Annotated in this window: 57 protein-coding genes and 4 tRNA genes (1 of these 61 only partly in view); 15 read left to right on the top strand and 46 right to left on the bottom strand. The window is 38.2% G+C overall.

Annotation, left to right across the window (positions count from 1 at the left end; genetic code table 11):
• The 3 genes from KO495_RS14100 to rpoE all read right to left on the bottom strand — a co-directional run.
• A protein-coding gene (locus KO495_RS14100) for a MucB/RseB C-terminal domain-containing protein (RefSeq protein WP_215981031.1) crosses the window boundary here: on the bottom strand, positions 1 to 552 show its 5' portion. Its footprint begins 408 nt before the window's first position; the window shows 552 of its 960 coding nt (coding positions 1-552); its start codon is at positions 550 to 552; its stop codon lies beyond the left edge, outside the window.
• Between the two features lie 94 nt (positions 553 to 646).
• Positions 647 to 1,345, bottom strand: a complete 699-nt coding sequence (locus KO495_RS14095; RefSeq protein WP_215981030.1) for an RseA family anti-sigma factor — start codon at positions 1,343 to 1,345, stop codon at positions 647 to 649.
• Positions 1,346 to 1,425: 80 nt separating this feature from the next.
• Entirely contained in the window at positions 1,426 to 2,007 is a 582-nt protein-coding gene (gene rpoE / locus KO495_RS14090; RefSeq protein ID WP_215981077.1) for an RNA polymerase sigma factor RpoE, read from the bottom strand.
• 310 nt (positions 2,008 to 2,317) lie between these two features.
• Here rpoE and nadB point away from each other — a divergent pair, with 310 nt between their 5' ends.
• Positions 2,318 to 3,970: an L-aspartate oxidase gene (gene nadB, locus KO495_RS14085; RefSeq protein ID WP_215981029.1), complete on the top strand. Its 1,653-nt coding sequence runs from the start codon at positions 2,318 to 2,320 to the stop codon at positions 3,968 to 3,970.
• Positions 3,971 to 4,031: 61 nt separating this feature from the next.
• Here nadB and KO495_RS14080 read toward each other — a convergent pair whose 3' ends face one another.
• Positions 4,032 to 4,448: a hypothetical protein gene (locus KO495_RS14080; protein WP_215981028.1), complete on the bottom strand. Its 417-nt coding sequence runs from the start codon at positions 4,446 to 4,448 to the stop codon at positions 4,032 to 4,034.
• A gap of 73 nt (positions 4,449 to 4,521) precedes the next feature.
• Positions 4,522 to 4,812, bottom strand: a complete 291-nt coding sequence (locus KO495_RS14075; protein WP_215981027.1) for a succinate dehydrogenase assembly factor 2 — start codon at positions 4,810 to 4,812, stop codon at positions 4,522 to 4,524.
• Positions 4,813 to 4,995: 183 nt separating this feature from the next.
• Between KO495_RS14075 and ygfZ the strand changes: the two genes are divergently transcribed.
• Entirely contained in the window at positions 4,996 to 5,970 is a 975-nt protein-coding gene (ygfZ, locus tag KO495_RS14070) for a tRNA-modifying protein YgfZ (protein ID WP_215981026.1), read from the top strand.
• A 44-nt stretch (positions 5,971 to 6,014) separates the two neighbouring features.
• Positions 6,015 to 6,503: a peptidylprolyl isomerase gene (locus KO495_RS14065; protein WP_215981025.1), complete on the top strand. Its 489-nt coding sequence runs from the start codon at positions 6,015 to 6,017 to the stop codon at positions 6,501 to 6,503.
• Positions 6,504 to 6,656: 153 nt separating this feature from the next.
• Here KO495_RS14065 and KO495_RS14060 read toward each other — a convergent pair whose 3' ends face one another.
• Entirely contained in the window at positions 6,657 to 7,139 is a 483-nt protein-coding gene (locus KO495_RS14060; protein WP_215981024.1) for a YajQ family cyclic di-GMP-binding protein, read from the bottom strand.
• 127 nt (positions 7,140 to 7,266) lie between these two features.
• On the opposite strand from KO495_RS14060, the gene KO495_RS14055 reads away from it, so the two are divergent.
• Both KO495_RS14055 and KO495_RS14050 read left to right on the top strand, forming a co-directional pair.
• On the top strand, positions 7,267 to 7,656 hold the full coding sequence (locus KO495_RS14055) for a VanZ family protein (RefSeq protein WP_215981023.1): 390 nt from the start codon (positions 7,267 to 7,269) through the stop codon (positions 7,654 to 7,656).
• A 35-nt stretch (positions 7,657 to 7,691) separates the two neighbouring features.
• Complete coding sequence (locus tag KO495_RS14050; RefSeq protein WP_215981022.1) at positions 7,692 to 8,639, top strand: 2-dehydropantoate 2-reductase; 948 nt, start codon at positions 7,692 to 7,694, stop codon at positions 8,637 to 8,639.
• A gap of 68 nt (positions 8,640 to 8,707) precedes the next feature.
• Here KO495_RS14050 and thiI read toward each other — a convergent pair whose 3' ends face one another.
• The 3 genes from thiI to pomA all read right to left on the bottom strand — a co-directional run bounded on the left by thiI (position 8,708) and on the right by pomA (position 11,983).
• Entirely contained in the window at positions 8,708 to 10,162 is a 1,455-nt protein-coding gene (gene thiI, locus KO495_RS14045; protein ID WP_215981021.1) for a tRNA uracil 4-sulfurtransferase ThiI, read from the bottom strand.
• Between the two features lie 99 nt (positions 10,163 to 10,261).
• A complete protein-coding gene (locus KO495_RS14040; RefSeq protein WP_215981020.1) occupies positions 10,262 to 11,212 on the bottom strand; it encodes a flagellar motor protein MotB in 951 nt (316 codons plus the stop codon).
• Positions 11,213 to 11,218: 6 nt separating this feature from the next.
• The gene (pomA, locus tag KO495_RS14035; RefSeq protein ID WP_215981019.1) at positions 11,219 to 11,983 is read right to left on the bottom strand and encodes a flagellar motor protein PomA; all 765 of its coding nucleotides are present in this window, start codon (positions 11,981 to 11,983) and stop codon (positions 11,219 to 11,221) included.
• Between the two features lie 246 nt (positions 11,984 to 12,229).
• Between pomA and KO495_RS14030 the strand changes: the two genes are divergently transcribed.
• From KO495_RS14030 to KO495_RS14015, 4 genes are all read left to right on the top strand, one after another.
• Entirely contained in the window at positions 12,230 to 12,478 is a 249-nt protein-coding gene (locus KO495_RS14030; RefSeq protein WP_215981018.1) for an exodeoxyribonuclease VII small subunit, read from the top strand.
• The gene (gene ispA / locus KO495_RS14025) at positions 12,478 to 13,368 is read left to right on the top strand and encodes a (2E,6E)-farnesyl diphosphate synthase (RefSeq protein ID WP_215981017.1); all 891 of its coding nucleotides are present in this window, start codon (positions 12,478 to 12,480) and stop codon (positions 13,366 to 13,368) included. The genes KO495_RS14030 and ispA overlap by 1 nt, the downstream gene beginning before the upstream one ends.
• Positions 13,369 to 13,385: 17 nt before the next feature.
• Positions 13,386 to 15,248: a 1-deoxy-D-xylulose-5-phosphate synthase gene (gene dxs / locus KO495_RS14020; RefSeq protein WP_215981016.1), complete on the top strand. Its 1,863-nt coding sequence runs from the start codon at positions 13,386 to 13,388 to the stop codon at positions 15,246 to 15,248.
• Between the two features lie 93 nt (positions 15,249 to 15,341).
• Positions 15,342 to 16,205, top strand: coding sequence for a transporter substrate-binding domain-containing protein (locus KO495_RS14015; RefSeq protein WP_215981015.1), 864 nt, complete (start codon positions 15,342 to 15,344; stop codon positions 16,203 to 16,205).
• A 150-nt stretch (positions 16,206 to 16,355) separates the two neighbouring features.
• Here the strand turns inward: KO495_RS14015 and nqrM are convergent, their stop codons facing one another.
• The 14 genes from nqrM to KO495_RS13945 all read right to left on the bottom strand — a co-directional run bounded on the left by nqrM (position 16,356) and on the right by KO495_RS13945 (position 29,107).
• A complete protein-coding gene (gene nqrM, locus KO495_RS14010) occupies positions 16,356 to 16,586 on the bottom strand; it encodes a (Na+)-NQR maturation NqrM (protein ID WP_215981014.1) in 231 nt (76 codons plus the stop codon).
• Positions 16,587 to 16,685: 99 nt separating this feature from the next.
• The gene (locus KO495_RS14005) at positions 16,686 to 17,705 is read right to left on the bottom strand and encodes an FAD:protein FMN transferase (protein WP_215981013.1); all 1,020 of its coding nucleotides are present in this window, start codon (positions 17,703 to 17,705) and stop codon (positions 16,686 to 16,688) included.
• Between the two features lie 235 nt (positions 17,706 to 17,940).
• Positions 17,941 to 19,164 carry an NADH:ubiquinone reductase (Na(+)-transporting) subunit F gene (gene nqrF / locus KO495_RS14000; RefSeq protein ID WP_215981012.1) on the bottom strand — a complete coding sequence of 408 codons (1,224 nt, stop codon included), beginning with the start codon at positions 19,162 to 19,164 and terminating at the stop codon, positions 17,941 to 17,943.
• 63 nt (positions 19,165 to 19,227) lie between these two features.
• The gene (gene nqrE, locus KO495_RS13995) at positions 19,228 to 19,851 is read right to left on the bottom strand and encodes an NADH:ubiquinone reductase (Na(+)-transporting) subunit E (RefSeq protein WP_215981011.1); all 624 of its coding nucleotides are present in this window, start codon (positions 19,849 to 19,851) and stop codon (positions 19,228 to 19,230) included.
• A gap of 4 nt (positions 19,852 to 19,855) precedes the next feature.
• Positions 19,856 to 20,479, bottom strand: coding sequence for an NADH:ubiquinone reductase (Na(+)-transporting) subunit D (locus KO495_RS13990; protein WP_215981010.1), 624 nt, complete (start codon positions 20,477 to 20,479; stop codon positions 19,856 to 19,858).
• A complete protein-coding gene (locus tag KO495_RS13985) occupies positions 20,479 to 21,249 on the bottom strand; it encodes a Na(+)-translocating NADH-quinone reductase subunit C (protein WP_215981009.1) in 771 nt (256 codons plus the stop codon). The genes KO495_RS13990 and KO495_RS13985 overlap by 1 nt, the downstream gene beginning before the upstream one ends.
• Entirely contained in the window at positions 21,242 to 22,444 is a 1,203-nt protein-coding gene (locus KO495_RS13980) for an NADH:ubiquinone reductase (Na(+)-transporting) subunit B (protein WP_215981008.1), read from the bottom strand. Before KO495_RS13980 ends, KO495_RS13985 begins: the two co-directional genes overlap by 8 nt.
• Positions 22,445 to 22,446: 2 nt before the next feature.
• Entirely contained in the window at positions 22,447 to 23,784 is a 1,338-nt protein-coding gene (locus KO495_RS13975) for a Na(+)-translocating NADH-quinone reductase subunit A (protein ID WP_215981007.1), read from the bottom strand.
• Positions 23,785 to 24,370: 586 nt separating this feature from the next.
• Positions 24,371 to 24,446, bottom strand: a tRNA-Phe gene (locus KO495_RS13970).
• A 202-nt stretch (positions 24,447 to 24,648) separates the two neighbouring features.
• Positions 24,649 to 24,828, bottom strand: a complete 180-nt coding sequence (locus KO495_RS13965) for a hypothetical protein (protein WP_215981006.1) — start codon at positions 24,826 to 24,828, stop codon at positions 24,649 to 24,651.
• A gap of 147 nt (positions 24,829 to 24,975) precedes the next feature.
• Positions 24,976 to 25,299: a DUF1289 domain-containing protein gene (locus KO495_RS13960; RefSeq protein ID WP_215981005.1), complete on the bottom strand. Its 324-nt coding sequence runs from the start codon at positions 25,297 to 25,299 to the stop codon at positions 24,976 to 24,978.
• Between the two features lie 172 nt (positions 25,300 to 25,471).
• Positions 25,472 to 27,001 (bottom strand): SulP family inorganic anion transporter, encoded by a 1,530-nt coding sequence (locus KO495_RS13955; protein WP_215981004.1) that lies wholly within the window; start codon positions 26,999 to 27,001, stop codon positions 25,472 to 25,474.
• Between the two features lie 213 nt (positions 27,002 to 27,214).
• Entirely contained in the window at positions 27,215 to 27,889 is a 675-nt protein-coding gene (locus tag KO495_RS13950; protein ID WP_215981003.1) for a GntR family transcriptional regulator, read from the bottom strand.
• A gap of 168 nt (positions 27,890 to 28,057) precedes the next feature.
• Positions 28,058 to 29,107 carry a trypsin-like peptidase domain-containing protein gene (locus KO495_RS13945; protein ID WP_215981002.1) on the bottom strand — a complete coding sequence of 350 codons (1,050 nt, stop codon included), beginning with the start codon at positions 29,105 to 29,107 and terminating at the stop codon, positions 28,058 to 28,060.
• A gap of 267 nt (positions 29,108 to 29,374) precedes the next feature.
• Here KO495_RS13945 and KO495_RS13940 point away from each other — a divergent pair, with 267 nt between their 5' ends.
• Positions 29,375 to 29,716 (top strand): hypothetical protein, encoded by a 342-nt coding sequence (locus KO495_RS13940; RefSeq protein ID WP_215981001.1) that lies wholly within the window; start codon positions 29,375 to 29,377, stop codon positions 29,714 to 29,716.
• A gap of 142 nt (positions 29,717 to 29,858) precedes the next feature.
• On the opposite strand, the gene trmB is transcribed toward KO495_RS13940, so the two are convergent.
• On the bottom strand, positions 29,859 to 30,581 hold the full coding sequence (gene trmB, locus KO495_RS13935) for a tRNA (guanosine(46)-N7)-methyltransferase TrmB (protein WP_215981000.1): 723 nt from the start codon (positions 30,579 to 30,581) through the stop codon (positions 29,859 to 29,861).
• 129 nt (positions 30,582 to 30,710) lie between these two features.
• Positions 30,711 to 31,046: a 50S ribosome-binding protein YggL gene (locus tag KO495_RS13930; RefSeq protein ID WP_215980999.1), complete on the bottom strand. Its 336-nt coding sequence runs from the start codon at positions 31,044 to 31,046 to the stop codon at positions 30,711 to 30,713.
• A 250-nt stretch (positions 31,047 to 31,296) separates the two neighbouring features.
• Between KO495_RS13930 and mutY the strand changes: the two genes are divergently transcribed.
• The 5 genes from mutY to KO495_RS13905 all read left to right on the top strand — a co-directional run bounded on the left by mutY (position 31,297) and on the right by KO495_RS13905 (position 33,389).
• Positions 31,297 to 32,457 carry an A/G-specific adenine glycosylase gene (gene mutY, locus KO495_RS13925; RefSeq protein WP_215981076.1) on the top strand — a complete coding sequence of 387 codons (1,161 nt, stop codon included), beginning with the start codon at positions 31,297 to 31,299 and terminating at the stop codon, positions 32,455 to 32,457.
• 86 nt (positions 32,458 to 32,543) lie between these two features.
• Positions 32,544 to 32,816 (top strand): oxidative damage protection protein, encoded by a 273-nt coding sequence (locus KO495_RS13920; RefSeq protein WP_215980998.1) that lies wholly within the window; start codon positions 32,544 to 32,546, stop codon positions 32,814 to 32,816.
• Between the two features lie 170 nt (positions 32,817 to 32,986).
• Positions 32,987 to 33,062, top strand: a tRNA-Phe gene (locus KO495_RS13915).
• A 58-nt stretch (positions 33,063 to 33,120) separates the two neighbouring features.
• Positions 33,121 to 33,196 (top strand) — tRNA-Thr (locus tag KO495_RS13910).
• Between the two features lie 117 nt (positions 33,197 to 33,313).
• Positions 33,314 to 33,389: transfer RNA gene (locus KO495_RS13905), tRNA-Thr, on the top strand.
• Between the two features lie 615 nt (positions 33,390 to 34,004).
• On the opposite strand, the gene KO495_RS13900 is transcribed toward KO495_RS13905, so the two are convergent.
• The 21 genes from KO495_RS13900 to tssH form a co-directional block, all read right to left on the bottom strand.
• On the bottom strand, positions 34,005 to 34,709 hold the full coding sequence (locus KO495_RS13900; RefSeq protein WP_215980997.1) for a nucleoside-binding protein: 705 nt from the start codon (positions 34,707 to 34,709) through the stop codon (positions 34,005 to 34,007).
• Positions 34,710 to 34,711: 2 nt separating this feature from the next.
• The gene (locus KO495_RS13895) at positions 34,712 to 34,951 is read right to left on the bottom strand and encodes a hypothetical protein (RefSeq protein ID WP_215980996.1); all 240 of its coding nucleotides are present in this window, start codon (positions 34,949 to 34,951) and stop codon (positions 34,712 to 34,714) included.
• Positions 34,952 to 35,277: 326 nt separating this feature from the next.
• Positions 35,278 to 35,868: a PEP-CTERM sorting domain-containing protein gene (locus KO495_RS13890; protein ID WP_215980995.1), complete on the bottom strand. Its 591-nt coding sequence runs from the start codon at positions 35,866 to 35,868 to the stop codon at positions 35,278 to 35,280.
• A 607-nt stretch (positions 35,869 to 36,475) separates the two neighbouring features.
• Positions 36,476 to 37,087 (bottom strand): hypothetical protein, encoded by a 612-nt coding sequence (locus KO495_RS13885; protein ID WP_215980994.1) that lies wholly within the window; start codon positions 37,085 to 37,087, stop codon positions 36,476 to 36,478.
• Positions 37,088 to 37,256: 169 nt separating this feature from the next.
• Entirely contained in the window at positions 37,257 to 38,069 is an 813-nt protein-coding gene (locus KO495_RS13880; protein ID WP_215980993.1) for a hypothetical protein, read from the bottom strand.
• A gap of 254 nt (positions 38,070 to 38,323) precedes the next feature.
• Complete coding sequence (locus KO495_RS13875) at positions 38,324 to 39,247, bottom strand: hypothetical protein (RefSeq protein WP_215980992.1); 924 nt, start codon at positions 39,245 to 39,247, stop codon at positions 38,324 to 38,326.
• Positions 39,248 to 39,537: 290 nt separating this feature from the next.
• Positions 39,538 to 40,083, bottom strand: coding sequence for a hypothetical protein (locus KO495_RS13870; RefSeq protein WP_215980991.1), 546 nt, complete (start codon positions 40,081 to 40,083; stop codon positions 39,538 to 39,540).
• Between the two features lie 36 nt (positions 40,084 to 40,119).
• Positions 40,120 to 41,010, bottom strand: coding sequence for a hypothetical protein (locus KO495_RS13865; protein ID WP_215980990.1), 891 nt, complete (start codon positions 41,008 to 41,010; stop codon positions 40,120 to 40,122).
• Between the two features lie 64 nt (positions 41,011 to 41,074).
• Positions 41,075 to 41,230, bottom strand: coding sequence for a hypothetical protein (locus KO495_RS17580; protein ID WP_252738959.1), 156 nt, complete (start codon positions 41,228 to 41,230; stop codon positions 41,075 to 41,077).
• A 41-nt stretch (positions 41,231 to 41,271) separates the two neighbouring features.
• On the bottom strand, positions 41,272 to 41,559 hold the full coding sequence (locus tag KO495_RS17575) for a transposase (RefSeq protein WP_252738958.1): 288 nt from the start codon (positions 41,557 to 41,559) through the stop codon (positions 41,272 to 41,274).
• Positions 41,560 to 41,784: 225 nt separating this feature from the next.
• A complete protein-coding gene (locus tag KO495_RS13855; protein ID WP_215980989.1) occupies positions 41,785 to 42,177 on the bottom strand; it encodes a hypothetical protein in 393 nt (130 codons plus the stop codon).
• A 14-nt stretch (positions 42,178 to 42,191) separates the two neighbouring features.
• The gene (locus KO495_RS13850; RefSeq protein WP_215980988.1) at positions 42,192 to 42,479 is read right to left on the bottom strand and encodes a hypothetical protein; all 288 of its coding nucleotides are present in this window, start codon (positions 42,477 to 42,479) and stop codon (positions 42,192 to 42,194) included.
• Positions 42,480 to 42,647: 168 nt separating this feature from the next.
• Positions 42,648 to 43,670, bottom strand: coding sequence for a hypothetical protein (locus tag KO495_RS13845; protein ID WP_215980987.1), 1,023 nt, complete (start codon positions 43,668 to 43,670; stop codon positions 42,648 to 42,650).
• Between the two features lie 146 nt (positions 43,671 to 43,816).
• A complete protein-coding gene (locus KO495_RS13840) occupies positions 43,817 to 47,683 on the bottom strand; it encodes a hypothetical protein (RefSeq protein ID WP_215980986.1) in 3,867 nt (1,288 codons plus the stop codon).
• A 12-nt stretch (positions 47,684 to 47,695) separates the two neighbouring features.
• The gene (locus KO495_RS13835; RefSeq protein WP_215980985.1) at positions 47,696 to 48,724 is read right to left on the bottom strand and encodes a DUF4150 domain-containing protein; all 1,029 of its coding nucleotides are present in this window, start codon (positions 48,722 to 48,724) and stop codon (positions 47,696 to 47,698) included.
• A 49-nt stretch (positions 48,725 to 48,773) separates the two neighbouring features.
• Positions 48,774 to 49,949, bottom strand: a complete 1,176-nt coding sequence (locus KO495_RS13830; RefSeq protein ID WP_215980984.1) for a hypothetical protein — start codon at positions 49,947 to 49,949, stop codon at positions 48,774 to 48,776.
• Positions 49,946 to 51,034, bottom strand: coding sequence for a DUF2169 domain-containing protein (locus KO495_RS13825; protein ID WP_215980983.1), 1,089 nt, complete (start codon positions 51,032 to 51,034; stop codon positions 49,946 to 49,948). Before KO495_RS13825 ends, KO495_RS13830 begins: the two co-directional genes overlap by 4 nt.
• The gene (locus tag KO495_RS13820; RefSeq protein WP_215980982.1) at positions 51,024 to 52,241 is read right to left on the bottom strand and encodes a hypothetical protein; all 1,218 of its coding nucleotides are present in this window, start codon (positions 52,239 to 52,241) and stop codon (positions 51,024 to 51,026) included. Before KO495_RS13820 ends, KO495_RS13825 begins: the two co-directional genes overlap by 11 nt.
• Before the next feature lie 73 nt (positions 52,242 to 52,314).
• Entirely contained in the window at positions 52,315 to 52,767 is a 453-nt protein-coding gene (locus tag KO495_RS13815; protein ID WP_215980981.1) for a hypothetical protein, read from the bottom strand.
• A gap of 67 nt (positions 52,768 to 52,834) precedes the next feature.
• The gene (gene tssI, locus KO495_RS13810) at positions 52,835 to 54,865 is read right to left on the bottom strand and encodes a type VI secretion system tip protein TssI/VgrG (RefSeq protein WP_215980980.1); all 2,031 of its coding nucleotides are present in this window, start codon (positions 54,863 to 54,865) and stop codon (positions 52,835 to 52,837) included.
• Positions 54,866 to 54,883: 18 nt separating this feature from the next.
• Positions 54,884 to 57,670 (bottom strand): type VI secretion system ATPase TssH, encoded by a 2,787-nt coding sequence (tssH, locus tag KO495_RS13805; protein WP_215980979.1) that lies wholly within the window; start codon positions 57,668 to 57,670, stop codon positions 54,884 to 54,886.
• Between the last annotated feature and the right edge of the window lies 1 nt (position 57,671).

Here is a 57,671-nt window from a genome sequence, read left to right as displayed (position 1 = left end):
AAACTGTACTTGCTCTAATAATTGACCTTGACGCGTAATAATAGCCATTTTGAGCAACAGGCCACTTTGTTGATCTAACCATAACCAGTGATCAAAACGATGACTGTCTTTAGGTACAATGCGAATAACTTGTGCAACTCGGCCAAGCACACGACTGCGGCCAACAGAAATAAAGCGATAACTACTCTCTAGCGCTTCAATATCATGAGAAAAAATAGCAGGAATTGGGCCACTTAAGTAAGCAGAGCTAACAGAGTATGCATCTTGTTCTGGCTCAATATAACTAACAGTATTACCACGCCTTAATACATCACGACGAGGTCCATTGAGTTGAGCAAGAATTTCTAACTCTTGCTGCTTGTCATCAACCCCATGTAACCAATGATAAGGCTCTGCTTGGTTATTTTTTACAACGACAAATGAAGTACTGTAATTTAAAGTTTTTAATGAGGTTGATAAGCGTTCTAGCCAAGGCTTTGCCTGCTCAATATCATTAGCAAAAGCAGGAAAGGAAATGCATAACATGCATAAAAAAGAAGAGATTAATTTCATAGACTCGTTAACAACAGCAATAGTTTGTAGTTAAGCTCAATGAACTTAACTACATTATTAATTTAATTAGCAGCTAGTTTACAGCCTGTTGCTATTATTTTATAGCGCTACTTAATTTAACTTGTTGCTCATGATCATTAATTAACGCTTGTAGACGACGTTGTTGAGCAATTCTTTGTTCAACTTTTTGCTGATGGGTTAATTCACCAGCAGATTGAGTAGCGCTCGCCATGGCTTTCTTTTCAGCTATTGACTTTTGCTCAGCTTGCGTTGGTGATAAATAATTAAAGCTTACTGGGTTAGCATAACCACCAAGTGGCATAGGTTGCACAATTTGATTTGGTGTAACTGCTGCATCATCAGCAACATTTTGCTGAACACCTACTACCATAAGTACTGCCGCAGACGCTGCAATGGCAATTTGACCTGCAGGTTTAATAAACTCTTTAACTTTAGCGGTAAAACGATTTTGCGCTTGAATAACTTGTGGTGCTTCTTGTGCTACGTTATCGCTTAACTCATCAGCAACAGCCGTAACAGAAGCAGAATTTGGCGAAAGAATAGTTGCTTCATTAGCAATAGCTTCAGCAATTTGACTACTTAAATCCAATTGTAATGATTGAGGCATTTCATCTCGTAAAACATCACCAATTAAATGATAATTTTGCCAGCTTTGTGCTAACTCCTCATCTTTAAGTATGCAATCAATTGGCTTAGCGTCCTTTGATAAATCTATTGAGGATAGGCTGTCATCTACTAACGAAGACAATGTCTCAAATTTACTTTCACTCATACTTTTACCTTAAAATAGTTTTATAACTAACTATGAAACCAATAACTTAACACTGGCTTAGTTAATATAGTCCAGTATTACTAACGCTTTTGTAATAATGGCTTTATTTTTTTCTCTATCGCATCACGAGCTCTAAAAATTCTAGAGCGAACAGTGCCTACAGGGCATTCCATAATGGTTGCAATCTCTTCATAACTTAACCCTTCAATTTCTCTAAAATTAATGGCTAAGCGTAAATCTTCAGGTAGTGCATTCATGGTATTGAAAATAACTTGCTTTATCTCGCTAGTTAACAAAATATTTTCAGGTGAGGCATTTTCTCTTAATGCCCCGCCATCATCATAAAGTTCGGCATCATCAACATCAACGTCATTACTTGGTGGTTTACGACCTAAAGCAACGCTGTGATTTTTAGCACAGTTAACCGCGATACGGTACAGCCAAGTATAAAATGCACTTTCACCTCTAAAATTAGGTAACGCACGATAAGCTTTAATAAAAGCTTCCTGAACAATATCAGGTACATCACTGTTATTTTTCACATAACGGCTAATCAAATTGGCAACTTTGTGTTGATATTTACTAACGAGTAAATTGAAAGCGCTTTTATCACCGCGCTGTACTCGTTCAACCAATTGTTGGTCAACACTTTGTTCGCTCATTCGAGCCGTATCTTTTAATACTGGCAATTGATTTGTACTCATATATTCCATTTGGGCTCTAACAAACGCATTAATTAGGACTAAGGCTTTGGGAAAAAGTTCGATTTAATTTAAACTTTTTTTATTTTTTGCATTATTTAACTAATTAAATGGCTATTTATCGGTATTTTATTGCTATGTAATAAAATCAAAAAATTAATCAACGCTAATCTTGAGGATTTATATTCTTACATAACGATATATTATAGAATACCAGAAATAGCTTCATTTATATATTAGCTTACCTTAAGCAACTTTCATCGGTAACCATATGACGAAACAACATAACTGTGATGTATTAATTATAGGCAGCGGCGCGGCTGGATTAACGCTCGCATTACATTTAGCCAAGAATGCCGATGTCGTTATTTTAAGTAAAGGTCCATTGAATGAAGGGTCAACCTTTTATGCTCAAGGTGGAGTTGCTGCTGTTTTTGATGAAAACGATAGTATTGATGCACATGTTAAAGACACCCTTATTGCTGGTGCGGGTTTATGTGATGAGTCATCAGTGCAGTATACCGCCGAAAACGCTAAAGCTTGTTTAGAGTGGTTAATAAATCAAGGGGTAGCTTTTGATCAAGAGTCTGACAACAAAGGCGGTGAACGTTACCATTTAACACGTGAAGGCGGTCATAGCCACCGTCGTATTCTTCATGCTGCTGACGCTACCGGTCAGGCAATACAAACCACGTTAGCCGAACAAGTAAAAAAACACTCTCGTATTCGCATATTTGAGCGCTTCAATGCTATAGACCTTATTTGTCGTAACGCCGAGCATACAAGCCAAGCCAAAGAGTGTATTGGAGCTTATGTTTGGAATAGAAATTCTGAGAAAGTCGAAAGTATTTACGCACAAAAAACGATTCTAGCCACAGGGGGCGCAAGTAAAGTATATCAATATACTTCAAACCCTGATGTTGCCAGTGGCGACGGTATTGCAATGGCATGGCGAGCGGGTTGTCGCGTGGCTAATATGGAATTTAATCAATTTCACCCTACCTGTTTATTTCACCCTTCTGCTGGCACGTTTCTACTGACCGAAGCTTTACGCGGAGAAGGTGCTAAATTAAGACGTCCTGACGGCAGTCGTTTTATGCCAGCATTTGATGAAAGAGCAGAGCTAGCCCCACGCGATATAGTCGCTCGCGCTATTGATTATGAAATGAAACGCTTAGGCGCTGACTGCATGTATTTAGATATCAGTCATAAACCTAGTGATTTTATTAAGCAACACTTCCCAAATATTTATGAAAAAACACTGTCATTAGGTATAGATATAACCAAACAACCTATTCCCATTGTACCAGCAGCTCATTACACTTGTGGTGGTGTTATGGTTAATCATCAAGGAAAAACCGATGTAAATCAGCTTTATGCTATTGGTGAAATGTCTTATACCGGCTTACATGGAGCAAATCGACTTGCCAGTAATTCTTTACTAGAATGTTTAGTTTTTGCCCGTGCTGCTGCGATAGAAATTAGCGAGACATTAAAGCAAAAACATCGTTTTCAAACCTTGCCTGATTGGGATGAAAGTCGTGTTACAGACTCAGATGAAGAGGTCGTTATTCAACACAACTGGCACGAGCTGCGTTTATTTATGTGGGATTATGTCGGTATTGTTAGAACAACTAAACGCTTAGCGCGCGCTTTACACCGCGTTGAATTATTACAACGAGAGATTGACGAGTACTATCGCAACTTTAAAGTGAGTAATAACTTACTTGAACTGAGAAACTTAGTACAAGTAGCAGAGTTAATTATTCGCTGCGCTATGGCACGAAAAGAAAGTCGAGGGTTACATTACACCTTGGATTACCCAAAAATGTTACCACAAGCATTACCGACAATCTTAACGCCTGACCCCTTATGTTCAGCAGAAGAAACCATGAGTAATGTTGCGGCAGAATCACTAAAGTAAGCTCTATTTGACCTATGTTCTCTACTCAAAAAGCTATTGCAAACTCAATGTGTGATGGCTTTTAGTCACTAGTATGAACATTCCTAATGATTTTAATTACACGAGAAAAGTCTTGTCGCTGCATACTGTCACGAAATAAAAAAAGAGATTGAAGTGTTTTTTGCGGGGCATTGTTAGCTAGGTTATAAGTATGTTCGCCCTGGAAGTAACCTTTAACACTATTTGAGTTGACCGTGGTTAGATGAGTTAACACCAACCATATACCTAAGGTGCTAGTTCGAGTCTTGTCACTTATTTGATAGCTTTGTTTGAGCTTAGAGAAATAAATTTCCCCCTCGTTACTGATGATAAAACTATCTACCTTAGTTTGATTGTCGTCACTGCACAATTGAGTATGGTGTAATTGCCAGCCTAACCAAAACAACCACGTAATGATAACAAGTAAACTCAGTACAACTTGCCATAAAAAAATGGTCAAACTAGCAGCGATAAAGAAAACGAACAATGTATACCAAGCATAATGCTGATAACGTGACCGGTAAACCGTTATATTATACTTTGACGCGCTTAAGAATAAATTGCACCATGGCGTTAAGCTCTGTGTCTTCACAAATTTCATGCCCCATAAACCAAGCAAACAACTCAGGATCTTGACAAGTTAATAAGCGTTCAAAGGTTATTTGATCTTTTGTAGAAAGTGCATCATACGCCTCATCAACAAAAGGAGAAAATAATACATCTAGCTCTAACATGCCGCGACGACAGGCCCACTTTAATCGCGCTTTATTTACTTTTGATATTTTATTTACGTCGGTGTTCTCTAAAACTTCATTGCTTGACATATAAATAACCTTGATTTGTTTAACACTAGCGCTATTCTACCAATAACTCTAGTTAGTGAGCTAACGAAATTGCCAAATAAATACTTAAAAACGTTGTTTTTAACATTTTAGCCCTTATCTTAATGCTATTGTTTCAATATATTCTCACTGTATAAACACTACAGTAGCAACTAAGAGCTTACTATGACTATCACTTCGAGTTCAGCCCTACCTTCACTATCAGAACTACCCGAAAACTACTGTATTAACTTATCTGATTTCAGTGCAATATCACTAGCAGGTGAAGAACAAAGTAAATACCTACAAGGTCAAGTAACCTGCGATGTTAATAACGCTAATGAACATAGCCTTATGATCGGTGCTCATTGTGACGCGAAAGGCAAAGTGTTCTCAGTTTTCCGTTTAATTAACCGCGATAATGCTCATTTACTTATTCAACCTAGCGCAAGTATTACTGACTCTCTTGCTGAATTGAAAAAATTTGGTGTTTTTGCCAAAGTTGAAATAACACAAATCCAAGATTTGAGCTTTGCGGCATTAGTCGGTGAAAAAAGCGCAGAATTATTACAAAATAAATTCTCCCAGATTCCTGACAGTTCTACTCCTGTAGTACAGAACAACTCAACCACACTTGTTTATGTTAGTGGTAAGCAAGCGCGATACTTATTAATTGATAGCCCTGATAATTTAGCCGCGCTAGTACAGTCTTTCGAATTGCCAACCTATACACAAGCAATATGGAACTTATTAGAAATTACCGAAGGCTTTCCTATTCTTTCAATAAACAGTTGCCGTCAATACGTACCTCAAATGCTTAACTTACAAGCAATCAATGGGATTAGCTTCACTAAGGGTTGCTACTTAGGTCAAGAGACCGTTGCTCGCATGCAATACCTTGGTAAAAACAAGCGAGCTTTGTTCAGCTTAACGGCTCAACTACCTGACACGCTTAATAATGACAATACCATTGAAAAACAGCTAGGTGAAAATTGGCGTAAAGCAGGCGATATACTTGCAAGCTACCAAAGTGATAACGGCACTTGTTATCTACAAGCAGTGTTAGCTAATGATGACGAAACACAAAAATTACGCTTAGGTCTTAACCCTGAAACCGTTGTTACCAAAGCTGCATTACCTTATGCTTTAGTTAGCGAATAAATTCAATATACCTTACATTTACCCTGAAAAACTTAGGACTCTTTATGAAAATTACCAAAAACAGTGTTGTTGTTATGCATTATGCCGTATCAGACAGCGAAGATACGCTAATTGATAGCTCTTATGATGACAAACCTATGGCAATCATCCAAGGAACGGGTTATTTAATTCCAGGCTTAGAAGATGCATTAGAAAGTCACGAAGCTGGTGATAAATTTGAAGTAGCGGTATCGTGTGAGCAAGCTTATGGTCCTCGCCATGATGAATATGTACAAACCGTCCCTAAAGAAGCGTTAGCAGGTGTTGAAGAGTTAGAAGTAGGTACACAGCTACGTGCAACAACTGATGACGGTGAACAAACCGTTATTGTGGTTGATGTTCAAGATGACGTTATTACCGTGGATGGCAATCACCCTCTTGCAGGTATTGATTTAAAATTCGACGTAGAGATTTTAGAAGTAAGAGAAGCAACAGCAGATGAGCTAGAGCACGGCCATGTGCATAGTGAAGATGGCTGTGGTCATTCTCATTAAGCATTATATCGACTAACTCACTTTTGTGAGCGAGTATAAAAAAGGCTGAAAGTTATTATACTTTCAGCCTTTTTCTTTGTGTTTTTACTCGCTAGCTTGAGCTACTTTTCATCGCCTGAGCTTAGGCTACTTAAGTTAGGGAGAATATTAAGCTTAATCTTTAAAGTTAGTAAATTGGAAGCTTTGCTCTAACTCAGCCTCTTTAACTAAACGCATAGTTGCCTGTAAATCATCACGTTTTTTACCCGTAACTCGCACTTGTTCACCTTGAATAGCTGCTTGTACTTTCAACTTTTCGGCTTTAATAAGCTTTACTACTTTTTTAGCGACATCTTGTTCAATTCCTTCTTTGAAGGTGATTTTTTGACTCCAGTTTTTGCCAGTAGCACTAGGCTCTTCTAAAGTCATTGATTTAGGGTCAACACTACGTTTAGTTAACTGACCACGTAAAACATCACACATTTGTTTCAACTGAAAATCGCTTTCGGTTTTAATTGTTACTGCAGGTTTTTTCCACTCAAAGCTCGCTGCAACACCTCTAAAATCAAAGCGTGTTGAAATTTCTTTATTCGAGTTTTCTACTGCGTTACGAACTTCTTCTAAATTTATCTCTGATACGATATCCATTGAAGGCATAATTTTTCTCTAAAATTTTTAATGAACTTAATGGTGAACTATTATACGCACCAAAAAAAACCAATCAAGAAACAACAAAAAAATCATGCTAACATGCCACTAACTTGATTAAAGTAGACCCTGCTACGTGAAAATCCGACAATATTTTATTTTTCTTCTAATATTATTAGCGTTGCTATTAACCTTAGCGATATTTCCTCAATTAGTCCCCAGTGAATTGAAAAACTTCACCTTTCGGTTACCTAAAATCGACACTATTGGTCACTTCATTAGCTTTTTCTTACTGACTTGGGTGGCACACTCATTAATAAAAGTGCCCTTAGTGATCAGCGTGATCACTTTAATATTTTATGCTGCGTGTACAGAAATAGGACAATATTACTTAGGCTTTCGCTCAGCCGATTGGTTTGATTTTTTAGCTGATGCTACAGGCGTCATCAGCTTTTTATTGATAAAACTAACGTACCTAAAATATGTCAGTTTAAAAAAACCAACTATTAAAGTAACTATGAAGTAATAACTTTTTAGAGAAATATTATTAAAAAGATCATTATGAAAAACTCATTAACAGCCTCTACTCATAACTTATCTAAACGTATCGTCGTTGTCGGTCAAGGCGCTATAGGTTTACTTTACTATCACCACTTTAGTCAACAAAACTACCAAGTAAGTTTACAAGCCTCAACGAGCATAAACTCAAGCACAACGAGCTATTCATTTACCGCTTATAACACAACAACCGAGCATAACTTTTTATTACAGCATACACAGACGGTAGATATCCAAAACGCCGACATAATTCTTATCTGTGTAAAGTCTTACCAAGCTGCCGTTGTAATTGAGCAGTTAGCACCATTAATTAAACCAAAGAGTATTATTGTACTCGCTCATAATGGCATGGGGGTTTATGAAGAGATAAAAAGCTACCTTCCTACAACTCAACCAATTTTAGCGTTACTGACAACGCATGGTTGCTTACGCAACAAACCATTGGCGATTACTCATACTGGTATTGGAAAAACAGACATTGGCTTATTAAACGGTAATTTGTCACTCGATACTATAGAAGCACTTACCTTGCTATTTAACCAGGCAATCCCCGTTGCTGAATATCACCATAATATTAATAACAAACAATGGTTAAAGTTAGCCATTAACTGTGTTATTAATCCAATAACTGCATTACATAACATTGAGAATGGCCAAGTAAATCAATATAAATTTACGCCATTAGTTACTAAAATACTTGAAGAGGTCATCGCTGTTGCAAAAAAAGAAGGGGTGACTTTCTCATTCGACAAATTATTTGAAGTGGTTCACGGCGTAGCAACAGCAACCGCTAAAAATAGCTCATCAATGCGCTGTGATGTCATAGCAAAGCGTGTCACCGAAATAGCCTACATTAACGGTTATATACACCGTTTAGGTGAAAAACATGGTATTGCCACCGTAGAAAATACGCGATTGTGGCAACAAATTACGACATTAACTGATACCTAAATTTTACCTTAGTAAACGAAAAACAGCGCATAGTAACTATCCGCTGTTTTTAGAAACTATTATAAAGATTAAGGACGGTAAACTTTTACATTACTAAAGCCATTATCAAGTAAATATAACGCTTGTAGTTTACTCATTACGCCATGATCGCAGTACAACAAGTACTCTTTTGACATATCTAAGTCGCCAAATTGTGTCGCTAGTTTATAAAACGGTATATGTTTTACTTCAACATCACCCAGCTCTAATGGTTTATCTTCTTCTTCCTCTGGGCTACGTATATCAACAATCACAGAATTAGTAGGAATATTTTCAACCAAATCGACTGCATGGATCTCTTTTTCAGTTTCAGTACCAATATCGCGAATATCAAATACACGCGTTTCAGCAATGACTTTATCTAAAATCGAAAAATCAAAATTACCTTCTTCTTCTTCAACTTTTGATAATACCGCTTTAACTGTTGGCTTTTTAGAAATAACACCACAGTATTCAGGAATCGTTTTAGCGAAATCTTCAGTACCAATTTCACGTGCAATATCAATAATATCTTGCTTATCGTAAGCTGATAAAGGGCGTAGAATAAGATTATCAGTCACGCGGTTAATTACATTCAAGTTAGTTAATGTTTGGCTCGATACTTGACCTAAACTTTCACCTGTCACTAGCGCTTGAATTTTCCCTTTCTCAGCAATTTTACTTGCTGCGCGAATCATCATACGCTTTAAGACAACACCCATTTGACTATTTTCAACGTTTTCTAAAATTTCAGCTACAACAGGTTCAAAGTCTACCGCAAAAAACTTCACTTTATGAGATGCACCAAACTTGTTCCACAAGTAGTAACTTACTTGCTTAACCCCAACTTCATGAGCCGAACCACCTAAATTAAAGAAGCAATAGTGGGTACGTGCGCCTTTTTTAATCATTTGGTAACTTGATACGCCCGAATCAAAACCACCTGACATCAATGATAAAACATCTTCTTGCGTTGCAATAGGAAAGCCACCCAAGCCTTTATGGCGCTCAGTAACAATAAATAAATCTTTATTTTTGATTTCTAAATGAATGGTCACATCTGGCTTACTTAACTTTACTTTAGCGCTATCAACATGTTGATTTAAACCACCACCTACATATTGCTCAACTTTCAGTGAATTAAAGTCATGATTACCAGTACGTTTTACACGTACACAGAAGGTTTTATTTACAATCGTTTTTGCATGTACCGCTAATGTTTTTTCATAAATATCATGTACATCTATAAAGTCTGTTTGCTGTACTTCTAAAAACATAGGCACGCCTGGAATGCATTTAAGCGCGTCAACAAGGCGATCACGGTTTTCAGGTGAATTGTCTTTCGTATTTACTTCAACGTTATCCCAGTTCATACGGGTCGTGACTTGTTCATCAACACGGCGTAACACATTCTTAATATTAGATTCTAATATTTTAGTAAAACGTTTACGAACGGGGCGAGATTTAATAGTGATCTCAGCTTGAAGCTTAACGATAAATTTCATCGACAAATAACCTAAAAGGACAAAAAAATAATGGCGCGGATTATAGCAGGTTTTTTGAATACTGGGCACATGCTTTTATGCCCAGCAGTCAAAGGAAAGTTAAGTTTGTGGTTTGAGTACTTGAATTGGCTCACTCTCTTTAGCTTTACCTTGGTTAATTGCGATTTCAACGCGTCTATTTCTTCGACGATTAAGCGCATTAGTATTAGGCACTAATGGCCTGGTATCTGCGTGACCCGCAACAATTAAGCGCGTTTGATCAAACCCTGGCACTTTAATTAACTCATGAGCAATAGAGACCGCTCGCTTACTTGATAAGTCCCAATTAGAGTTAAACAGCTCAGAATCAACACCACGATTATCAGTATTACCCGAAACCATAATCTCTCCAGGCATTGTATTTAGTAATTCACCTATTTCACGAATAATCGGCTTAAATTTAGGTTGTAAAAAAGCAGAGCCTGATGGAAACGAGCCATTTTCTCGAATACGAATAATAACTTGCTGACCTAAGGACTCAAGTTCTATAGCGCCATCTTGTATTTGTTGCTCAAGTTGTTCAGCTATTTTTTTAACTAAGTCATTTACTTGCTCTTGAGCTGCTTGCTCTATTTCTTCTTTCGCTTGTTCCATTGCTTGTGCCGATAAAGCATCTTCGGTATTTTGTGACTGGCCACCACGTTCAGTGCCTCGTTGCTCTTGACGGCCCCCTGCAGAAGTTTCATCACCTGCTTGAAACTCCAACATTTGTTGGGTCATTTCCATAGTTTGCTGCTGAATAACTTCAATTGGTGTTGGCTCTGGTTTCCCTGGTCTAAACTCTTGAGCGATAATACTGGTGCCTTTAGGAATGTCTTTTACTTCAATCTTGTTTTGCACACCAAAAGCAAACTTCATAGAGCCTGCAATTTGTTTGAACTTTAAAACGTCCATTTCAGAAAAAGATAACAGTAGGACGAAGAAGCACATTAATAGCGACATCAAGTCGGCAAAAGTCCCCATCCATGCGGGTAGCCCTGGGGGCGGACATTTACATTTTGGTTCACTCATAAAACATTACTCTTCATTGGTATCTATTTTACGTTTACCTTCAGCTAAGTAATTTTTCAGTAAGCCTTCGATTACACGTGGATTTTGACCATCTTGAATACCAAGTACTGCATCAAGCACCAGCTCTTGATTCATCTTTTCTTCTTCTAAACGCAGTTTTAATTTAGCAGCCAATGGAATTGCGATAACATTGGCTAAAAATGCCCCATAAAGTGTAGTTAATAATGCAACCGCCATCGCAGGGCCAATTGATTTAGGGTCATCCATATTCGATAACATTGCAACCAAACCAATTAATGTACCTATCATTCCCATCGCAGGGGCAACATCAGCTAACGCCATTAGCATATCAGCGCTTTTCTCATGACGTTCCGTAGTTAAATTAATATCTTTTTGTAAGGTTGCTCGTACCACATCAGCATCATGACCATCGACTAGCATATCAACGCCTTTTTGCATAAAGGCATTGGTAATTTCGGCTTCCTCTAGTGCTAAAAATCCACCTTTGCGCGCTGCATCGGCCATATCCACGGCTTTATCAATAAGTTCTTCTGGTTTTTCTAATTTAAACATAAAGGCTTTGGCGATAACTTTACCAATACCAAAAAACTGCCCCATATTATAATTTGATAAGACTACGAAAATTGAGCCACCAAAAACAATAATAACGGATTGAACATCGACGAACATCATAATGTCGCCAGAAAGCACCATCGCCATTATTAGTAAACCAATAGCACCTAATATGCCAACTAACGTAGCTAAATCCACACAATTCCCCTAAAACATCACATTTATCGATCTTCAATATAAGAATAGTACAATATGCTAAAACTATTCACTATAACTTTACTCAGTTAACCTTTTATTATCGTCCATAATGTCAATAACTTAACCTTCATGATAAAATAATTCACTTATTTAGGTATAACACCAGATTGACCAACGTCGCAAGCTAAGGTAAGTTTGCGCCAATAAATCACTTTCCACAGCTCTGAGTATATTAAGCGATAAATTATGGCAAAAAAGAAATTAGAAAACCTATCATTTGAGGAGTCTCTCAATGAACTTGACACCATAGTTCAAAGCTTAGAGCAAGGTGAATTAAGTTTAGAAGAGTCAATGGCTTTATTCGAACGCGGCTTAAACTTAAGTAAGGTCAGCCAAGATAAACTTCAAACGGCTGAGCAGAAAGTCAAAATATTGCTAACGCAGAATGAAACCGCACCATTAGCAAATTACGATAGCAGTACGGATCAAGATTAATGACAACGCTTAACAATTATGAGTATTACCAACAACGCATTAATAATTTTTTAACTGTACAACTTGATAAACTCAAGGTTAACGACGAAAGGTTGCTCGCAGCCATGCGCTATGGCTTGTTAATTGGTGGTAAGCGCATGCGCCCTTATTTAGCTTATACAACGGGCGAAGCTTTAGGGGCTGACCTGCATGACATAGACGCTATTGCAGCTTCAATAGAGTGTATACACGCCTACTCTTTAATTCATGACGATTTACCAGCAATGGACGATGACGATTTACGTCGCGGCCAACCTACATGCCATAAAGCTTTTGATGAGGCTACGGCAATATTAGCGGGTGATAGTTTGCAAACCTTAGCGTTTGATATTATTGCTAACCATAAATTCTCTCAAAATGCACAAAATAAACAGGTTGAACTGATTCGACAATTAATTAACGCCGCGGGTTATCAAGGCATGTGTGGTGGCCAAGCGCTTGATTTAGCAGCGACTAATAGTGAAGTTGACATTGCATCTTTAGAAAAAATTCATTCGTTAAAAACAGGGGCTTTGTTACAAGCTTCGGTATTAATGGCTGCAGAATGTGTTGTTGATATCAAAGCAGAACATAAAGCAGCGTTAGCAGAGTTTTCTCAACACATTGGCTTAGCCTATCAAGTACAAGACGATATTATTGATATTACTTCTACCGAAGAGCAATTAGGAAAACCTGCAGGCTCTGATGTTGCAGCAAACAAAAGTACTTACCCTGCACTCCTGGGTTTACAAGCTGCAAAAGATAAAGCTGAAAACTTATTTCAACAAGCGCTTCAAGCTTTGGCGACTTTACCTTACAATACGCAATCATTAGCAGACTTTGCTACGTTTATCGTAAAACGAAATCATTAGAACTCAATATAATAACTATGACTATAAACCTTGCTGACTACCCTCTTTTATCAAATATTAATACGCCATCAGATCTGCGTAATGCTGGGCAAGATCAACTCACGCGTATCAGCAATGAATTACGGAGTTATTTACTTAACTCAGTAAGCAAAAGTAGCGGTCATTTTGCCTCTGGGCTCGGTACAATAGAGCTAACTGTGGCACTACATTATGTTTATAACACCCCTTTTGATCATCTTATTTGGGATGTAGGCCATCAGGCTTACCCACATAAAATATTAACCGGTCGTCGCGATAGACTACATACCATCAGACAAAAAGATGGTTTACACCCTTTCCCATGGCGTGAAGAAAGTGAATATGATGTACTGAGTGTAGGTCACTCAAGCACCTCTATTTCAGCAGCATTAGGTTTAGCTGTTGCCGCTGAAAAAGAAGGTAAAGGGCGTAAAACTGTTGCTGTAATAGGTGATGGCGCAATGACCGCAGGAATGGCTTTTGAAGCATTAAATCATGCAGGCGACATTAATAAAGATATGCTTATTATTTTGAATGACAATGAAATGTCAATTTCTCAAAATGTGGGCGCACTTAATAACCATTTCGCAAAAATGCTTTCTGGTAGCTTTTATACGGGATTACGTGAAGGTGGTAAAAAAATCCTTGGTAATATCCCACCAATTAAAGAGCTTGCTAGTCGCGCAGAAGAGCACCTTAAAGGCATGGTTGTCCCTAGCACTTTCTTTGAAGAACTAGGCTTTAACTATATTGGACCCATTGACGGCCATGACGTGAATGGCTTAGTAAATACTATAAAAAATATGCGCAGCCTTAAGGGACCACAAATTCTTCATATAGCCACCAAAAAAGGTAAAGGCTACGAAGCGGCCGAGCAAGATCCAATTAAGTACCATGCAGTACCTAAATTTAACCCTGAAGAAACGACGCTACCTAAAGCAAAACCAAGCTTACCAAGTTACTCAAAAATATTTGGTGATTGGTTATGCAAACGTGCAGAAATTGATAATAAGCTAGTGGCGATTACTCCTGCCATGGCTGAAGGCTCAGGTATGGTTGAGTTTAGTCAACGCTTCCCTGAACAATATTTTGATGTTGCTATTGCCGAGCAACACGCTGTAACTTACGCTGCTGGCCTTGCTATTGGCGGACAAAAGCCCGTTGTAGCAATTTATTCTAGCTTTTTGCAGCGCGGTTATGATCAGCTTATTCATGATGTAGCAATTCAAAACCTCCCGGTATTATTTGCTGTTGATCGTGCTGGTATTGTTGGTGCTGACGGTGCCACTCACCAAGGTGTCTTTGATTTAAGCTTTTTACGCTGTATTCCAAATATGATTATTATGGCGCCATCTGATGAGCGCGAATGCCAACTAATGTTAAATACTGGCTATCAGCTAAACACTCCAGCAGTGGTACGCTACCCTCGTGGTAATGGTATTGGTAAAGAGTTACCCGCTACTGATGAATTAATAGAAATAGGCAAAGGCGTGGTCATTGAGCAAGGCAAAGAAATCGCCTTATTAAGCTTTGGCACTATGTTACAAGAAGCCAAAATCGCAGCAGAAACACTTAATGCAACACTTGTTGATATGCGTTTTGTTAAGCCAATTGATCAACAGCTTATTGATGGGTTGTTAGTAAACCACAGTACTTTGGTTACCATTGAAGATAATGCTATTGCCGGTGGCGCAGGCTCAGCGGTTAATGAATATATACTAGCACAAGGTAAAGCGGTTAAAGTGCTTAATATTGGCATTAAAGACCACTTTGTAAAACATGGTACCCAAGAAGAAATACATCACGAATTAGAGTTAGACGCACAAGGTATTATTACTCAAATAAACAGCTACCTTGCTTAATAAGGTAGCTGTTCTTAATGTTAAGTTTTGCTGATATGTCAGTGATGCTCTATATTATGTTATTAAAAAAGAAGGTAACAGACATAACCTAAATTGACAAATAAACTTATTCTTTTCATAGCATTATTTACTATTAGTCAAATAGCTCAAGCCTGTGTATTAACCATGGGTTACCGCACTAGTGCGCGACTACCTAACATTCAAGCTGAAAACAATTCGGGTTTGTATTATGATTTATATCATAAGGCTGCTACCGATATAGGCTGCCAGCTCAAAGTAATACGTCTCCCTAAAAAGCGTGTATTACGAGCCATAGAAAATGGCAGTATTGACTTCTACCCTGGCCTAACATTTACCCCAGAACGTGCTAAATTCGTGTTATTTGTTCCTAATGGCCTCCCCTCTTTAGATATTGGCCTAACACGTACAGGTGTTAATGAAATTAAAACTCCCGAAGACTTTACAGGAAAAATTCTATTATCAACTTTAGGCTCAACTAAACTCCCTCGTACAGAGCATGCACTAGCGGTGAAATTTCCTCCAGAACTAAGTCATGCATCAGCGGTTGAATATGTGTTGAACGGTAAAGTTGATATCTATGTTGATGAACTATCTACTATCGCCTACCAGCTTAAAGAGCACCCGAAAAAAGACAGATTAATGTATCACTTAGACTGCTGTGGTGGGCTTACCGAGTTAACCTTGGGGTTTTCTAGAAAATCAGTACATTATAAAGAGGTTAATAATGAAGACTATAGTGCAGATAAAAAGCTAAGCTTTGATAACTTTCCTAAAAAGCTTGAGCAAAGTAGTGTTGCCCATCAGTTTTATCAATCGTTGATGAAACTAAAAAATAACGGTTACACTGAAAAGATTTATGCTGAATACTTTGGTTTTGATATGAGTATCATTAAAGCGACAATGTCAAAAGACAACGATAGCCTCACCTTACGCTAATCTTCCCATTTATCTGATGTAGCTAAAGTTATTTACTCTAGAGTTTTCGTTTAGCTAACGGGAGTGATAACAGAGCAGTAGCTGAGCTTAGTAGATATTCATAAGACCTAATAAGCTCATAAAGCTATTCAGTAAAACTGATAGAACAATTTACAAATTACGTACATCAATTTTGTTTTTCAAGTTATCTTCAAGTGCAGCTTTTCGCTCTCGCTCTTGGCGCTTTTCACACGGATTATCGCAATTACATGCTTTGTCGATACCAACGCTAGCTAAACCACCACAGCTACCCGCTAATGTTTTGTGCTGGAATATATAGCCGACAGCCATTGCCGCACCAACAACCAGAAAAAAACCTAGCGTAATTATAAAAATCATCATAACAATATTGCTCTCTAAATACTTTGAACTGTGTTAATTGCTTTAGATTAGATAAAACAATTAAGTGCAGCAACGGACTATTGCTACTTCAGGTATCAACTACTTCAGGTATGGCTGGAATTCTACCGTAAATTGTTCACTAAAGCCATGTTCTGTTTTGTTAACGAACAGAGCTGCAATATTATTATCTACCGCAAATTTCATTCCTTGTTCAGCGCCCATCACCATCAACGCAGTAGACAAACCGTCAGCCGTCATTGATGACGGATGAATCACAGTAACCGATACTAACTTATGATTAATGGGTTTGCCTGTAGCGGGATCAATAATATGAGAAAAACGCTGACCATCACTTTCAAAGTAATTACGGTAATCACCAGAAGTTGCCACAGCGTTATCTTTAGGAATAATAATTTGCTGTACGCTGCGTTCACTTGTTATTGGTTTCTCAATAGCAATAGCCCAAAGCTCACCAGTGTGCTTAAAGCCTTTTAAACGCAATTCTCCGCCTATTTCAACAAGGTAGTTGTTAAGACCATTAGCTTCAATAAGTTCAGCAACTAAATCGACGCCATAGCCTTTAGCGATAGTAGAAAGATCAACATAAAGCTCAGGAATAGCTTTCGCTAAATGATTGTTAGCAAAAGAAAGGTGCTGTAAGCCCACTTTCGCTTTAGTTTGCGAAAGTAACGTATCACTAGGAACCTTCTCAGGCTGCTTTTCAGGACCAAAGCCCCATAAGTTAACTAGTGGCCCCACGGTTACATCGAGCTTACCTTCACTCAATTTACCTAAGCGTATTGACTCTTTAATAACACGCGCTAAACCTACTGAAACAGGTACGGGCTCTAAGGAGGTGCTTTTATTAAATAATGATAATTCAGAGTCAGGAATATAGGTCGACATCTCTTGGTTTACTTGCTTTAAAACAGCGTCTATTTTCTGCTGTAAACCTAAAGCTTCGACTTGCTCAATGGTAGCAACTACTTTGATATTATATGTAGTTCCCATAGTTCTGCCCTGCAACAACACCTCTGTTTTTCCGGTGTTATTACTTGGAAAACAAGCGCTAAGCGCAAGTACCAAAGCGCATAACGCCAATAGTCTTAATTTGATCATAGTTTACCTTCCTAAATTATTATTTATATCAAGGTACTGAGTAAGCACTTAAAAATACTCTGATATAAATAATAAAGACGACCTAGGTCGTCTTTATTATTAATAACTCTTTAACTATATTCTTTATTTAAGCGAGTATTTTGATTTGTTAGCAAGAAGTAAGCGCGGAGTTGACGTTAGTCAAAGAGCACTTTCGACGAAGCTAACAGAGCAAAAACCCGTTTAAATATGAATATTAGCCACCGAAGTCATCCAACATGATATTCTCGTCTTCTACGCCTAAATCTTTAAGCATACCGATAACAGCTGCGTTCATCATTGGAGGACCACACATGTAGTACTCACAATCTTCTGGTGCTTCATGGTCTTTCAAGTATTCTTCGAAAAGAACATTGTGAATGAAACCTGTTAAACCATCCCAGTTATCTTCTGGTTGAGGATCAGATAAAGCAACATGCCATTCGAAGTTATCATTTTCAGCGGCTAAGCCGTTATAATCATCTTCATAGAACATTTCACGAAGTGAACGTGCACCATACCAGAAGCTCATCTTACGCTTAGATTTTAAACGTTTAAGTTGATCAAAGATATGTGAACGCATTGGCGCCATACCAGCACCACCACCAATAAATACCATTTCATTATCAGTTTCTTTAGCGAAGAACTCACCAAATGGACCTGAAATAGTCACTTTATCACCAGGCTTCAAGCTGAAGATAAATGATGACATTTTACCTGCTGGTAAATGTAGCTTCCCTGGAGGCGGCGTAGCAATACGCACGTTAAGCATAATAATGCCTTCCTCTTCTGGGTAGTTAGCCATTGAGTATGCACGTAATGTATCTGTGTCTACTTTTGACTCTACATCGAAGAAACCAAAATGGTTCCAATCACCACGGTACTGTTCATCAATATCAAAATCACTGTACTTAACGTGATGCGCTGGTGCTTCAATTTGAATGTAACCACCCGCTTTAAACGGAACAGATTCACCATTTGGAATTTGAAGTTTAAGCTCTTTAATGAAAGTTGCTTTGTTATCGTTAGAGATAACTTCACATTCCCATTGTTGAACACCGAAGATTTCATCTTCAACTTCAATATCCATGTCTTGTTTAACAGCTACTTGACACGCTAAACGACAACCGGCTTTTGCTTCACGTTTGGTAATGTGACCTTCTTCGGTTGGAAGAATATCGCCACCACCTGAGTGCACGTCTACACGACACTGACCACAAGTACCACCGCCGCCACATGCTGAAGGAATAAAAATACCTTGGTCAGCTAGTGCGCCTAATAATTTGCCACCCGCCGCAGTAGTTACTGCTTTTTCAGGGTCGCCATTTATGCTTATCGTTACGTCACCGCTTGATACTAATTTAGATTTAGCGAATAAAATCACCAAAACTAAAACAATAACGATTGCGGTAAACATCGATACGCCGAGAATAATTTCCATCGACTTTTCCTTTATACTTCTCTAGGGGTGTAATACCTAAATTGCGTATTACACCAACCAAACCTATAGGGAAATACCACCAAAAGATAGAAAGCCAAAAGCCATCAATCCTGAAGTGATAAACGTAATACCCAAACCTTTAAGGCCGTCTGGAATATCTGAGTATTTCATCTTCTCGCGCAAACCAGCTAATAAAACAATAGCTAGTGCCCAACCAATACCAGAGCCAATACCATAAACAACACTTTCACCAAATGTTAGGTTTTTCGCTACCATGAAAGACACGGCACCAAAAATTGCACAGTTTACGGTAATAAGAGGTAAGAAGATCCCTAGTGCTTGATAAAGCGCTGGGAAATACTTGTCTAGAATCATTTCCAAGATTTGAACTAAAGCAGCAATTACACCAATAAAGGTAATAAAAGATAAAAAGCTTAAGTCAATCGATTCATTAGGATCTGTAATACCCATAATGCTATCTAAAGCACCCGGCGCTAAGATTGCTTGATAAATAACTTGGTTAACAGGAACTGCTAAACCAAGTACAACAACAACCGCAACACCTAAGCCAATAGCTGTATCAACTTTTTTCGATACCGCTAGGAAGGTACACATACCTAAGAAAAACATTAAAGCGATATTTTCAATGAAAATAGCTTTAACTAATAATGCAATATAATGTTCCATGGTATTAATCCTTCTCTACTTGTGCTGGTTTCCACTGGCGAAGACCCCAGATAAGTAAACCAATAACAAAGAATGAACTAAATGGTAATACTAATAAACCATTCGCTTGATACCAACCACCGTTTTGAATTAATGGTAATATTTCATGGCCAAATAACGTACCGAAACCAAATAACTCACGAACAAAAGCAACTAGCATTAAGATTGCACCGTAACCTAAACCGTTACCAATACCATCTAAAAAGCTAACACCGGGCTTTTCTTTCATCGCAAAAGCTTCAGCACGACCCATTACAATACAGTTAGTAATAATTAAACCAACGAATACCGCAAGCTCTTTTGAAAGCTGGTAAGAGAAAGCTTTTAACACTTGGTCAACTACAATTACTAATGACGCAATAATCGCCATCTGTACGATGATACGTACACTTGATGGAATATGGTTACGAATGATTGAAATAAACAAGTTAGAGAATGCTGTTACAAAAACAACTGCCAGCGTCATTACTAACGCGTTAGCCATTGAGCTTGTTACAGCAAGAGCAGAACAAATACCCAGTACTTGTAATGCAATCGGGTTATTGTCAACAATAGGACCCGTTAATACTTTTTTAGCATCTGAAGACATTATTTAACCCCTTCTGCACGATAGTTAGCAATAAAAGGCGCATAACCTTCTTTACCAAACCAAAACTGTAGCGTGTGAGTAACACCATTACTAGTTAATGTAGCACCAGATAACGCATCAACACCGTGAACATCACCAGCTTTGGCACCACCTTTTACTAACTCAATAGCAACGTTGTTTTGCTCGTCATATATCTTTTTACCTGGCCAAAGAGCTTTCCACTTAGGGTTAAGAACTTCAGCGCCTAATCCAGGAGTTTCTTTATGGTCAGAGTAAATTACGCTTTTTACTGTATTTAAGTCAGACTCTAAACCGATGTAACCGTACATTAAGTCCCATAAACCAGCACCAACGATAGGTAATACAACTGTTTCAACAGCACCTGAATCATTTTTGACTAAATAAACAACCGCTGTTTTAGATTGACGATTGATACCCGCGATATCATTTTCAGGTTTAACTGACAATGCTTTATCACGAGAGTTACGGCGCTCATCAAAGTTAACTACGTCACCTTCAATAAATTCACCAGTACTTAAGTCAATCATACGCGCATCAACATATTCATTGTAAGTTTTAACAATGTCTTTGCCTGCTTTTTCTAAAAGACCAGAGGCTTCTAAAATTTTAGTTTGTTGATCAAGTAATTTATTTGCTTTTTGTAATGGCTTTAACTGCACCGCAGAAAAAGATACTAACAATGCACAAACAACACAAACAGCGAATACAAAACCAACCGTTTTACCGAATGTTTCTTTCTTACTAGACATTGCGTGCAAGCCTCCGTTTAATGTTGCCTTTAACGACAAAGTAATCAAACAATGGCGCAAACAAGTTAGCGAATAAAATAGCTAACATCATACCTTCTGGGAATGCTGGGTTAACAACACGCACAAGTACAACCATTACACCAACTAACGCACCAAACCAGTATTTACCAGTATTAGTGAATGAAGCAGATACAGGGTCTGTTGCCATGAACATCATACCAAAAGCAAAGCCACCAATAACAAGGTGCCAATACCAAGGCATAGCAAACATTGCGTTAGTGTCACTACCAATAGCGTTAAATAAGAATGCTGTTGCAACCATACCGCCGAACACACCTAACACGATGCGCCATGAAGCAATACCTTTATAAAGGATATATGCACCACCAAGTAAAATAGCAAAAGTTGATACTTCACCAACTGAACCTGGGATGAAGCCCCAGAATGCATTCCACCAATCAGCGTTCATTGAATAATCAACAAGACCTTGGTTAGCTGCACTTAGCATAGTAGCACCTGAGAAGCTGTCAGCAGCAACCCAAACAGCATCACCTGAAATTTCAGCAGGGTAAGCAAAGAATAAAAACGCACGACCCGCTAATGCAGGGTTTAAGAAGTTTTTACCTGTACCGCCGAAAATTTCTTTAGCGATAACAATACCAAAAGTAATACCAATAGCGACTTGCCATAATGGAATACTAGCTGGAAGAATAAGCGCGAATAAAATAGAAGAAACGAAGAAACCTTCATTCACTTCATGTTTACGAACCGCTGCAAATAATACTTCCCAAAAACCACCAACAACAAAAGTTACGGCGTAAATAGGTAAGAAGAAACAAGCACCGTATAGCATCATACTAAAGGTACTAGCATCTGCAGTTAATACACCACCTAAAAAGGTGAATAAATCAACTTGCCAAGATTGTGGTAAAGCATAACCCGACGCTAAAGCATCTACAGCTTGATAACCAATGTTATACATGCCGAAGAACATCGCAGGGAAAACCGCCAACCATACAGTGATCATGATACGTTTTAAGTCAATACTATCGCGAAGGTGAGTTTTGCCTTTATTTACATAACCTGGAGTAAACAAACCTGTTGCAATGGCTTCATATAACGCGAACCACTTTTCATGTTTGCCGCCTTTTTCAAAATGCGGCTCAATATCTTCAATAAACTTTTTCAAGCCCATGACTAACCTTCCTTCTCGATTGTGGTTAGGCAATCACGTAGAAGTACGCTGTAATCTGTTTTGCCTGGGCAAACAAATGTACAAAGCGCTAAATCTTCTTCGTCTAGCTCTAAGGCACCTAGTTGTTGCGCGCTGTCGGTATCACCGGCACAAAGATCGCGTAATAATAAGGTAGGTAAAATATCTAAAGGCATAACACGCTCATAGTTGCCAATTGGCACCATAGCACGCGAACTACCATTAGTGGTGGTCGTCATGTTGAACAATTTACTTGGGAATAAATGCGACATGAAAGCACGAGTTACTGAGAACTTATTAGGTCCTGGGTACATATAGCCCATAAACTCTTTTTCACGACCTTCAAGAATCAATGAAACTTGAACATGGTAACGACCAAGGTAGCCGTGAACAGCAGAAGCTGTAGCACCTAATAATAACGAACCAGAAACTACACGTAGTTCACCATCAACAGCTTCATCAGCGGTTAATTGAGCTGTACAAGCGCCTAAAACAGTGCGAACTAAACGCGGGTTTTTCGCAGCAGGGCCTGCAAGCGAAATAACACGTGTACTATCTAATTCACCAGTAGTGAATAACTTAGCAAAAGCAATTACATCTTGATAGCCAATGTGCCATACCACTTTGTCAGCACTAACAGGCTTTAAAAAGTGGATGTGCGTACCAACTAAACCAGCAGGGTGTTTACCCTTAAATTCAGTAACGGTTGCATTGCTATCAACAGGGATATTTGCACCTGGAGCTTTGCTAACAAATACTTCACCGTCAGTTAGGCGAGATAAAATGGTTAAACCATTTTTAAATGCTTCGCTTTGCTCACCAATAACAACTTCTGGATCAGCGGCTAATGGATTAGTATCCATAGCGCTAACAAAGATTGCTACAGGCGTGCTATCTACTGCGGGTATTTTGCTAAATGGGCGAGTTCTTAACGCAGTCCACAAGCCAGAATCAATTAAGTTCTTCGTCACGTTCTCACGTGAGATAGAAGCTAACTCGCTTGCTGGGTAACTGGTAAATGTTTCTTGATCGTAACCATCAACATTGATAACTACTGATTGTAAAACACGTTTTTCACCACGGTTAATTTCTTTAACAACACCGGCGGCTTGAGCTGTGAATTTAACGCCAGGATTTTTCTTATCTTCAAAAAGATCCTGACCTTTTTTAACGCGATCACCCACTTTAACAAACATGGTTGGACGCATACCCACAAACTCTTCACCGAGTGTTGCAACGGTTTTGATGGACGGACCATCATGGATTACCTGCTGGGGAGCACCTTTAACAGGAACATCCAAGCCTTTTTTTATTGTAATCATAAACACTTGCACTACTTTTGATGGGAGTATAAAAGCTAGTTCATTAACTTATCTAATAAACACCTTAGAATTAAGTTTAAATTAATCCTTAGATATCAATTAGATAAAACTTAACTTGCCAACTTCAGTGTATTTCAGTGAGTACATACTTTTTTAATGTTGCCATTAGAGAAGCAGACCCACCGGCTCTAAGTTAAAATTTTCTGGCGCGATATTACCATAAAACGCCCTTTTTGTTCTACGACCATTCGCTATTTTTCATTACAATTTAGTCTATTAATATAATTTTTTCCTTTATTTTGACTATAAATCAACCAAATATTTATACGTGATAAAAAAACAGCCTTTTTTAGTAAAGAAAACCCAATACGTTTAACAATAAGTACAAGGTGAAATTGGTAGCTGGTAGCAATTAGGTTAGAACGCGTGATTAAGGTTTAACCGAGAAGAAATCAAAACCTTAAGGGAAGAACTTAAGGTAAAAAACTAGCGAGCTAATTTGAGGGAGTATTAATTAAAATAGAAAAATCACAGAAATTAACGCAAAAAAAAAGCCTACAAAAAATGTAGGCTTTCTCTTTTTATATGGTGCCCCGACCCGGATTTGAACCAGGGACACGAGGATTTTCAATCCTCTGCTCTACCAACTGAGCTATCGGGGCATCTACTTAAACAGAGCTTGTCCGTGAAAGTGCGCGTATAATATAGTGATTTAATTGGTGTCGCAACCGTTTTATAACTTTTTTTCGATAAAAGGTATTGGTTGCTACATAATCCATCAAACTGAGCAATTTAGCAACAACCCCATAAAAAATCACGACATTAACTGTACACAGATAACAGAATTTAATGCGCTTACCGTTATTAATGATAAGTCGCTGGTGTAATATTTTTAATAATAAAAATACCACCCCAATATTTACGCCATTCATTACTCGGCAACGTTTGTTGATAGTCATTTGCAAAAACTTGTAAATCACCTGGAGCTGACGATAAATCTTTCATATCAATAAAGTTAATTGGGGCACTACTGTGTTTATGCATAAATTGTTCAATAGCATTGTCAGTAAGAGGGGTTTCTCAGCACTACAGGAATAACGGTTTTTAAAGTCATAAGTAACGTCCGTGGTGTGAAAACTATCGCTAACTTATCCCTATTTAAAGGGTATGACAATATTGAAATATTTTAGACTAGAGATCAAAATCACTGAAATCTAAACTATCGTCATTTGCAATACTGCTATTGGCTTGGTTGGATTTAGCTGGTGGGTCTAGTAATGAGGGTTGTGGGCTTTTTGCTACTTCTTGCTCCACCACTTTAACTTTAGCGGCCCCTGCTTTACGTTTTTTACGTTGCTGACAGCGCTTGATTACTTTTTGCTTATCATCATGATTAAAGCTCGACCAATTCAAGCGTTCGTCACGCGTACGCATACAGCCAATACAATGACCTTTGTCATCTGCTTGGCAAATTCCGACACATGGGCTTGGAACATCAAAAAACTCTAATTGCATTTAATTTTCACAAAGGTTTTATCAATAGCACTTATAAAAAATGCGCTGTAGTTATGTACCCGTACCACTTAAAGATGCTCGCTTCTAATTAGAGCTGAACCCTGCATCTTCAGGTGGAGCGTGTATAAGAGTATAACTTACAGCGCATTAATAAGAAAAGGAAAGAAAACCGCTACGCTAGTTTGTCACTAACAATATGGTAGTCAGGGTCTTCTATAACATTAAGTTCAACAAGCTTATCTGCTTTTTCGAGCAGTAATTTACACTCTTCATTTAAATGCTTTAAATGCATAGTTTTATTGCGCGATAAATAACGCTCAGCCAAGGTGTCAATAGCTTCAATAGCAGAGTGGTCAACAACACGTGCATTTTTAAACTCAACAATGACATCTTCACTATCATCTTCTGGCGTAAACTGCTCTAAGAAGTTAGCAATAGAGCCGAAGAATATCGCACCATCAACTTCATAATAAGTTGAGCCGCTTTCAGTCAGTGAGCGTGTTACCCGAATTTGTTTAGCATGTTCCCAAGCAAAAACTAACGCTGAAACAATAACACCAACTACCACGGCTACCGCAAGATCTGAATATACGGTAACACCCGAAACTAAAATAATAACAAAGGCATCGGCTTTAGGTACTTTGTTTAAAATCCTAAAACTCGACCATTCAAATGTACCAATAACAACAATAAACATAACACCAACCAACGCTGCTAATGGTATTTGTTCAATTAAGTCAGAAGTAAATAAAATAAAGCCAAGTAACGCTAACGCTGCTGTTATCCCTGATGCACGACCTCGGCCACCTGAGTTAACATTAATCATAGATTGACCAATCATGGCACAACCACCCATACCGCCAAAAAAGCCATTTACTGTGTTTGCTGCACCTTGAGCAACACACTCTTTATTACTTTGGCCACGGGTTCCCGTTAACTCGTCAATTAAAGTGAGTGTTAATAGTGATTCAATTAAACCAATAGCAGCAAGTACTAACGCAAATGGTAAAATTATTTTAAAAGTTTCTAGGGTAAAAGGAACATCAGGAATAGAGAATGTTGGTAAACCGCCAGCAATAGAGGCAACATCACCAACTAGCTTGGTGTCTAAATCAATTGCGAAAACAAGCACTGAGACACTAACAATGGCAACAAGGGTAGATGGAACCGCTTTAGTTAGTTTTGGAAATAAATGAATAATTGCCATGGTCAGAATAATTAAGCCCGCCATGATATACAATGGTGCTCCTTGCATCCATTCAAGCTCTCCTGCACTGTTAGTCACTTTAAATTGTCCAAGCTGCGCTAAGAAAATAACAATAGCTAAACCATTAACAAAACCTAACATCACTGGATGTGGCACTAACCGAATAAATTTACCGAGTTTAAATACTCCCGCGAGAATTTGTAAAATACCAGTCAACAATACGGTGGCAAATAGGTACTCAACCCCATGAATGGCGACTAAACTCACCATAACAACAGCCATAGCACCCGTTGCACCAGAAATCATTCCTGGGCGACCACCAAAAATAGCGGTAATTAACCCCACCATAAAGGCCGCATACAAACCGACTAAAGGCTCTACGCCAGCAACAAAGGCAAAGGCAACGGCTTCAGGTACAAGTGCTAAGGCAACCGTTAAACCTGATAGCACATCATTTTTCATGTTAGAGACTTTACTAGCGTGTAATTCAAACATTTTTATCTCATTGGTTTTATTAGTATATTATTAGTGATTTAATAACTTACTAAGTAATTAGCTGTAACTATCACCTAAGCATAGGCGATAACAGGAAGGATTTCTGTGATTTTTAAGCGCGGGAATACTATAGATATCAACGGAAAAAGTCAATATTTGCTTACTTTTACAACACTGTAACAATTACTGATGCTTGAATAAGCGTATATTACCTTAGGGTAAATTTTCAGCGCACTCTCTTTGTATAAGAAAGCTTTTAATGGCTTCTTTGGAGCTTAAAATATGATGCTTTAAAATAGCCACGGCTTGTTCAACGTCCCCAACTTTACACGCAGTTAAAATTTGTGCATGTTCAGGGCCTGCTTTAGAGATGCCACCAGCCCATAATAAATGCATACGAATATAACGATCAGCATTTTTATTTAAGGTATTCACTAATTCTTGAGTTTGTGGTTTATTTGCTGCGGAATATAAGCAATTATGGTACTTAGCATTTAATTCACTCCAAGTATTCGTGGCATTTTCTTTACCTAGCGCATTATCGAGTGCGGCTAAAATCTCAGTCGCCTCTTCCAGCTTTTCATGAGTGAGTAAAGGTAGTGACGCGGCGAGTAAGTCACATTCAAGCATTACGCGTAAATCAAACAACTCGGCAACATGGTTAGAATTTAATTGTGTCGCCGTTGCACCTTTGTGAGCTTCAAAGGTCACTAAACCTTCGCCCTCTAATTGCAATAATGCTTCACGAATAGGGATACGACTAACATTAAGCTCTTGCGCCAATGCCGCTTGCCTTAATGGCTCTCCCGCTTTTATTTCACCACTGAGGATTTTTTCTCTTAGCGCTTCTACCACTAATTGTGTTCTAGTTTTATATACTATGCTCATAAAGCGCCCAAACCAATTTAATTATCATCATAGAATATTGATTATAAAAGCCAAATATTAATAACTCTAAACTGAACTACTAACGAGTAGCCTATATAACCAACTTCAAAACCAGATCAATAAAGCGTCAAAAATACTATAATGATTGACGCTATTCGTAAGCTATATCTATTCAATAACCCACGATACTTCTTTAAGTGCACCATTACGTAAGAACTTAAAATTAACTTTGTCACCTTTGCTATAACCAGCAAGCTTTTGCTTCATCATAATCGCTGAGGCTAAGTCTGTAATAGTATAGCCAGCAACTTCAAGTAAAATATCTCCACCTAACAAAACTGGAGTATGACCAATAACAACATTAATATTACCGCCTTTAAAGCCAAGTTTATCGGCTAAAGTTCCAGGAATAACGTGCTGAATTAACATGCCATGCCCTGCTGCATTATTTAAGGCGTAAGACTGTTCTTTATTAAGTAAAAAAGGAATGAAACCAGAAAAAGTACCAGGGTCACCATTAATTACATCGTGAATAGTATCAACAGAAACCACAAAGCCTAAACCATTGCTACCACCGGTTTTAGACAAAATATGACTCACAATACCCACTATTTCGCCATTAAGGTTAAACATAGGGCCACCAGAGTTACCCATATTTATCGCTGCATCAGTTTGTAATAGCCTTGGTACTAAATTGCTGCCTGGAATTTTTTTACCATCACGAATACCACTTAAATAACCCACAGACAAACTATGACTTACTCCATAAGGTGCGCCAATAACAACAACTTGCTCCCCTACTTGGTAATTTTTAGCTTTAGCTAATGCGAGTGGCTTAACAGCACTAGGTACTTTACTCACTTGGATCATCGCAAGATCAATTAATGGCTCTATCCATACCACATGACCAGTACTTTTACTGCCATTAGAAAAAACAACTTCAATGGCGGTTGCTTTATCTACTACATGAGCTGCAGTAAGTATGCGCCCTTCTTTACTTACTAACGCACCTGAGCCTAACGAGGTCGACTTTTCAGCTTGATCAGCGCTATATGAAACTTGGCCAGCTTTAGGCGCAGCAATTGATTGAACATGTAATTCTACAACTGCAGGGTTAACCGTTTTATAAAGTTTCTGTATTGAGTTTTCTGCTGCCTGTATTACATTGCCATACATCATTGTTAGCATGACAATTGAAAATAATAACGCTCTTTTCATGGTTTACAATCCAGTGATTTATAATTAGCTTCAGTTTAACTAACTACAAATAAATAATCAGTTCTTTTATTACGTTACGGTAAGTTAAGTTTTTGCTCCATTAACATCAGTGCTAACCCGCAATGTCCTTCTCCTGTCTGTACACCACATCAATGAAAATACTCAATAAGCACATCAAAAAATACGGTTTTAAGTTAATATAAGCCCCTAGATAAAAATTTATATTTAAGTGTTATTATACTGCGATGAATTTATAGAGGATAACTGATGGAAATTATTGCGTTATTAGCATTACTCGCATTACTTTGGTTAATATGGCAACTGGTAAAAGCTAAGCGATTTACTCGCTTTAAGCAGCTAATAGATAGAGAATTAAAAAGCCAAGTTATTGATAATATTATTGCTGAGTTAGAAGAAACTCGTAGCGATGTTTACCCTAACAATGCTTGTCATCAAGAAGCAACCATTGCTTTTTGGACTCAATACAAAAGTAGAATTCTTCATGCGGCATTGCAGCGAGAAATAATAGATCAACAGTGGTTAAAAGATAGCGGTAATTTGCGTAATGCCCAGCATCTCTTTCATGTAGAGCGACAATACTTACCTTAATATAACGTAAAGCGCATACAATAAAGAATATAAAACAAAAAAGCGATATCCATAAAATGGATATCGCTTTTTCATTAAACTGGGCAGAACATTTTAATCGCTACGACTTAAGCATTATAACTTAAGCACTATGGCTTTAGCGCTATGATTTTTTGAACTGTAAATCCCAAACGCCATGACCTAAACGCTGACCACGGTTTTCAAATTTTGTTAACGGACGAGAATCTGGGCGAGGTACATAATCATTGGTTTCTGATAAGTTTTCATATCCCGGCGAGTTTTGCATGTCTTCTAACATACATTCCGCATAGTTTTCCCAGTCAGTTGCCATGTGAAAAACACCACCAACTTTTAGTTTGTTACGAATACTCTCAACAAAGTCAGCTTGTACAATTCGACGTTTATGGTGTTTCTTTTTATGCCAAGGGTCAGGAAAAAACAACTGCACTGTATTTAAGCTATTATCAGCAATACAATCGGCTAATATTTCTATAGCATCGTGCTCATAAACCTTTAGGTTACTAACTTCTTGCTCTACCGCTAAAGAAATACAAGCGCCAACTCCCGGCTTGTGAACTTCAATACCAATAAAGTTAAGCTCAGGCGCTGCTTTAGCCATTTCAACCAACGACTTGCCCATACCAAAACCTATTTCTAACACCACAGGGTTATCGTTGCCAAATAAAGCTTGTACATCAATTAAACCATCGCTGTGATTTAACCCCATATTTTGCCAATGATCCGTTAACGCTCGCTCTTGTCCTTTAGTTAATCGCCCTTCGCGCTTAACAAAGCTACGAACTTTACGAATGTACTTACCTTCTTGTTCAGCTTGCTCTATGGTTTTATGTGTTTTTTCTGTCATAACATTTCTTAATTTACTATTAACTGGACTGGTAGCTGAGCTCATAAGCAGGCATTAACCTTATAATAACCTCGATATGAGTTCAGCTATTTCTATCTAGCGACTTATGCGCTAACTTTTTAGGTAAGACTACGCCCACCACACATCATAAAGTTCACTCACAGCCACAGAACTAGCACCATGTGCTGTTAACCATTTTTCAACCGCTGCGCGATGTTCTTCAGTACATGAACCAATGGCATGAGTACAAATTAAACCGTGCCATAAAGTATCGCCTTCACCACCAAAGCTTAACCCACAAGGTTGAATAACTTCTTCGAAAAATTTATCTATAAAGGCATCAAGCTCTTCACCGGTAATACCGTCTTTTAATTGCCAAGCAACATCAAAACCTAACTCTTTAAACTCATCAACACGTAATTTTTTACGTAAACGACGGCTACGATTTTTTGCTGTAATTTTCATTTGAAGATCCTAATAAACATAATTGCCGCCATTATACCCAAGCTACTACAAAATACCTATACCCAAAGCAGCCCAAACCGCTAAGTGAATAAAAGCAAATTGGCAACTAACGGTAAAAAGACCACAAGCAATAAATTACTCTTGCTAAATGATTAGGCAAATACTTTTGAGCAACACTTAACTATTGGTTACACTGCAGCAAATATTGGCAAAGTATTAGTGAAATAACATTATCAATACCTTAACAACAATTGAAAAAGAGTCTGCATTAAAATTTGGTGAGCAAGTCGTTAGCTGGTATCACAAGCAAGGACGCAAGCATTTACCATGGCAACAAAATAAAACGCCTTATCGAGTATGGATTTCAGAAATAATGTTGCAGCAAACCCAAGTTGCAACAGTTATTCCTTATTACCATCGTTTTATGGAGAGCTTCCCAACCATTAATGATTTAGCCAATGCTGAAGAAGATGTAGTACTACATCATTGGACTGGACTGGGTTACTACGCACGCGCTAGAAATTTACACAAGGCAGCAAAAATAATTCAGCAAGATTATCACGGTAAATTTCCTGAAAATATTGAACAAGTTATTGCTTTACCCGGTATAGGTCGCTCAACCGCAGGGGCTATTTTAAGCTTATCTCTGAATCAGCATCACCCAATACTCGATGGTAACGTAAAACGTGTTTTAGCCCGAAGTTATGTGGTAGAAGGCTATAATGGCCTCACTAAATTTGATAAAGCACTTTGGCAGTTAAGTGAGCAATTAACGCCCGCTATAGAAACCGCCAGTTTTAACCAAGCGATGATGGACTTAGGCGCGACCGTATGCACCCGCAGTAAACCTACATGCGAAGTTTGCCCTGTTGAAAGCGCCTGTTTAGCTAACGCTAGTGATCAACAAGCCAACTTTCCACAAAAAAAGCCCAAAAAAACGATTCCAGAAAAAAGCACTATTATGATCATTCCTCGACTGACACAAAGTTTAAATGATCATTTAACCAATAAAGCCACAAGCAAACACTCAAACAAATATTCAACCAAGGTACTGATGGAGAAACGCCCACCTGCCGGTATTTGGGGCGGCTTATGGTGTTTTTATGAAGTTTCGAGTACTCGTGATATACCAAAACAACTAAAACAGTTATCACTTAAGGCTATTTCAGAGCAAACGTTACCAACATTTCGTCATACTTTTAGCCATTTTCATTTAGATATAACGCCAATAGTTATTGACTGTGAAATGCTAACTACAGAACAAAGCGTGGCAATAGCTGAGCCTAACCAACAAACATGGTACGATTTACATCAACCTCTTGATGTTGGTTTAGCCGCATCAACCAAAAAGCTATTAAGTTTGTTAACCAAAAACATTAACAATACAGGCGAAAGTCATCAAACTATTTAAGCGCGACACACCAACGCTTAATAGGGTAAAATGATGCTATTAACCTTTATTATTTTTATCTAATACTTTATTTAACGAGAAACATTATGAGTCGCACAGTATTTTGTCAAAGCTTAAAAAAAGAAGCCGAAGGTTTAGGCTTTCAATTATACCCAGGTGAAATTGGTAAACGTATTTATGACAATATTTCAAAAGAAGCTTGGGGTATTTGGCAGAAAAAGCAAACCATGATTATTAATGAGAAAAAAATGAACATGATGAACCCTGATGATCGCGCCTTTTTAGAAGCCGCTATGATCGGATACTTATTTGAAGGTAAAGAGCCAGAAATAGAAGGTTACGTACCACCAAGTAAATAACGGCTACTTTATGACTGTTTTATGTGTATTTAGCAAACATACAACACTTTTTAGCTTTAAAATTAAGCAAACAAACATTTTTTATAAAAAAAGAGTTGACGGCAAAAAGGAAAAACAGTCTAATAGCGCTCGTCTTAACGGGGAAGCAAAATAAACCTGTTAAAGATAAAGCCCCGATAGCTCAGTTGGTAGAGCAGAGGATTGAAAATCCTCGTGTCCCTGGTTCAAATCCGGGTCGGGGCACCATATTTTTAAGTAGTGAATTTAATTCATTATTTTAGTGCCAACGCACACAGTTTAGTGTGCCGACTTAGCTCAGTTGGTAGAGCAACTGACTTGTAATCAGTAGGTCGCCAGTTCGATTCCGGCAGTCGGCACCATTTATTTAGTAGCTTAAATAGAAATATTTATACTGAAATAAATAAAAAGAAGCCTTAACATTTGTTAAGGTTTTTTTATTAGAAAAAAATTTAGTGCCAACGCACACAGTTTAGTGTGCCGACTTAGCTCAGTTGGTAGAGCAACTGACTTGTAATCAGTAGGTCGCCAGTTCGATTCCGGCAGTCGGCACCATTTATAACAAAGCCTCAGCATTTATGTTGAGGCTTTTTTATTTATCTGAACTTATAACTTGAACATAACCCGATAACTGCCCTACTGATAAATCAGTAGCTAAGCCGTCTTGGCAGTTCAACTCCGGCAGTCGGCACCATTTATTTAGTAGCTTAAATAGAAATATTTATACTGAAATAAATAAAAAGAAGCCTTAACATTTGTTAAGGTTTTTTTTCGTCTCAATAAAAGCGATTACCTGCTAGAACTGCCCTACTGATAAATCAGTAGCTAAGCCGTCTTGGCAGTTCAACTCCGGCAGTCGGCACCATTTATTCCGAAAGGAAGAAACGAAACCTTAGCAGCAATGTTAAGGTTTTTTTTCGTCTCAATAAAAGCGATTACCTGCTAGAACTGCCCTACTGATAAATCAGTAGCTAAGCCGCCTTGGCAGTTCAATTCCGGCAGTCGGCACCATTTATTCCGCAAGGAAGAAACGAAACCTTAGCAGCAATGTTAAGGTTTTTTTTCGTCTCAATAAAAGCGATTACCTGCTGGAACCACTATAATTACTCCACTACTAATAAATCGCTTATCGAGCGAGTTATCATTTAGCAGATCCAGCGGAGTTCCCCGTTAAAAATGATATTTAACTAACGCATTAACATTGCGTTCATCAACTCCTGCTACACCGTACTTACTATTCCAATGAACATATTCTATCCCTACATATAACGGAGTATCTAAGCCTAAATAGCTTGCAAGATTGTACTTTAGTTGGCTAGTTGCATTTATGGATGAGGCAGAAGTAAAGCCATTATCTTTTTGGTAACTGCCCATAACATCAATAAAACCATCAACTAGAATATTTTCATATAGTGGAATGGCCCAAGAAAGTGTTAATTGTTCACTACTATCACCATCGCCATTATCTTTATAGTACAGGCTCAATTTAGCGTATTGAAAATAAGGAATCTTTAAATCTGTTCCTAAACCGGCTAGCCAATTAGTTTCAGGACCAAACTCGGCAACTGGAGTAAAGTATAAGTTTTCGATTACTCCTAACTCAAAAGCCGTTATATGAATACGGGGCGAAACCTCAGAGTAGGTTGAGTTATCCCCATTTGATGACTCTGCCCTGTCCATAAATAAAAACATATCACCCCAACTATTAGCACTAGCATATTCAAAGGTAATAATTTGCCTATGGTTATCTCCTAACTCATAACCGGAGCCATTAAGATAGGTGAACGACGGGCTAGACCAATTGGTTTTAGCCATTGAAGCAGTATTGAACAACACAGCTAGCAAAGTTATCGTTAATAATATGGGTTTTAACATACTTACGCTCCCGTTAGACGGAAAACGGCTAATTGCTCGCTTACTTGACTGGCCGAGTGCTTCATTTCTTCACTCTTAACATTTAAAGTATTAATGGTATCGGCATTACGTTCAACAGCAGACTTAATAGTATGCATGTTATTACTTATTTCGTGAGCAACTGCGCTTTGCTCTTCTGCGGCTGACGCTATTTCTTGTGATTGCAAACTAACAGCCGAGACCTTCTCTTGAATATCTAGCATTAAGCCATTAGAGTTTTTAATATAGCAAGGTTTGTCGTTTTCAACTTAGTCATAGCTTACTACGCTCCTTTGATTGTCATCACTAAGTACTCATATTATTAATAGTAATGACGATAGACATTACAATTATCCTAGTTCAGTTTAAGAAAAAGTTCCTATTTTAACTTAAACATAACAAACTGTTATTAGAAGGGGGAAGCTGTTGAGAAATTCAATAAATTAAAAATAGAAGCAAAAATCTACTAGACATAAGGGCAAGGAGTAGGCATAAAAAAACACCAATCATGAAAATTGATGTTTTTTTAAATATTTAAAAGTAGTTAAGATTACTTTTTAAATCGACGTGATGCTAAACCAATCATTCCCAATACCAAAATAGTAATTGTTGATGGCTCTGGTATTGATACTTGTTGCTGAGTACTAATGCGGCGCAAGGCAGTACCAACAAAGTCATATTCCATATAAGCATGACTATATCCATCTTTGTGTTTACTAACCCTCCCGGTACCTTCATATAAAATAAAGCCACTGGTAACTCCACCAGGTGTAAAGTCTTTTACATGAAACCAAGTTTGATTAACTGCATTAGTATAACCAAAAAGCGGTTGCAATATAGCATTCATGACATTATTTGAAGTGCTATGAGTAGCGGTTTTATATGCCGAGTCTCCACCTGCATTATCAAAAAGTTCAAAAACATTATCAAAAGTAGCTAACTCCCAACCATAAAAGTCTCCACCTGCTTGTAACTGTATCAATATATCATTGTATGAGTAGTTAACAGTCTCACTGAGCTTTAACCAGTCATGACCTGAGTCGGTGTCTGTGAAGTAATTAGTATTGTCAATTAGAGTAGCATTGGCAAAGCTACTAAAGATCACCATTAAAACGGTGAATGCGATAGCATTAAATTTCATTATATATCCCTTTGAATTATATCCATTAATTTATGAAGTAATCTGACTGAGTTTTGATTACTCATTAAAAAAGCAAATTGTGTACCAATAAATAATAGTTATATTATTCAATAATATAAGATAAAAGCATCAATAACAACGCTAATAACTGTAAAGATAACTGACACTATCTCTTTGAATTTAAATGATAATAGCTATAACGGAGTACTTAACACTCCTTAAATAATAAAGCCTACAACTAGGTCCATTTAGTATCTTTGTACTATTATCAACACAGAAAAATACAAACATAACCTTGATTGTGTCCTCCTTCTTTAAAATAGCGATTATAAACACGTTGCTAAGGTAAGGTGGTTGCTCCCGCCTTGAACCATTTGTAATTAAAACCCACCGCTGAGCACTCTTCTTGTTAACCTTTCCATATTATTGCCACGCCTTTTAACCGCTTTTATTTTCTATTCATCTTCAATAACCTTACCCCAAGAAATTATAGGCCGATAGTAAGCTGTGAAAAAATCACATTAGCTCGCTTACGCCATATAAAAGAGGCAGAGCCGATTTAAATTTGCTTAAAGCCGCTCTGCCCCCTTTTATTTTCTTTTATTCTTTAATAAATGAGATATCGTAATTTATCTATGAACCCGCTTTTTAACATAACGACGCACAGTGCATTAATGAAATAGCCGAAAAGTAGTGCAAGCATAATGGCAACCCAACGGTTTTTTATAAAAGAAGTGTAGCCCTCAGGTACAGCAATTATACTAGATTCCTCTATACGGGCTGTATAACTAAAACGGAAAAATACAAGTAAAGAGACTAACCCAGCACTATAAAAGCAAGCCACTCTAATCATATTCATAGGTTCAATCCAAACCAAACCTAATACCCAAATTGATAACACCGCGAGGGTATAATTTATAATGGCAACGAATCTAAAAACATTCTCCATCCCATTACCGTGAATTTTTGCTAAAAAACCAATGAAACAGCCTAGTACTGGTATCATCCATAATGGATCTGCTACCGGTTCAATATAAGTATATTCAATACCTAAGCTTTCATCGCTAGATGAATCCCCATAATTCCATATATATGAGTGATAAAGTTCACATAGAAAGAGAAGCGGCATTGTAAATATTGCCACACCAAAGCTACCTAGAGCACCAGACTTATATGACAAAGTTACGTTGAACGTGTCTTGATTTTTATTTTTTTCCAAAATGAAACTTCCTTGTAAGTTAATAATATGTTCTATGGCACAGTCGTTAAGATCATAATTAAGTGCCTATACTGATGATTCGGTGCTGGAACATTAATTTTTGTCGAGCAAAGCCGAATAAAATATCTTGTCGCTTAATGTCCATCAACAAATAACCTAGCTTGGCTTATTAAAATGAATATTGAGTAACAAATGCATATTTTATGTATATCCCATTATGATACCGCGGTATAAATTGGTTTTTAAAAACTATCTTTTTCCCATCAGCATTAAACGTAACATTACAAGACCGTATGCTTTCATTTCTTACAGAGCCTCTACTTCCTTTAACAGAATAACAACTTGTATAAGCTATTTTATATGATGGAACATACTTAGTCTTAAAGGGGTAATTAGCTTGAATTAATGTAAATAGTACCAAAACAGCAGTCCCAAAACTTACAACATTGGCATAAGGTGTTAGCTTCTCACAATACGAAAAGTAAACAAAAACAACCAACCCCATATATAAAAAAATCCAAAGAGGCTCTCCCCCCATATTTAATATAAAATAACTATTACTGATCCAAGCCCCTACAATAAGTATTCCACAAAAGAAGTAATAACATAGCAACCACTCTATTCGTGTGCTTTTGTTTTTTCCAAAAAAAGCCAGAAAAAAACTACCTATCAACCCATAGAGAATAGGTATAGTTATCCAGGAAAAAAGCAGTAGCATGTACCATAAGTACCCATCAATATCATTAAGGAAATCAAATAATGAATAATGATCTGATATCATTTTGAGAATAAAAGGAGATAATAACCAACAACCAAAAGCACACCACTTATATTTAAACATTAGTTTCAATGTAACCCACAACCCTTTATTTATAAACGTTGTGATAGTGCCTAACGGAAAAATTAACGCTATAGAGTCAAGATCATTTTTGGCAGTAGTCATCGTATTAATATTATTCCTTCCATTAATTATTTCAGTCATAGGTATTGACTCTGTTTCTAAGCTTTCTCGAATACACAACAACCTCAAAAAACATAAAGGACAGTCGCTTATAAATTATTTGAAAAAACATAAGCAAGTGAGTAAAGGGGGTCAGAGCCGATTTACCTCAGTTTAGGATACTTAAAACGGCTCTGACCCCTTTTATTTCACCAATATCGCAGTAACGACATTGAACATTAGCCCTATCAACACTAATTTCATAAACATCCCTTTTTATTTGAAATAATCAATCACTACAACAAAATATATAAGTCGTGAGCGCGTTGAATATTTTTCTTTAGCAGCTCAGGGTCGTCACTAAAAGGGGCAATAACAGAGTTAATTTCGTCATAAGGGTACTCAACCGTTTCTTCATAGTTGGTATGAAAAACGTATTTATAATTATTTTTAATTTCAGGGTCGAGAGGATAGCGAGCTTTAACATCAGTACCACGCCAAATAGCTGCTTCATTATCATCTATGTGGGACTGGACTGATTGCAGAAGACCATAGGGAATAGGTTTATTTTTATCCATAAACTCGGTTAATAGTGTCCAGCGCGAGCAAGCTTCATCATAACTATCAGCAAAGAGTATCACACCTTGAAAGTCTCGCTTTGCTGAGCTAGGGTACATTTGAGGCACTAACACATGTACTGGCATACCTGAGCCCAAACTTGAAGCTACAGAGCCACGGTATAGATCAATTTTATCAAACGGTATCACCAACTCAGGATTACCACAAAGCGCGGGAAAATTAACATTACCGGTTTTACGGTCACAGACAACAGCAAGCGCTTGCTTTTTTTTCGACTTTTTAAATTGTATCGCCGCATAAATAACCAGTAATACTTGTACATAATATTCAATAGGCCAGTTAAACATATCGTAACCAGGGTAGAAAACAGCCCAGGTGCCACCTGCCATAAACATAACGAACTGTGCAAGTAACAAGCAGAAAAAGAATATCATCGCCAGAAAGCCCATAGCAAACTGATTATCATCTTTAAATGACGCTATCAACATCATTGAGGTATAACGACCGTCGGTGCTAAAAAATTTATCTTGAAAGCCAATAATATCCTCATAGTTAGTTTCTACTTTGCGAAAATACTTGCCTAATTTAAGTGGTTTTTTCGGTGGTCGTAAGTCAGTAGTGACTGTCTCTGTATTTATCATGTTATTACGCTAACCCCAACTGTTCTTTTAGTTTGAAATTCAAACTACATTCCATTGATACGACTCCCTGTCTACTAGCTCTTTTAGGGATAACTTACAGTTATTAAGGTTGCTATATCCCTATAGTCAAATGAGAAGTTATTCGCTTGCTCTTTTACCGCTTTCTATACATCTTTGGTGCTTAACATGAATCTTCCGCCAATGGTTTGATATATCGTTCACTTGTGTTTTCATCCCTCGAATACTAGCTAAGTTATTAAAACTTTATGACTGCCCTTGTTAATCTTGAGCTAGTTTTCACACTCTTTCTTTAGTAAGAGATGAGTATACTTTACCCCAGCTAAAACCACAGAAGTAATGCCGACACACACCAAGAAATCTGTAGAAATATGACTGTAATTAAGATTCAATAATATATTCAAACTAAAGAGTGCAAAGGCAGCCCAAAAAACCAGATGTACTTTATGAATAACATTGATGAAATTACTTATTTTCTGGCTAATGATTGACACGAAATAATAATATGCTCCAAACAAAACGAGCAACAAACCAGCACCAGCGGCTTCATTACCATATTTAACTTCATAATATTGTTGTGTACTTACTAGAATAAAAGGAATAAGAAAAGCAATATAGCTAAAGACTAACATTTTTTGAGAGCCTTGCTTTTTACTCGCTAGGTTTTCTTTAGGCTGACAACGTTCAGCTTTTATTCTAACTCTTACTTTAGCACGCTCTGAACGAGTTCTATATTGCTCAGGCGTATCACCTGACTCTGTCAAAAAATCAATAATTGCACTGAGTACTTGTTTGGATGGCTTTTTTGAATTATTCACTTGTACGTCCTTGTTGCTATAATCACTGAATCAAATTTACCAAAATTCTTTATCTAAATATTTACCATTTTTTCGATCGTAAAAAGGGGCTTGCGCATACAACTCAGGTGTTAGTGTTGATTTTTTCAACTCTTGGTCTGATTCTGGATCCTCCATCACTTGTTGCCAGTTAAGATAAAAGCCTTTCGGAATAGGTTTAGTTTTATCCATATAATGATTTACTTCGGTCCAAAGAATTTGTGCTGACTCTGGTGTTCTTGGCATAAAACTAACCGTGTAAATCTTTTGCCACCACATTGTTTTGGGAAATTTTTTGGGGGCGAGAAAAGCAACACGGTGCATTACTCCTTTACCAGAAGATACTTTACTGGTGTATAACTCAACATCTTCTATGCCTACTGAAAAATGCTTATCACCATTACCAATAGGAAAAATAACCAAGCCGGTTTTACGCTCAAAACGGATAAATTCATAAACACTTTCGGTATATTTTAATTTAATTAGATAGGTGATCCCTAAACCAGTAAGTAAACATAGCCCCCCTCCTCCATATAAAGCATATATATTAGGCTGTGCAATATATGTTGACATCGAATATAACCCCATGAAAAATAATATAGCTAATACCCCTGACCATGATGTATTACCTATATATCCCATATTCATCGCGCCCATAGATAAGTATTCTGTATTAGTAAATAGTTGACCGTTATTTTGATCAAAACTCAGTTTAGCCAACGACTCGACTTTATTCATACCTTTACCAAGTCGAAAGCTTCTTGGCTTACTATTTTTGCTATCTAAAATAGTATTATCCACAATCGGTTTAACAGAATTATTGCCGTTAATAAAGTACGTTAAACTCCAATACATAATACCGGCTAATAGTAATAGCATTAAGATGATAACAAGGGTTGTGTCTTCCATTAAGTCTGCTTCTCTTTTCTTATAAATAGTATAAAAGGGGTCAGAGCCGCTTTACATTTATAAACTAATCACTCACGCCTACCTCTTTCTTCCAGCCAATAGGTCTACCACGTTTCCCTTCGATTACAGAGCTACCGCTTAGCGTTTCCACTTTACATTTAAACTGCTCATTGCCAAGCGCTACCCCCTTATTCGTCGCTTTTCTAATATCTTCAATCAATTCAGATTCAACGTAACCAGCAAAGAGCTTTCTATAATCTGCTAACCTATTTTCCCCATTGCATTACACTGATAACTAGACCAACCATATTCACTTGGGTCTTGTATCATCCCAGCTCTCACTGGGTTAAGTTCAATATAACGATATAACTCCAACAGGTACTTCTCACTCTGCACGAGGCAAGAGCGATACCTACCTTCCCATAACGTACCCGAACCTTTATAAACCTTGTTGAAATACATTACGTACATTCGTCCCAAAGACTGCATCATTTGTGAAACCGCAGAATGATTAGTTGGACTACACAAAAGGTGCACATGGTTGGTCATCAAGACACTGCTCTTATTTAAGCTTCCAACTAGACGAGAAGGTAGAAAATATTCCAGGTGGGTTAAGCCCAAACCATCCAAGCCCCCCCATAAAAAGAAAATACCAGTCAGCTTAACTGCCCCCTTTTATTTTCTTCCATGGCTGTAGTTTCTATTGAGGTTGTGATGTATAGCTTAATAAATAACTAAGTGAGGTATGAAATACCTCACTGTAACTACTATCTGTTATGCTGGAATATAATGTGCAAATTTTTCAATAATTAACGGTCTATCTTCTTTCCCAAGGAAATTCCAATCAATGCTTAATGATTGTTCTGTTTTTAACTTGATATTGATTTTCTTTTTGTCGATCACTTCAATTGATTCAATGTGCTCGTATCGTAAATCTTTAACGCTCGTTAACGGCGCTTGTCTTACTTTAACCGACTCATCAGAAAACACTAATACATCTCGACCTAAAGTTGATGACATAAATAATGACAATATCCCAAAAAAAACCAACCCGAACATTGCGGATACGACTAAGCCACCAACAATACCTAACCCAATTGATGCCAAGCCAATGTAAAGTTGTTTCTCTTTCATGGCAGGGTTAAATTTAAATTCCATTTTTTCCATTATTCATTCTCCATTTATAATTTTATTTTTCGGTCAAATTCGGCTTGAAATAGCTTATCTTTAATTTTATCTAGCTCTTTTTTTACACCAATACAGGCAACTGCGCCAAGCGGTATAAATACAATACTTGACACTAAAATGGTATAAAGCCCCCACCTACTATCTTTTAACAGCAACAGTAAGCAACCGATAAAAGAAATACCGCAGGGTATTAATGCTACAACACCAATTTCTGTGCGTGTAGTACTAATAAAGAGCGCAAATAACACATTGAGTGTTAACCCTATAAAAATTAATTTCATAAACATCCTTTTTATTAAAATCAAATTCATATAACACCCACCCTCTCATCAATGGAAAAACAGTGCACATTATATGAAGTAAACAGAGCTAATTTATTATAGGCTTAGCTCAATTAGCCTTTATTCAAATTTCGAGAGTGCTTGCTATTTAAGTGTCAAAACCAAGTACTACCACACATGTTCACGGTTAACTTGCTTATCATCAGGGTCAAGATATTGTTTCATTACCGCTGGAAATGGCCCAGTTTCCAGCGCATTTTTATCAATAGTGTAATAATATTCTATGCTTCTATGTAATTTAGGGTTAACTGGCATATCTATATCCATAAACTCTAAATACCCTGCCCAACCTCCTTGGCTAAGACCACCAAAACGTAAAATATATTGCGGTGCAAACAGGTAATAACGCTTAGGGGTTTTCAAGCAACGGATTTTAGCGGTTTCCCTTGCACCACCACCACGGGCTGACTTAACCGTACCACCGTCGTAACATTCAATATCTTCATAAGGGATATAAAACGAACGACGAAACCAGTTATGAGGGGTTTTAACTAAGCCTGTATGGCGCTCAAAAACAAATTGGTCATAACACTCAACAACGTTTTTAAAGTAATTCATCCCAATCATTAACAATAATAATAAGGGGATCACCCATAAAGGGGCAACAAAGGGCACAACACAAACAGCAGAAATTAGCGACAGAATTTGTAGAATAAAGAGTGAAGTAACAAAGCCATTAAGGCGACCTAAGGTCGCTATTTGGCCATCACATAAATTACCAAAACCACCATCCTTATCATGCAGTACTCTGTCCATGGGCTCGCCCCAGGCCTTACTTTTATATGGTCGAGACGCTTTAAACTTACAACCATTTAACGCTTCGGCTTTGGCTAAGCGTGCTTCGTAACTTTGCTGGTGCAAATAGTCTTTGGGTATTTCTTGGTAATAGATGCCTAATTTCCGATATTTATATTTGTTATCTATTCGTAAATCAATAGCAGCTGCTTCTTCAGGGTTTTCTTTATCCCAATCCTTCATTATTTCAGCAGCTGCAGCCGACATTTCTTCATCAGTACGGTTATCATAATAATATGAGCCATCTGACAGGGTTACTTTTATGCCAGGTGGGGTTTGGTTATCATTACTGTTTTCATCTATTTCGTTTGCTTGTATTATTTTGGGCTCTGTCACCACATACTCCTTTGGCACTTTTTACTGTTTTGTTTTGTTTTGTTTTGTTTTGTTAAAGTAACGCTACTGGTTAACTTGACTGATTAACTTGAAAATATTCTCTTTAGCATAAAAAACTCAACTATTTAGAATAAAAACTTATAGCATCAATAATATACCGTTTCTAATGTTTGGTTATTTAAGCGTACACTGCGCGTGCTTAATGCAGTATAAACACGGTGCGCTGTTACTCTATTATCATTTTGCCAAAACCAGCTGGTGTCTTCGCCTATTTTAGAGTATTGAAGTGGTAAACTAAATGCGGTATCAAACGCGGGTAATACCTTCGCACCTTTTCCCTCGGGAAATACCGTTACTGAGGCTTTTAGTTCAATATTATCGTGTTCGTTAAGCCCTAACGCCTTAATTAATTGGTTATATGATACGGAATACTTCCAACCAGAGCGATTAAGTAATAACTGCCACGAGCCGTCCGTAAGCTCAAGCTGCTTGAGCGAAATTTCATGGTATTTACTTTCAGCTGAGCCTAAAAATTGAGAAAGCTTACGCCAACTCAAAGTAAAATCTAGGCCATTGACTTTGCCCACTTTCGGTGCATTTAAGGTGATATCAACCCGCTTAGCAATGAGGTTATTATCAATATTTACCTGCGGGCTATACAATACATTATATAAGTCAATTAAACATAAGTCGGGTCGTGTTTGCCATTGGCTAGCGCGTATACTGCTTGTGTTCGCCGTATCATCAATATATTTGTGCTTACCCCATGGGCAAGCTTGTAACCAGCTTTCAATAGCTGATTCGGTAAAAAAGTAGACCACAGCCACACCAACCAATAAGGCAATTAAACCCACAATAAAAAACGGGCCCGTAGCTATTACAGCAATTAATTTAACGTAACCCATTAAGGCTAAACCAGAGCCCGCGGTCATAGCGCCAAAACCAAATATCATAATGCCATGCCCTACAGCTAAGCCCGTGTTACCGGCATCTAATGCTTTCGCCATATCAAGGTAGGCACAAAACATGCTCACCGCGCCAGCAACAAAGGTTAACGTGTCACCTAAAATAATTAAGCCAACTTTTAATATTAACTTACTTAAGTTTTGCCCTAATATGCGTGTTCTGGCGCTATTCGGAGGGATTCCTGATTCTATAATGTTTCGTACTTGGGTACTGGTAGGTAACCCGACTTTACGCTCAGCTATGTTACGACCAATACTCACCATTAAATCAGCCAAATCGAGTGCAGCAGATATCTTATTGATTTTTGCAACACCATCGTTTTCTACCGTACGGTAAAAATTAAGCACCTCCATCGTAGCAACAAAAGGTAGCATTGCATTGAATGTTTTATTAAACAACGCGGGGTTCAAGTTCCATTTTTTATAGAAAGATAAGGTTTTAGTTTGCGCTTCATAAGCGATTAAATCAAAATCAGCTTTTGTTTTTTTACCTTTCTTTTTTTCAAGATCCTGTTCTTTTGTCTTTGCGCTGATTTCTGCATTAGATAACAAGGTGCCATCTATCACTAACATTTTACGTTGCAATACTTGTTTACTTCGCTCAGCGGCTAATATTTGCTCGTCAATCATGTCTTCTAGGGTATCTAATGAGCCATCAAGATGTACAAGGTGATCTAGTCGGGTTTGTATGCTGTGGTTTTTAATATTTAATTTAACCTTAGGGGCATTACCGCCATCGGTCATGGCGCTATCAAAGCCACTACTAACCCGATTAAAATCATCAAGTTTTTGTTTTGCCCGTACCGCACGGTTTGAAAAATTAAGCGGAATTTTACTGTTTGGCAAGTTTCCTTTTAAATACTGGTTAACATCAATATCAATTTCAGTGATTAAACCGTTAGTTACCATGTGTGATAAGTGCGTAAACCTGATATAAGGGTTGTGACGTACCGCGACATTACTAATTTTTACCGTGCCATCTAACGCAAGTAAATCTTGCCCCGCAGATATTAAGTTGGCAATATGGCGTTTAGTACGAATATTGGCGTTTTTTGCCTTATAGGCTTCTTGTTTTAATGCATCTAGCTCTGCTTTTCGCTCTTCAATAATTGCTATTAACTGCGCATCAATTGAGGCGGGATTCATGCCTTGTGTGGAAATTTCAGCATGTATCTTTAACCTATTTACTTCAAGGGTTTTAATAACTTTTTGCTTGTTTGCGATTTCGCCTTCTAATTGGTTGATTTTATTTTTTAAAGCTTTGCTCGTATTTTTTAATGATTCTTCTTGCTTAATATGTGATGCATAAGCCGTTTTAAACGGTTGCTGATGCTTATTCATAACAAACATCGCTTGAGGTACTTCTAACGTTATATTTAAAAAGCCCCAAACTACCTGTAAACTACGCCTGACTAGTTGTAATGAAGGCTCAGTTAAGTAATCGTCATTTTCATTTAGGCGTTTAAAGTCGTCAACATCAAACGTAATATCAAAAGGTTTATTCGGATCTGCATAGCTTTCATAATCTTCTAAATTTTCTCCCGTTTGTTTAGGGAAAAGTAATCTAATTAATTTGAGCATATTCTCATCAGATTCTAAATCTTCAATATGAGTACCAAGCACTTTTAAAATGGTTTCTTGCCCCATATCCTGTCTTTCTATTTCGGCGAGCTTTCTTTGATCGGCCTCGGTAATAATAAAGCTTTTAATCAAATCGCCAGTTTTATCTTTTAATGGGCCGACAACATCACTGACCGCTTTATATAGTCCGCAACGGCGACTATCATCACATTTAAAATAACCATAATCGGCAATAGCATGATAAAAGCTACCTCTTTCGCTTTCTCCTGTAATAATTTCAAATGCTTCGGTTTTCATTTCAGTAATGAAATTGACTATTTCAAACGCTTCTGCTGTTTTTAAGTATGATCTTAAACTATTAACATGTAACGACTCTTCAGCCCATTTTTTATAATCAGAGGCTAAATCTACCTCAGCTTCGTTAACATTACCTTCCCCCATAGTTTTAATTTTATTTTGAACATTTTGAGGAAAAGCAAAAAATTGATTTTGGATAACTTGTGCAATAGCATACTTGCCCGCTTGTTCTTCAGTTGCTTTAGGGATTTCCTTGCCATCGGGCATGTCGTCGCCTATTGCTGATGACACTTGCAGTAAATCAAGCGCTTTTCGTGCTAGCATCACTTCTTTCGCCGCTTCTCGTGCTCGACCTATTTCATCATCAATAACAGGCGTATATACACCTGAGGGGTCGGTAAAAGGTAATGCTAAATGTTGAGGATGTTCTTGATTGCTATAAGCTTGTTGATATTGCCCTAAGTTATCAAGCTCTACCATGCGTTCAGCACGGCGTTGCGCTGCTTCATCTTCCGGTGCTTCCCTCACTTTTACCGCTTCATGCCCATTTAAACGAGGATCTGTTGGTGACATGCCACCAAAGGCTTGCACTTGTCGCCATGCCCACTGCACTTCAGAATATGCTACTTCAACTTTACACACACTACCTTGTAACTTGTAAGGTACGAGTATTGTTTTTAACGACTCTCCAGTTGCTTCTCTTTCGCCTTGCCTATGTTTTCTATCAGGGTCATCTTCTACTTTGAGTGTTTTCTTCCAAAGCTGTTCACCTTTTTGTATCTTTAAATTAACGTCGCTAAAGGTTGATGTGCCAGCCTTAGGATCATAAGAAACTTTAAGCTCTCGCCAAATATAGCCATCAACATATATATAAAGATAACCATCGCGTAACCAATGTTCATTATCAACAATTTTGCTGCCTGCTTGAGCGTATCGTTTAGGACAAATATGAACTAACTCTACATCGGCATCCGTACTACTTCTTTCACGACTTTGTGCTTGATATAGTGGAATTCTGTAGTACGTTGCTTTAGCAAAAGGCTTTACTCCTTTTGGTGCGGAATCAAAAATCATTAATGACACATTTTCTGTGTCTGCGCCTATATTCTCAAAAACAAGCTCACGATGGGCAGGCTTTGTTTCTACTTTATCTGGTGTTTCTATACTCATTATTTGTTATCCCTAACCTTTCGCAATCATGTCGACATCAAGCTTTTCATTACCTGATATTTTAATAATAATTCGCTTGGCATTTTCCTGTTGAGGTAGTGCATTTGGATCATTCACACTCAACCCTCTTGGCATTGGACCGCCGGGTTGGTTAAGCGGCATGGGTGGGGTGTTTTTGCTGTTTGATATCATTAAATCACCCTGCCTAACCGCGCATACGCCTTCAATAAAAACATCTGCAGAGCCTATTAAAAACTCAGCCTTACCTTGGGTTACGCCACTAATAATACCTTTACGAGTACCTGCTTCATCACCAGTGCTTTGTGAAAAGTTACTACCTAAATTACATGCAGGGTTACCGTTGATTTTTACTGAGCTAGCGGTACTAGCGGCATCAGATGATTGCGCTACATTGGCATAAGGAATTGGAACAACAGCATTACCGACAGGTGTTAAACACACATCAATAGTTTGCAATACGCCGCCACTGTCAGCATGTACGGCTGTTCTACCATTTATTAATACGTTGTTACCACTAACTGTACTTACGTTAGGCGCTTCTGCCTCAACGTCTTTTTCAAGAGTTTCAGTGGTTCCCGTTTCCCAACCGATATGATCTTCGACTAACGTTAAAAAAGCCTCGTAATCAGATAACGTCGCATTCACATCAAGCCCTGTAAAAGGCTCTATCCAAGGTAATATCGCTTGATTTTTTTCATCGTCCCACGCTGGAGGCTCAATAATGTAATCTGGAATAAAATGATTAACCATATCGCCTAAGGTAAAGCCGGCATATTTAGGGCGTGTGCATTCAGTTAAAAAGGCGTCTTGACTGGCGGCTTTGTCTGGAAATATAGCCACGCTATACGCACTACCTAAAACATCGTGACTTCGAGCTGATATATTTAATGGCAATAAGGCAACATTATTGTGTCGCCATGCTTGATTGCCGTCACTTCTTACGTCGGCAGTTAAATTGTCAATATCATACTGAATACTTAAGGCTGCTTTACCTGCGCCTGCATTAACGTATGTTGTCATAATACATCCCTTTATTTACGCGTTATTACTCGCGTTGCTTTCCGTTTAATTACTCGTTATTAGCAGACGTTATTTTATATACGTTTGCTAATGTTTTTTGACTGTTGTTGCTGTTGCGGGTATTTACTTGATGTTCTACCAGCCAAACCTCTGATTTATTTTCTATTGGGCTCACCAGTAAAGCTGCAGCACCTGCCAAAGCGGTTGATAAGTTGGCAACACCTAAATAACCCAAGGTTTGAGTTTGGTCGTATAAGGTGAGTATTTTAGCCGTTGACGCTTGAGCTGGTTTTGCTTCTGCTACCATAACGGCACCACCTTGATCCGCTGAGTTTGACGAGTCGGCTTGCTCATTAATATCTATTTGACGATAAAAACTGTTCGTTTGACCATACCAATGAGTAACCCAAGCGTCTGAAATAGTACCCACATGTAATACAGTGTTGGGTAATGAGAATTTTGCTTGCGTTAATTGCGCTTTAATATTTTGTTGTTGCTCGGTATTTAATGGTTCAATCGTAATTAATTGTTTGTGCGCTATGTCAGGGTAACCGTTTGGAATTAATAAGGTACTGCTTGCTCCTTCAGCTGGCATTATCCCCGCAGTACCTTGTAAACACTGAACCTCGGTCATTTTATTGAGTAGTGCTACATTGTTATAATCAACTAATGAGTCAATATTAATAATAAGTACTGGTCGTTCAAAGTTATTAGCTTGTGTTATTTGCATAAGCTGTTGGTCGATTGATGGCTGATGAACATATTTAAACGCTAGCTTGTTACTAAAGTCTGTTAAGTAGTCGTTTATAAATCCTGCCACTAATTGCTGCCATGCTTGTTTGTTTTTTTCAATAGCGTCAAGCTCAAAATCATTTTCAGTCGCGCTGCGTTGCTCGTCATCCGTCATCATAAACATTGACGTTACAATAATGAGTTGCTCAATTGTGCTAATTGGCATAACGGATGAAAGTGCTGCGAGTTGCTTGGCTGTTTCTTGTAAGCATTCCGTTAAGAGTAATTGTTTTTTAGTGATGACATCTAACGATTCAATCTCAGGTAAAGGTACGGTAAAAAAAGGTTGCGCTATACCTTTATCAACTCTAATTTCTAACGGCGACTTTTGCCCAAAAAACATATCGGTGGTCAGTGCGCTAGCCAGTGCTTTGTGGGAGCACCCTGAAGCATTAATGGTACTTAAGCTAATCGCTTTAAAGGTGTTACTCATGATACTTCACCTTGTGCTTTTTGCGGTGTCTGTTGCAATGGTTTTACTGCTTGATTTGGCTGCTTTGCTTGCTGCACCACAATTTGGCTGTACGGGGTAATTCGCTGCTTATCGGTATTATTTTTTTCGAGGCTTTTACGCCACAGTAAATGAAAAGTGTTAGCGTCTGCATCAAGCACTAAGGTATCGCAAGTTAGTTCAATAAAGGCTTGCTCTTCACCATTAATTATCGCCACTTGTGGGGGTAAATAAGGTAATTTGATTTGTGTGAGATGATGATAGTCTTTGTTCGGTGACACCCCTTTTAAAGTCAGCGTTAATTGTTCAGTAAAGTTAATATTAAGCTGCTGGTCTACTGGTGCGCAATTAAACATGCTTTCATGCATTTTACCTTGATAGGGATACTCTCCCGCCATTAATGCCTCTTGATCTATTTCAGGTAACAGTGCTAAACGTGGCTGCCAAAATAACGGCAGAGCACCATAACTTGCGGGCGGTATTTCCTTTTTAGGGTGCTTTAAAAAGTGCGCTGGGTATTCAATTTTTGGTAATAAACTGCCTTTTACATTTTTAACACGAAAACCTTTACCCGCGGGATTTTCGGGAAACATTTTGTCTGATTTTTCAGGGTCAATGCCCCCGTAAGTGTTTTCATAGCTAAGCGCGGTAGGTTTAAGTGGTTTGGGGTCTGATGCCGTTTTTCCTAAAAGAGATTGTTGCCAGAAGCGCTCCCCCGTTACTCGCAAGGTTTTGTTAAATACTGGATTGTTATCTTGAGTTAACGCCACATAAACTTCAATAACCTTGGCTTGCTTAGCCTTAGGAGGGTAAGCGGTTAAATTGCCATACAACTCAAAACCTTTTTTAAAAGCGACAGCTTCATTAGCGAGTTTTAATGACGAGGTTGTTGGCTCAGCTAACATTGCATCAGCCATCACAATCTCTTCACTTTTTTCCATGGCGTATACATTGCCATTGTCGTCATACTCGAACGACTGCTTTACAATCAGCGTTAGGCACTTTTGTTTACTGTGCAGCCAATTTTCAACGGTGGTCGCTTGCCATGGGCTTAAATTATGTAACATTTTGGCCCCCTTGCTGACGTACTGTTTTTATAAAGCTTGTTGACGATAACTGCTGGCAATACAACAACATGCCACTTTCTGTTGAGTGAGATAAAACTAAAGCACGTTGCACGGCTTGCCCTTGTAAGCCACTTAACTTTTCTAGCGCGTTAAGATCATCAAATAATATGCCCGCTAGCACTTTAGTGCCTGCTTGCACCATTAAGGCTTGTCGGCTTAACTCTGCTTGTTCAATATTAGGAATAGTAAGCTCGCCAGCTTGACGTTGCTTATTATGACTGTCTTGTAACTGTGGTTTTTTAAGTAGTTTTGTATGGGTTAATAATAACCAAGCTTGATAGGCCTGTTCGCTGGTTTGCGCAACGGCCATTAATTCAATAACCAATGTTAAGCTGCTTTTGTGTTGGAAGTGACTTAGCACGGTAAAGGTATACTGCGGATACTCTTGGCAAAATATTGCGCAAGGCTCAAGCCAACGGTTATCACCTGACAAACCAGCTATTGTTAATAGCTCTGCTTTTTCGGCAACGTCAGTGGTTTTTGCAAAGCGATTAAACAAGGCTATTTGTGCATTGGTTTTATCAATCGCGAGACCTTTAATAAAACTCGCTTGAGCAATAGAAAATAGCGGGTGCTGGTAGCCTTGTGCCAACTCTTGTGTACTGACATTACTTTGCCCAAAGAGCAAACAAGCGACGGTAAGTGACGGCGAAAATTTAGCCGCCAATGCCGACTGACGGACAACTTGTAAAGGTTCAATAGGCCACGCAATGTTAAAGTGTATTAAAAGCTCTAATAGCTGACTGTTGCGATATAAAATATCTTCAAGAAAGTTATTCTCAAATTCTATTTTTAATTTTTTCTCAAAGTAGCCCGCAGGTAATAAGCTACATAGTAATTCAATTGCTTTAGCTAGCTCGTTTGCCTGCCCTGCTGTGGTTTGTTGCTCATAACTATTAATTAATTGCTCACTGGTAAGTTGATCATCTGTAAGAATATTTAAAGCATCAACCAGTACTGTCACCTCTGCTTTTAAGATATCGGGTTCAGCATCTTGCAATGCATAAATGTGAGCGCATAGGCTTTGTTCAAGCGTCGTTATACGGCCTTGTTCATAAAGTAAGGTTTGGTGGACTTTTTTACGTTGTTTTAACAGCTTTACAACTTGCTGATGATGGATATTAGCTCGCGCGACAACTTCAAACATTTAGTGATTCATATTTTGTAATAGCATTAATAACTGCGGGTGATTAAGGTTAATGGTTTAAGGTTAGTGAATGTTAGTTAAGGCGAATAGGCCAACCAGCAATAGTGAAGTCTCGCTCACTAGTGGCGCTTAACTCAGTAGCATCAATAACAATTCTGCCGTCATTATGTACTTCAATGGTGCCTTTTGAGGTTGATAAGCTCACGCTTTTGGCACCTTTAATATTGACATGTCCATTCGTGTCGGTGATACAGGCTGATGGGCTGTCTGTGGGACTAGCAAGTTGTGCTATAACTACCCAACCTTGATGAGTGTTTTGTGCTAAAACAGTATCATCAATAGTCGCTCGAGCAATGTGCTTAGCCTGACTGCAAACAGCATAATTGTCTAATTGCTGGGCGTTTTGCGTAAGCAAGGCGATTTTTTCAATTCGTCCTTGTTCATCTATCGCTGTCACTTTTGCCATTTGAGGCTGAAAGTCTGACATGTTTGCTTTAGGAGCAATTGAGGTAACAGACGCCGACATTTTATATCCTTATAATTTCTGGTTTGTTCTTTATTTTTATTACTTACGTTAACCCTAAACACAGTGTTTAATTATTGGTTACCGCATTGCCTTTAATAACAATATTACTTGCGCTTAATGTAATAGTATTGGCGTCAATCGTTAAGTTTCCGCCAGCATCGATTTCAATAGAACCACTACCTTGCGATAAGTTAATACTGCCATTGCTAGTGCTTTTAATAACAATATTAGCGCCAGACTCAACCGAGAGATCACCACTATTAGCTTTGACGTCAATATTACCTTCTTCAGCATAGAGTGAAGCGTTTTGCTGAGCCTGCATATTAATATTGGCTTCTGCGTTCATATCAATATTATTTTCAGTGGCTTGAAATTTAAGCCCTGTGCCCGCGTTAATATTAATTCCTCGACCTGCGCTAAGAGAAATGTCATTTTCGCGCGTTTCAATTTTAATATGATCACGTACCACGGTTTGCATAACATTATTTGTTGACACAATATGGTTGCGATCACTAGTCAATAATAAGTCTTTCTTAGCTTGAATTTCTACTCTGCCGTTCGTTGACTTAAGCTGAGCAAAGTGGTCTCCATTACTACTGGCATTTAACTTGAGTATGTTAGCCCCTTCGGGGTTACTTAACTCTATTTCTTCTCGGCCTGTAGCATCATCCATCAATAGCTTATGACCCGCTCTCGTGACCACAAGGTTTTGTGTTGGGTTGATTGAGGTCACTGGGCTTGGCGATTCACCGTTATATACCGCACCTAAAATGATAGGTCGGTCTAGGTCGCCATTTTCACCACAGACAATCACTTCACTGCCTTGTGTTAATGGAAAGTGCATACCATGACCACTACCACCATAAGGCTGTACCATACGAGTGGGTTTACTTTCTTGCCCCTCTCCGTCTTGGTTAAATGGCAGCTTTACAATATAGCGGCCTTTATCATCAACCTCTTGCTCTATAGTGGCATTAAAAGTTGTAAATGTTTTGGCACTTTCTGGTACTTCGGCTTTAAAAGGTGTATCAAGTGGAATTAGGTGAGCTTGGTTTTTATAGTGTAAATTTTTAACTTTACTACCGTAGTTAACGCCGCCTGATTGACTACCTATATGAGCGACTTTAGTGACAAAATAGGCACCACTGTAATCGTCATGATCAATAATATTAACCACACAACCTGGGCGAATAGCACGACAGTCACTGTCAATAATAATAATATCGCGTTGACAGTCAAATGCTTGCTTTCTCACATTAGCAAGCATAGAGCCTTGACCTGCATCCCTATAATTTTCACCATAAATGCTCGAACTACCAAAACCAGCAACTTTGCTACTACCTTGCTCTTCAACATTTAAATTACCTAGTGCTTCATAGTTGTAATCATTTAAATGAATATCCTGAGTTAGCAAGCTCGCTTTGCGACTGACTGCAAAAATACTTTCATTTGCGCGCACAACACCCGACGGTGCTTGGTAAATAATGTCTATTGGCGTAGTGTTGCTAGCAAAGTCAGCACTTGAATTACACACTGCAATTCTTACTGAGCCATTGTTTTCTATGGCGCCATAAACAAAACCATATTTACGCATAATGCGTTCAACAAACTGATAGTCTGTTTCATTATATTGCACTACCATGTCAAGTGTTGGTCCACTTGCCATCATATCGAGCTTTTCCATTGGGAAGCCTGACTTGGTGAAAACACTAGTGATAATGCTGTCAACCGACATAGCTGTAAAAATACGGTTTGAACGTTTATGTTTTAATAAGGATAAATGAGAGTTCAAGGTTAAATTATAATGATAACCTTGATGGCTTTGACCGCGAGCAACAAAATGGCTAACCAGACCACTAATAGTACGATCGCTCATACCCCATAAAATTGAGAGCGTTGTATCTTTACCAATAACAGTGTCCGCTGAAATCAAATCATTACTTAATAACTCTATTTCAAAGCAGTAATCACTACACAGTTCATCTTCAACCGAAACGAGATCGGTTACTGAAAATAAGCCGCTAGGAATACCGGTAATATTAAGCTCATATTGGCTTTCATTGGCTTTTATTGACTTTAAAAATTCAAACGCACTCATTTAACTCTCTCCGTTTAGTTAAGCAGCTACCGTTTTAGATGCATTATCAGCAAAAATAGCTTCTATTTTGCCGTTGCTATCTAGGGTTAGGGTTAAAATATCAGGCATGTCATCATCTGCCATAAACTCTAATACTGAGCGAGCAATCCCCGGTAAAATTTGCTGCTCGATCATAGCATTAACCATACGCGCCCCTGAGTCTGACATTTGACATTGCGATGTAATATAACGCACAACATCACCGTCAACACGTAACTCCATTTGGTGGTTTGTCATTAAGCGTTTAGCAACTGATTCAAGCTTTAACGCAACAATAGCGCCGAGAGCTTCATTATCTAACGGCAAAAATGGAATAACTTGCATACGCGCTAATAACGCTGGAGCAAAAAAGCTCAATAGTTCAGGTTTAATTTCTTCAATTAACGCACTAAGTGTTGGACGTTGCCACGCATTTTGCTGGATGTCGGTTGCCAACACTTCGTTCACCACACCTGCTGTAGTTTCATCTGCGCTCTCAGTCGTTAGCTCAGCTTCATTTTCAGGCGCATCGTCATCGATAATGCTGTTTTGCGTTTGCTCTTCATCAACTGAAGGTTCTTCACATTGGTCAATTAATGTTTGTGAGCCCAAATTAGAAGTCATTAAAATAATGGTATTTCTAAAGTCAATTTCTCTGCCTTCGCCATCGCGCATAAAGCCACGTTCAAAAACTTGATAAAACAAGTTCATAACATCAGGGTGTGACTTCTCAACTTCATCTAACAAAACAACAGAGTATGGTCGTTGTCTAACTGCCTCGGTCAGTACGCCCCCTTCTCCGTAGCCAACATACCCAGGAGGTGAGCCTTTAAGTTGTGAGACAGTATGCGCTTCTTGGTATTCACTCATATTAATAGTGGTTAAAAATTTATCTCCTCCGAACATTTCATTAGCCAAAGTACGCGCGGTTTCGGTTTTACCAATACCTGACGGTCCCACTAATAAAAACACGCCTAAAGGCCCTTCTGATGCACTAACGCCAGCTTTACTCACCCGTAAAGATTGTGCCAATTTAGCTAAACCATCCGACTGACCAATAACAACATCACTTAGAGAGTCTTCTAATGAAATTAGCGTGTTGATTTCATCTTTAACCATTGAGCCTGCTGGAATACCTGTCCATTCGGCAATAATTTCAGCAACTGAGTCAGCATCAACTTCAGAGAATAGTCCGTTACCGTCAGCGTTTTGTTGTTTCAATTGCTCACGCATCGCTAACAGCTGCTCGTTAATATCTTCACCATTAGCTTGCGCTAGCTTTAACTCATTAATAATATTGAGCGTTGATTTTTGGTTTTCTCTCGCTCCTAACATTTGAGTCAATGTTGCGGTTGAGGCTGTCTTTTCGCTATTTAATTGTTCAATAAGTCCTGGCTTGATACTAATACCTTGCGACTTTTCGGTTTGCAGGTTTTCAATTCTTCTCTCTAAATAAGCTAAGTGCTCTATTTCAGACTCAATAGCGGCAGGCTCTGTGGCACTTGACATACGTACACGAGCAGCGGCTGTATCAAGTACATCTATCGCTTTATCGGGTAAGTAGCGTCCGGTAATATAACGAGCTGACAAGGTAACCGCGGCTTCAATAGCGTCATCGGTAATTTGAATATTATGGTGACTTTGATAACTCGCTTTTAAGCCAGAAAGCATTAATTTAGCCGCTTGCTCTGACGGCTCTTCAACTTTAATCAGTTGGAAGCGTCGCTCAAGTGCCGCATCACGTTCAAAATACTTTTTATACTCTGACCATGTGGTGGCGGCTACTGTGCGCAGCTCACCGCGTGCTAACGCAGGCTTAAGTAAGTTAGCGGCATCGCTCATGCCTGCATCACCACCAGCACCAATTAAAGTATGTGCTTCATCAATAAACATAATAATTGGAATATCAGACTCTTTGACCTCATCAATAACTTGTTTTAGACGACGTTCAAACTCACCTTTAACCCCAGCGCCCGCTTGTAGTAACCCCATGTCTAGGGTTAATAAACGAACGTTTTTCAACTCTTCTGGTACTTGCCCATCAATAATACGTTGCGCCATACCTTCAACAACAGCAGTTTTACCAACACCTGGCTCCCCCACCATAATCGGGTTATTTTTACGGCGACGACATAGTACGTCGACCATCATTCGAATTTCATCGTTACGCCCAAGCACAGGGTCTATTTCACCACGCTCAGCTTTACCAGTAAGATCGTCACAAAAATCTTGTAACGCTTGCCCAGTTTGCTGCGTATTAGCAGTTTGTGAGCTGCTGCTCTGTGACTCTTGCGCTTTAGCGGTTAAGCGCTCACATGAGCCTTCACAGATTTTTTCATGATTGGCACGTAAAAAGTGCGTATCTATTTTTTCAAGTAGTTCAGGTAACGCGAGTACTGGACTGTATGGAGCCATTTCAACTAATGCATCAACCAGTGACATGCCAGAAATCCAATCGCCACCGTAGTTCATATTGCTCGTTAACCATGACTTCTCTAGCCATTCATACAAGCGTCTTGAAAAAACCGGCTTACTTTTGCTACCTGCAGGCTGGGTGTTTAAGTGAGCCAATAAAGCGTGCCAAATATCATCTTGGCTGACCCCAAAGAAATGAAAAATACGCTCTAAATCACCGTTTGCATCTTCTTCCATCAGTTTTATTAATAAATGCTCAGGTACTACCTCATAGTGTGTTCTGCTACTTGAAAAACCAGCAGCATTCTCTAATGCGGTTGCAGTATGTCCATTTAATTTATCAATAAGTTGTTTAATGCCTTTTACGTCCATT

This window comes from Colwellia sp. D2M02 (assembly GCF_018860755.1).
Taxonomy (GTDB): Bacteria; Pseudomonadota; Gammaproteobacteria; order Enterobacterales; family Alteromonadaceae; genus Colwellia; species Colwellia asteriadis.
The sequence above is the reverse complement of the archived record's forward strand: the minus strand, read 5'-3'. Positions and strand labels throughout refer to the sequence as shown.

Bases quoted from the DNA above. Each gene is read 5' to 3' on its own strand.
- KO495_RS14095 (WP_215981030.1), bottom strand. From the start codon at position 1,345: ATGAGTGAAAGTAAATTTGAGACATTGTCTTCGTTAGTAGATGACAGC.
- rpoE (WP_215981077.1), bottom strand. From the start codon at position 2,007: ATGAGCGAACAAAGTGTTGACCAACAATTGGTTGAACGAGTACAGCGC.
- nadB (WP_215981029.1), top strand. From the start codon at position 2,318: ATGACGAAACAACATAACTGTGATGTATTAATTATAGGCAGCGGCGCG.
- KO495_RS14075 (WP_215981027.1), bottom strand. From the start codon at position 4,812: ATGTCAAGCAATGAAGTTTTAGAGAACACCGACGTAAATAAAATATCA.
- ygfZ (WP_215981026.1), top strand. From the start codon at position 4,996: ATGACTATCACTTCGAGTTCAGCCCTACCTTCACTATCAGAACTACCC.
- KO495_RS14065 (WP_215981025.1), top strand. From the start codon at position 6,015: ATGAAAATTACCAAAAACAGTGTTGTTGTTATGCATTATGCCGTATCA.
- KO495_RS14060 (WP_215981024.1), bottom strand. From the start codon at position 7,139: ATGCCTTCAATGGATATCGTATCAGAGATAAATTTAGAAGAAGTTCGT.
- KO495_RS14050 (WP_215981022.1), top strand. From the start codon at position 7,692: ATGAAAAACTCATTAACAGCCTCTACTCATAACTTATCTAAACGTATC.
- thiI (WP_215981021.1), bottom strand. From the start codon at position 10,162: ATGAAATTTATCGTTAAGCTTCAAGCTGAGATCACTATTAAATCTCGC.
- KO495_RS14040 (WP_215981020.1), bottom strand. From the start codon at position 11,212: ATGAGTGAACCAAAATGTAAATGTCCGCCCCCAGGGCTACCCGCATGG.
- KO495_RS14030 (WP_215981018.1), top strand. From the start codon at position 12,230: ATGGCAAAAAAGAAATTAGAAAACCTATCATTTGAGGAGTCTCTCAAT.
- ispA (WP_215981017.1), top strand. From the start codon at position 12,478: ATGACAACGCTTAACAATTATGAGTATTACCAACAACGCATTAATAAT.
- dxs (WP_215981016.1), top strand. From the start codon at position 13,386: ATGACTATAAACCTTGCTGACTACCCTCTTTTATCAAATATTAATACG.
- nqrM (WP_215981014.1), bottom strand. From the start codon at position 16,586: ATGATGATTTTTATAATTACGCTAGGTTTTTTTCTGGTTGTTGGTGCG.
- KO495_RS14005 (WP_215981013.1), bottom strand. From the start codon at position 17,705: ATGATCAAATTAAGACTATTGGCGTTATGCGCTTTGGTACTTGCGCTT.
- nqrF (WP_215981012.1), bottom strand. From the start codon at position 19,164: ATGGAAATTATTCTCGGCGTATCGATGTTTACCGCAATCGTTATTGTT.
- nqrE (WP_215981011.1), bottom strand. From the start codon at position 19,851: ATGGAACATTATATTGCATTATTAGTTAAAGCTATTTTCATTGAAAAT.
- KO495_RS13990 (WP_215981010.1), bottom strand. From the start codon at position 20,479: ATGTCTTCAGATGCTAAAAAAGTATTAACGGGTCCTATTGTTGACAAT.
- KO495_RS13985 (WP_215981009.1), bottom strand. From the start codon at position 21,249: ATGTCTAGTAAGAAAGAAACATTCGGTAAAACGGTTGGTTTTGTATTC.
- KO495_RS13980 (WP_215981008.1), bottom strand. From the start codon at position 22,444: ATGGGCTTGAAAAAGTTTATTGAAGATATTGAGCCGCATTTTGAAAAA.
- KO495_RS13975 (WP_215981007.1), bottom strand. From the start codon at position 23,784: ATGATTACAATAAAAAAAGGCTTGGATGTTCCTGTTAAAGGTGCTCCC.
- KO495_RS13965 (WP_215981006.1), bottom strand. From the start codon at position 24,828: ATGCATAAACACAGTAGTGCCCCAATTAACTTTATTGATATGAAAGAT.
- KO495_RS13960 (WP_215981005.1), bottom strand. From the start codon at position 25,299: ATGCAATTAGAGTTTTTTGATGTTCCAAGCCCATGTGTCGGAATTTGC.
- KO495_RS13955 (WP_215981004.1), bottom strand. From the start codon at position 27,001: ATGTTTGAATTACACGCTAGTAAAGTCTCTAACATGAAAAATGATGTG.
- KO495_RS13950 (WP_215981003.1), bottom strand. From the start codon at position 27,889: ATGAGCATAGTATATAAAACTAGAACACAATTAGTGGTAGAAGCGCTA.
- KO495_RS13945 (WP_215981002.1), bottom strand. From the start codon at position 29,107: ATGAAAAGAGCGTTATTATTTTCAATTGTCATGCTAACAATGATGTAT.
- KO495_RS13940 (WP_215981001.1), top strand. From the start codon at position 29,375: ATGGAAATTATTGCGTTATTAGCATTACTCGCATTACTTTGGTTAATA.
- trmB (WP_215981000.1), bottom strand. From the start codon at position 30,581: ATGACAGAAAAAACACATAAAACCATAGAGCAAGCTGAACAAGAAGGT.
- KO495_RS13930 (WP_215980999.1), bottom strand. From the start codon at position 31,046: ATGAAAATTACAGCAAAAAATCGTAGCCGTCGTTTACGTAAAAAATTA.
- KO495_RS13920 (WP_215980998.1), top strand. From the start codon at position 32,544: ATGAGTCGCACAGTATTTTGTCAAAGCTTAAAAAAAGAAGCCGAAGGT.
- KO495_RS13900 (WP_215980997.1), bottom strand. From the start codon at position 34,709: ATGTTAAAACCCATATTATTAACGATAACTTTGCTAGCTGTGTTGTTC.
- KO495_RS13895 (WP_215980996.1), bottom strand. From the start codon at position 34,951: ATGCTAGATATTCAAGAGAAGGTCTCGGCTGTTAGTTTGCAATCACAA.
- KO495_RS13890 (WP_215980995.1), bottom strand. From the start codon at position 35,868: ATGAAATTTAATGCTATCGCATTCACCGTTTTAATGGTGATCTTTAGT.
- KO495_RS13880 (WP_215980993.1), bottom strand. From the start codon at position 38,069: ATGACTGAAATAATTAATGGAAGGAATAATATTAATACGATGACTACT.
- KO495_RS13875 (WP_215980992.1), bottom strand. From the start codon at position 39,247: ATGATAAATACAGAGACAGTCACTACTGACTTACGACCACCGAAAAAA.
- KO495_RS13865 (WP_215980990.1), bottom strand. From the start codon at position 41,010: ATGGAAGACACAACCCTTGTTATCATCTTAATGCTATTACTATTAGCC.
- KO495_RS17575 (WP_252738958.1), bottom strand. From the start codon at position 41,559: ATGACCAACCATGTGCACCTTTTGTGTAGTCCAACTAATCATTCTGCG.
- KO495_RS13855 (WP_215980989.1), bottom strand. From the start codon at position 42,177: ATGGAAAAAATGGAATTTAAATTTAACCCTGCCATGAAAGAGAAACAA.
- KO495_RS13850 (WP_215980988.1), bottom strand. From the start codon at position 42,479: ATGAAATTAATTTTTATAGGGTTAACACTCAATGTGTTATTTGCGCTC.
- KO495_RS13840 (WP_215980986.1), bottom strand. From the start codon at position 47,683: ATGAGTATAGAAACACCAGATAAAGTAGAAACAAAGCCTGCCCATCGT.
- KO495_RS13835 (WP_215980985.1), bottom strand. From the start codon at position 48,724: ATGACAACATACGTTAATGCAGGCGCAGGTAAAGCAGCCTTAAGTATT.
- KO495_RS13830 (WP_215980984.1), bottom strand. From the start codon at position 49,949: ATGAGTAACACCTTTAAAGCGATTAGCTTAAGTACCATTAATGCTTCA.
- KO495_RS13825 (WP_215980983.1), bottom strand. From the start codon at position 51,034: ATGTTACATAATTTAAGCCCATGGCAAGCGACCACCGTTGAAAATTGG.
- KO495_RS13820 (WP_215980982.1), bottom strand. From the start codon at position 52,241: ATGTTTGAAGTTGTCGCGCGAGCTAATATCCATCATCAGCAAGTTGTA.
- KO495_RS13815 (WP_215980981.1), bottom strand. From the start codon at position 52,767: ATGTCGGCGTCTGTTACCTCAATTGCTCCTAAAGCAAACATGTCAGAC.
- tssI (WP_215980980.1), bottom strand. From the start codon at position 54,865: ATGAGTGCGTTTGAATTTTTAAAGTCAATAAAAGCCAATGAAAGCCAA.
- tssH (WP_215980979.1), bottom strand. From the start codon at position 57,670: ATGGACGTAAAAGGCATTAAACAACTTATTGATAAATTAAATGGACAT.